The following is a 57671-nucleotide window of genomic DNA, read 5'->3' as shown; positions in this document are numbered from 1 at the left end:
CGGCGGACGCGCCCTCCGAGACGCGGAGCGCCACCGCGTCCCGCCTGGTGCGCCGCCCGGCCGCGGCCGTGCTTGCGGCCGCCCTCGCCGCCGCCCTGACCTTCGCGGTCCTGTGGCTCACCGACGACTCCGGTGCCGAACTCGACGCCCTGCGCACGCGGCTGGACACCGAAGCCCAGGCCGAGCAGGCGGCCACCACCTACGCCCTCAATGTCTCCAAGGTCGACTACAACGCCGTCGAAACCTGGCACACGGCCTTGAACACCGGCGTCACCGAACAACTGAAAACCAAACTCGACGCCGCCGTCGGCGTGGTGGGCCCCCTGCTCACCCAACTCCAATACACCTCCACGGCAAAACCCTTGGCCGCCAAGGTCTCCCAACACAACGGTGACACGTACGTGGTCCAGGTCTTCGTGGACATGACCTCCCGCAGCCGTCAGACGCCCGACGGGGTGACGGCGACAGCGACGTACACGATCACATTGGACCGGGCGGCGCATTGGACGATCACGGATGTGGGCGGGGTGGGCGCGCCGCTGGCGGCCACGCCGGGGGCTCCGGCTACGCCGGGGCGGTGACTCGCTCTCCCGCGAGGTCGGCGGCGGCGGTCGCCTCCCGGCTCTGGTGAAATTCGACGGCTTCGGGAAACTCGTTGAACTCCAGCAGGTCTCCCGCGAGTTCCTTCAGGTGCTCGCGGGCTTCGAGGGGCGTGGCGTAGAAGAACTCGCGCCGCGGGTTCACCCGATTGACTCGGCGGTCGTCCATACGCCGGTGCATCTCGGCCTCGATCCCAACGGCGTCCTCGGCGAAGAACAGCGCGTGGACATCGAATCTGAAGGGCACCGACGCATCTCCCAGCTCCCGGATCCGGTCCATGGGCTCGAGCCGGCGGGTCATACCGATCTTGATCATTCGCTCGCCGAACGCCCCGATATTCGAGATGACATAGACATAGCCCGCGCGGACGTTCGCGGCACGGTAGTCGACGTCCTCGATGGCCTTCCCGATATCCTCCAGCTTCGCGCGGGCCTGCTCGACGGCGGCCAGGTCGCCATTGGACTCCAGGCGAGCCAGCACGTTCGCGTAATGCTGACGCTCCTTCTCCAACCGCTCGCGCTCACGCTCGATTTCCTGCTGTACCTTACGTTCCTCCCGGAGCCGCTCGCGCGTCTCGCGTTCCTTCTCTTTCTCCCGGGCGAGAATTTCCAGGTAGTCCGCAGTAAGTTCGAGTTCCTTGATCCGCAATTCCTGATACTCGGGAGCGATCCGGATGGACATCGTATTGCCCAGTCGCGCAATGGTAGTGGCGACCTTCGTCAGCCGGTCGATCGTCGAGTCGAGCTTGTAGGGCTTCATCGACCGGACGAGATTGTCCGCTTCGGCATTGTAGGCCCGCAGCATGAGCTTCGAGAAATCCCGAACGAGCTTGCGTCCCTCGGCCGCCGACCCGTTCACATTCCAGGAGTTCGCACTGCGCACCGCGCCGCCGTCCTGCCGGGCCATGACCTTGATCCGATCCTGAAGGCGTCTCAGCTCCTCCTTGTAGGTGGTCGAGTCGCTGAGCGGATGACGGTAGGTGTAGATGCCGACCTCTTGCAGGATCTCCTCCTCCTGCGTTTTCACGACCTTCCGCTCGAGATCGGCCAGGACCAGTCGGCCGGTGTCGACCTTCTTCCGCAATTCTTCCCTTTGACGGGCTAGTTCGACGACATCCAATGCTCCGAGCCGGTCCATCTCGGCCCGCAAGTCTGCCAATTCCTTTCGCAGCTGCCCGACCTCCTCGGACTTCTGCTGGGCGAAATTGCGAACGCCGAACAAGGGGACATCCGATCGCTCGTTCGACGGCTGCGCCGGAACCTGCTGTTTGTCGGGAATGGGAACCGGCTGCGGAAGAGTTCCAACGTCCGGAGGTTCGACGAATGCCGGATTTCGACTCACGTGCTCGGTCCAACGACGACCATCCCAGTAGCGCAACCACCTCGCATCGAAGGGGTCCTGATACCAATTCGGCGCTGGATTCTTCACCTGTCTCCTCCGTTCAACCGGAGACGCTCGATGCCGCGGCCCGTGAAGATCGAATCGGGGCCCCGGTCGGGAATTCCACCCGCGATCGGAAGAAATGTCGGCGGCACGACTTCCGGTGTTACGGGGTGCGTCGGACCGGGAGTACCGTTCCAGGCGTGCGACTGCTGTTGATGTCGGATACGCATCTGCCCGTGCGGGCCAAGCGGCTGCCCGCGGAGCTGCTCGCCGAGGTGGAGCGGGCGGATGTGGTTGTGCACGCCGGGGATTGGGTGGATGTGGCGACGCTGGAGTTGCTCGAGGGGCGGGCGCGGCGGGTCGTCGGGGTGTACGGGAACAACGACGGGGCGGAGTTGCGGGAGCGATTGCCCGAGGTGGCTCGGGTGGAGGTGGGCGGGGTGCGGATCGCGGTGGTGCACGAGACGGGGGCGGCCAAGGGGCGCGAGGAGCGGTGCCTGGCGCGATTCCCGGAGGTGGATGTGCTGGTGTTCGGGCACAGCCATATTCCGTGGGACAGCGTGGCGGGTGGGCGGCTGCGGTTGGTGAATCCGGGATCGCCGACCGATCGGCGGCGGCAGCCGTATTGCACGTATATGACCGCGGAGGCGGACGGTGGGGTGTTCGGGGCGGTGGAGTTGCATCGGTTGCCGCGGGCGGGCGGCTGACAGCGGCCCTGCGATACGCGCACTCGCAGGGCCGCGTCAGGAGGTAGCTCAGGCCGTCAGAGCTTCTCGGTGAAGAACGGGACGACCTTCTTCAGCGCTTCACCCGCGCCCTTCGGCTGGTCGTAGAGGTCGTAGTGGGAGACGTCCGGGAGCTCGAGGAGCTGCTTGTCCTTCGAGGCGGCCTTCTCGTAGATCTCGTGACCGTCGCGGTAGGCGCCGAAGGCGCCCTGCTTGTCGCCGATGACGATGAGCAGCGGCTGGTCGAGGAGTTCGTCTGCCAGGTGGAACGCGTCCCATCCCAGCGCGGTGGAACCGTGCGCGACCTCGAAGGTCGTGCATCCGTTCTTCGCCCCGCCGCGATCGGTGCGGTAGTAGTCGTACGCCTCGATGATGTCGATGTCACCGACCTGCTGAGCCTTCTCGGCCGACTCGGGCAGGATGTTGTTCGCGACGCTGTCCGCCCCGCGCGCCTCGGCGGTGCGCTGCGCGGCGATATCACGCAGTGCCGCGAGCGGCCCGTCGTTCTGCGCGGCCATCTCCCGCTGCATCCGGCCGAAGTTCACGCCGGTGATCGACACGACCGCCTTGAACCGCTTCTCCGTCTTGGCCGCGGCCAGGGTGTAGCCGCCACCACCGCAGATCCCGAGCACGCCGATCCGGTCCGCGTCCACGTACGGCAACGTGACCAGGTAATCCACCACCCGGCGGAAGTCCTCGACGCGCTGGGTCGGATCCTCGAGGAACCGCGGGTGCCCGCCGCTCTCGCCCTGGAAGCTCGCGTCGAACGCGATCACCACATAGCCCGCCTCGGCCAGCGGCGGCGCGTAGATGTGGCCGGAGGTCTGCTCCTTGCAGCTGCCGATCGGATGGGCGGCGACGATCGCCGGATAGGTCTTGGACTCGTCGAAGTCCGGCGGGAAGTGCAGGTCGGCCGCGATGTCCCAATACATGTCGCGATTGCGGAAGGTGACGTGCTCGATCTTGCCGTTGGCCATGATTTCGCTCCTCTGGATTGCGACTCCTCTGATGTCGCGACGAGCCACCGCAGCCGGTGGCGACGGCTGGAATTCGGCTCGCGCACTCTCGACATATCCAGTGTCACGCGGGATACCGCGTCCGTGAGGGGGAGAGATCTTTCCCAGGATCACGGGCTCAACCGCTGCGCCTTTTTGATCCCGGCGCCACCGGCCAGATAGCCCCCGTCCACGGCGATGTCCTGACCGGTGATGTAGGTCGCTTCCCGGGATGCGAGGAAGACGACCGCATGGGCCACCTCGTGCGGCTGGGCCATGCGATTGTCGGGGATGTCCTCCAGGTACTCGGTGTAGTCCTCGGCCGAGAGCGATCTGCGCACGAGCGCGCTGTCGACCGGGCCGGGTGAGACGGAATTGCAGCGAATACCGAGTGGAGCGTACTCGAGCGCGGTTTGCCTGGTCAGTTGCAGCAGTCCGGCCTTCGACACCCCATAGGCGACCCGACCGAAACTCGCCCGGTGCCCGGCGATCGAGGTGATGTTCACGATCGATCCGTACCCGCTCGCGATCAGCAGGTCGGTGGACAATTGCGTAAGACGCAGCGCCGCGGTCAGATTCAGGTCGAGGACGTCGCGCCAGTCCTGCTCGCCGATCTCGCGCACCAGCCCCAGCCGGGCCATTCCCGCGCAATTGACGAGCACCGAGAGTTCGTCCAAGGCCGCGAAATACGCGCGGCACGCCGCGAAATCGGTGACATCGAGCGCGTCGGCCCGGACTCCTTGTGGCGCGGTCCATTCGGAGACCGCCTGGTCCCGGTCGACGACACGCACATCCCAGCCGTAGTCCCGCAGGCCGACCGCGATGGCTTCGCCGAGCGTGCCCGCGCCGCCGGTGACGAGGGCCGTGCCCTTACCCATTCGAATTCTCCCTTCTGCCTGAGACTTTCGGATACATCAGTCCCACAGCACACCGTTGTCGACATTGATCGACTGTCCGGTGATGCTGTCGGCGAGCGGACTGCTCAGGAAGATCACCGCGTTCGCGATGTCGACGGGTTCGGCGAGTTCCCCACGGGCCGAACGCTTTTTGAAGTCCTCGATCAGGCCCGGGTCCTGCTGGTCGAGGGCGTGGATCAGGTCGGTGTTCACCGTACCGGGCACGACCGTGTTCACATTGATTCCGAATCGGCCGAGTTCGTTCGCCGCGATGCGTGCGAGCACGATCCCGGCGGCCTTCGATACGGCGTAGGAGGCGTTGGACGATCCCTTCACTCCTTTACCCGACACCGACGAAATGTTCACGACTCGGCCGTAATTCCGCTCCTTCATATGACGGGCGACCCGCTGGAGGCAGAAGAACGTTCCCCGCGTATTGATGTCCTGAATTCGATCCCAGTCCGCCTCGCCGATGTCGAGGATCGGGATGCGTTTCGTGACACCGGCGTTGTTCACCAGAATGTCTATGCGCCCGTTGATTTCCACCGTCTTCGCGACCATCGCGTCGATCGCCGCGATATCGGCCACATCGGTGGCGACGAAGGTCGCCGTCCCGCCGGCGGCACGGATCTCGGACTCGACCCGGCCGCCGTTCACCTCGTCGCGATCGGCGATGATCACCCGCGCGCCCTCTTCGGCCATGCGCAGGCAGATGGCCCTGCCGATACCGGCCGCGCCACCGGTCACGATGGCGCTCTTGTCCCGCAACAGCATTCGTTCCTCCGGTCGTCGAACGGTGATCATCCGGCCCGCGAGGGCAGCCAATCGCGGGTGGGCGAGCGCCAGGCCGGCCAGTTGTCCTCGGGCAGTGGCACGGTGATCGACAGATGGTGGAAGCAGTCCTGGCACTTGACCACCATGCGCGGGCCGATGTAGTTGGCCACCGGGTAGCGCGCGACGTCGGTACCGCCGCACGCCGGGCAGACCGCGTCGACGGGTGTGCGCTCCACGTAGAGACGCTCGGCCTCCGGGCGGGGAAACAGCAAACGATCAACGGACATGTCGAATTCTCAACTCTCGTCAGATTTTCCAGTTCGATGGCCCGGCGACGGGCACTGACCAGGTGCCCGCCTTCAGCGCCTCGCCGAGTTCCGCACGCAGGGTCTCGGTCGCGGCGGCATCGACCACGCCGCTCTCGTCGACCACCACGCCGTAGAGGTCGCGGGCGGCCCGGGTACTCGTCAGGCCGTTCTCGACATCGGTGGCCACGCGGTGCGGGTCGCGTTCGAGCGGGCTGCCCCAGCCGCCGCCACCGCCGCACACCATGCGCAGCGCGTCGCCCGCCTTAAGGTGCAGGCCCGCGATCTTGCCGGTCTGATACCGGGTTCCGGCGCCGAAGGTTCCGTTGTTCGGGTCCGGGCGCCCGTTCTCGTCGAATCGGCCGAACAGCGGTTCGGCACCGGTCAGATCGAGCGGATCGTCGGCGTACGGGGCGGCCGGATCGTAGTTCGGGATGTACCAGCCGTAGGTCGGCATACCGGAGCCGCCGCCCTCGATGCCGGGCGCGCCCAGGACGACGCGATCGGTCGTGATCGACAGCACCACATCGGATTCCGCGTAGATCGTGAAGGTGGCGCCGAGGCCGCCGCGATGCTTGCCCGCGCCCGCCGTGTCGATCATCATCTCCTGCTGGGTGATGACGAGCGGGCTCTCGATCTCGATGTGTTCCTGCACCGACGTCCGGCAGTTGCCGACCGGGGGAACACAGAACGAGACACCGTCCTCCTTGTAGGTGCCGCCCCAGCCGCCGCCGGGAATGACGTAGGTGCCCCACGGGTTTCCCTCGCGTCCGGCCCGGCCGTCGATGCCGCCGAGCATGATCACGACGAAGGATCCGGTGTCGGAGGCGTAACTCTGCTCGAGCGCGTTGGCGAGCGCCTGGGACACCACATTGATGTTGCGCGAACCGATGTCGGGGTGATTGGACACGCTGGTCGGCGGCAGCGACTGCACCACGCTGCCCGCCGGCAGCAGTGTTTCGATCGGCCGCATCGTCCCCGAGTTGACGGGCGTCGAGGGGTCGATGAGCATCTTCACCGCCTGCACGCAGCGAGTGGCCTCACACCAGGCAGTGCCGACGTTGCCGAGCGGCTGGCGGCCCGATCCGGAGAAGTCGATCTCCATGGAATCGCCGCGCACCTTCACGGTCACGTGCACCGGGATCTTCTCGTCGACGACACCGTCCTCGTCGAGGAAGTCCTCCGCGGTGTAATCGCCGTCGGGGAGCTTCGCGATGCCCGCGCGCATGCTGGCCTCGGTCTGCTCGATGGCGTACATGCCCGCGGCGCGGACATTCTCGAAGCCACCGCGCTCGATGAGGTCGAGCAACTGCCGCTCGCCGATGACCAGGCAGCCGTAGAGGGCGCGAAGGTCGCCGAGCATCAACTGGGGAACCCGGTTGTTCTCGAGCATGAAGTTGAACGTGGGCCGCACCGGAATGTCGTTGGCGTACAACAAGGTCGGCGGGAACTTGAGGGGTTCCTCGAAGTGGGTCTGCATACCGTTCGCCAGCCCGCCGCTCACGGGACCGCCGACGTCGACCAGGTGCGTGGTGGACTGCACCAGGAATTCGACACGGCCGTCGACGAACACCGGACGGAACAGATTCACATCGGACTGGTGCACGGCGCCGCGCCAGGGGTCGTTGACGAAGACGATGTCGCCGGGCTGCATCCTGTCGACGTCCCAGTCGTCCATGACGAAGTTGACGATGTGGGTCGCGATGTAGGCGTGTTGCATACACCCCTCCCACAGGGCGACGGTCTCCCATCCGGCGTCGGTGCGCATGTGGATCGCCGCGGTGCAGTCGAGCATGTCGCGGGCGACCGGGGAGAAGGCGCTGCGCATCAGCGCGTCGAGCATCTCGCGAGTGACTTCGATCAGTCCGTATCGCAGGATGTCCAATTCGATGTCTACAGTGGAACTTTGGGCGTTGGTGGCGGTCATCGGTGCGTGCCTCAGCTCTTGCTCTCGATGATGAGGTTGGACATGGGGTCGAGGTGTGCGGTGCGGCCGGGCAGCACGAGGGTCGTGGCGAAGTCCTCGACCACCAGGCAGGGCCCGTCGACGGACTGTCCCGGCGCCAGACGTTCGCGGGAGTAGACCGCGGCCTCGACCGGGCCGTCGGTACCGGGCACGCGGAGCTGGATGCGGCGCAGCAGGGCGTCGCCGTCCTCGTGCTTGCTCGTGGCCACGCCGTGGTCGCGCGGGATGACGGCGGTGACCTCGAGAGTGCTGACGATCACCGGCAGTTCGGGAGCGGAGAAGCCGAACGATTCCTCGTTGAACGCGTGGAACCGCTTGCCGAAGTTCGCCGCCGCCTCCGCGTCGAAGACGCTGTCCGCCACCGCGATTCGGCTGTCCCAGGTCTGGCCGCCGTACATCGCGAAGATCGCGCGATCGAACCGCAGGCGGCTCACGTCGATGCCCTGATCCGCCAATTCCTTGCGGCAGCGGTCCTGCATGGTCCGGAACTCGGATTCGAAGCGCTCGGCGTTGGCGGCGTCGAGCGGCATCATGACCGACTGCGCGCGCGTCGTCATCAGATCGCTGCGCAACAGTCCGAGCGCCGAGAACTGGCCCACGTTCTTCGGGACGATCACGCGGTCCAGACCGAGAATCCGCCCGACCCGGTCGGCCAGCATGGGTCCGGCCGAACCCGAAGGCTGCAAGGCGAATTCGCGAACGTCGAGACCGCGGTACACCGAGATCGACCGCACCTTGGCGGCGATGTCCTGGCAGGCGATCTCGTAGGCGGCGTCGGCCACCGCGTGGGCCGACATGCCCCACTGCTCCCCCGCTCGGGTCAGCGCCGCGATCGCCGCGTCGACGTCGAGCCGGAGTGCGCCGCCCGCGAAGAGATCCGGCTGGAGGATGCCCATCGCGGCGCACGCGTCGGTCAGCGTCGCCCGGTCGCCGCCCCGCCGGTAGCAGGCCGGACCCGGGTTGGAACCGGCGGAGGCGGGACCGACTCCGATGGCGCCCAACGCGTTCGGCTGGATGAGACTGCCCGCGCCCGAGCCGATGCTCTCGACCTCGACCAGCGGCATGGTGAGGGTCAGTCCGGTCTCCAGCGTCCACAGATCGGTGAGCGGCGTGTTGCCGCCGACGATCGCGGCCACGTCGGTGCTGGTCCCGCCGACGTCGATGGTGAGCAGGTTGGGAACCGACGCCTCCTCGGCGAGTTTGACACTGCCGCTGACGCCGCCGACCGGACCCGATACCAGCTGGAACACCGGCGCCCGCCCGGCGGTGCGGAGCGTGGCGACGCCGCCGTTCATCATCATGATCCACAGCGTGCCGGTGAAACCCTGTGCGAGCAGGCGGTTTTCGAGCCGCTCGAGGTAGCCGACCACCAGCGGACCCACGTACGCGTCGAGCGCGACCGTGACGGTTCGCTCGTGTTCCTTCGTCACGGGGTAGAGCGCGGAGGTCTGTACATAGGCGTCGGGGAGTTCCTCGGCGACGATCTCGGCCGCGCGCTGTTCGTGGTCGCCGTTCACGTAGGAGTTCATGAAGCAGATCGCGACCGAGGTGATCCCGCGCGCCGCGAAGCCGCGGGCGGCCCGGCGGACGGCGTCCTCGTCGAGCGTGAGGAACTCCGAGCCGTCGTACTTCGTGCGCTCGGCGACGCCGATGCGGTTCTTGCGAGCCACGACCGGGCGCTCCTGATGCGGGCGCAGCCAGGTCGGATCGTAGAAGCGATCGCCGAATTCGCGGTGCTGGCGGCCGATGTCGAGCAGGTCGCGGTGGCCGCGCGTGGCCAGCAGGCCGGTGGGTCCGCCGGTGCGGCTGAGCAGGGCGTTGATGCCGACGGTGTGCCCGTGCACGATCTCGAGGACCTCGTCCGGCGCCACATCGATGGCGGCGATACTCGCCAGCACACCGTCTTCCTGCTGCGGTGTCGAGAGAACCTTGCTGTCCCGGACTTCGCGGGTCGCGAGATTCACGCCGATGACGTCGGTGAAGGTGCCACCGACGTCGATGCCGAGGACCCAGTCTCGCGACGCGGTGACCGGATCGCGGTTGCCGTCTGTAGGGGTGGACACGCGGATCCTTTCGAGGGGGTTTTTCGGAATCACTGCCAGTCGCATGTGACTGGAGCCACACCTGAAACTAGTACACTAGTTATCGACGCGGAACAAGAGTTCGGCGGAAAATCTCGGCAATCGATCCTGCTACGAGACGTTTCGGTGTTAACTATGATGCTAGTTAGCTCAGGGAATGTGAGCGGCAGCACTACGGGAGCACGGCACATGACAGATGAACGAACCCTGCGACGGTTGGCGGATACGCTCGAGATCCAGGCGCTCCAGGCGCGGTACGCACGCGCGGTCGACCGCCTGGACCTGGGACTTCTCCGCGAGGTCTACCACCCGGACGCCTACGACGACCACGGCGACTACAAGGGCGGGGTCGACGGCCTGCTGGCCTATGTCGAACGGCGGACGGGCAGCGCGTTGCAGGTCATGCACTTCCTGGGACAGACGCTGATCGACTTCGCCTCCCCCGAGGCCGCCGCCTGCGAGACGTACTTCATGACCGCTCATACGCTCGACGCCTCGCTGCGGGGGGCGTTCGGGGCGAGTCCGGGAACCGATCCGGTGCAGATCTCGATGTTCGGGCGGTACGTCGACCGTGTGGAGAAGCGCGACGGGCAGTGGCGCATCGCGCGCAGGACCTGTGTGTTCGAGGCGACCCGCCTGTTCACCGACCCCCAGCCGCCGATCAAAGCGGACTGGGCGCAGGCGAGCCGGGGCGACGGCAAGGATCCGATCTTCGGGCTGATCACCGAGCTACGGACCGAGTACTGATTCGCCGCAGGCGAATCGCGAGTGGCGGATCATTCAATTGACTTCGACCGCGCAGCGGGGGAGATTGAGAATGCGGCGCGCGGCACACAAGGGGTCGATCCTGTTGTGGCGCAACGGTATACACATTTTCGGTGCGACGACAAGGATGCTGTGCGGTGTGGCACGACAATGCTTCGCGGTTCTATATCGATGGACGGTGGATCGACGCGGCGACCGACGCGACCCTCGAGGTGCGGTCTCCGTTCACCGAGGAGTCCATCGCGCGGGTGGCCGCCGGTTCCCGAGCGGACGTCGACCGTGCCGTCGCCGCCGCTCGCCGAGCGTTCGATCACGGCCCGTGGCAACGTATGTCGCTGGCCGAGCGCGCGGCGATCGTCCGTACCTTCCGGGATCACCTGGCGGCCCACGCGACCGAACTGGCCGAACTCGTCACCGCCGAGATGGGCTGCCCGATCAGCCAGACGCTCACCTCGCAGAACGGGGCCGCCGTCGCCCTGCTGGATACCAATCTGGAACTGGCCGAACAATATCCGTGGGAGTCGTTGCGGCGGTCGGGGTTGGGCAACGCCCTGGTCGTGCGCCGGCCGATCGGCGTGGTCGCGGCGGTCGTGCCCTGGAACGCACCGGTCTCGGTCGCGATGCTGAAACTTGCTCCGGCTCTGCTGGCCGGTTGCAGTATCGTGCTCAAGCCGTCACCGGAGGCGCCGTTGAGCGCCCACCATCTGGCCGCCGCGGCCGATGCCGCCGGAATTCCGCCCGGCGTGCTGAACATCGTCGTCGCCGACCGTGCCGAGAGTGAGTATCTGGTCACCCATCCCGGTGTCGACAAGGTCTCGTTCACCGGGTCGACCGCCGCCGGGCGGCGCATCGCCACCTTGTGCGGCTACGACATTCGGCGCTTCACGCTGGAGCTGGGCGGGAAGTCCGCGGCGATCGTTCTCGACGACGCGGATCTCGACGCGGTGGTCGCCTCGCTGCGCTCGTTGTCGTTCCGGTACAACGGCCAGGCGTGCACCAACAAGACCAGGATCGTGGTGTCGCGCGCGCGGCACGACGAGGTGGTCGACGCGCTGGCGGAGATGATCTCCGGCTTCGCCCTCGGCGATCCCGCGGACAAGGCCACCGAGATCGGGCCGCTCGTTAGTCAGCGTCAGCGGGATCGGGTGGAGGAGTACGTGGCCGCGGGGTGGGCCGAGGGCGCGCAGGTGGTGGTCGGCGGTGGCCGCCCGGCGGCGTTCGACCGCGGCATGTTCGTGGAACCGACCTTGTTCGCCCGCGTCACCAACGATATGCGCATCGCTCGGGAGGAGATCTTCGGGCCGGTCGTCGGGGTCATCGCCGTGGACAGCGAAGCGGAGGCGGTCGCGGTGGCCAACGACTCCGACTACGGGCTGTCGGGAGCCGTGTACAGCGCCGATCCCGATCACGCCTACGCGGTGGCGACCCGATTGCGGACCGGCAGCGTCGAAATCAACGGGGCGGGAACGGGTTTCCACGCCGCGCTCGGCGGGTTCAAGCTCAGCGGCGTCGGGCGTGAGGCGGGCCTCGAGGGGTTCGACGCGTTCGTCGAGCTCACGTCCTTCGGCCTGCCCGCCGTCCTCGCCGACGGCCTCGGCTGAGCAGGGGGGCTCGGAAGACGCTCCCCCGCAACACAATTCAACGAAGGGACGACCGTGACCGACCGACGCGCCATCGACGGCTTGACCGACCGGCTCGCCGGTCACGTCGCGACCGTCGCGGAAGCCCCACCGACGCAACGGGATACGGAGATCGTCCGTCGCCTGTTGCTGGACAATTTCATCGTGTCGCTGTGGGGTATGACCAGGCCCGCGGCCGGGGAAGTCGCCGACTGGGCGCGGCGGTTCGCCGAGAGCGGGACGAGCGCGGTGCTCGGCCGCCCGTGGACGACGGATCCGTCGATCGCGGCTCTGGTGCACGGAACCGCTTCGCACAGTTTCGAATTGGACGACACCCACAATTCCACCGCGTCGCATCCGGGGGCGGTCGTCATTCCGGTCGCCCTCGCCGTCGCGGGCGAGCCCGGCCCGTCGCTGACCCGCGACCGGTTCTTCGCGGCGATCATCGCCGGGTACGAGGCGATGGCGCTCGTCGGTGAGGCCGCAGGCGGAATGGCCGCGGTGCATCGGGGATTTCACCCCACGTCCTTGTTCGGCGGTTTCGGCGGAGCGGTCACGGCGCTGGCCCTCCGCGCCGCACGGGACGGCAATGCGCTCGATGCCGACCTCGTCACGAAGGCGTGGGGGCTGGCGCTGTCCCAACCGAGTGGGTCGATGCAGTTCTCGGTCGAACCGACGGGCGGTGAGATCAAACGCGTGCACGCGGGGCTCGGCGCGCACAACGGGATTCGGGCGGCCGACTTCGCCGCCCTGGCGGCCGTGACCGCGCCGCGCCGCGCGCTCGAGGGCGCCTACGGGCTGGCCGCGAGTTTCGGTGCGCCGCCCCGCGAGGTATTGGACGACACACGGCTGCGAACTCGCCAAATAGACGCGCTGAGCCTCAAGCCGTACGCGTGTTGCCGCCTGTTCCACTCCACCATCGACGCGCTCGCGCTCGCGACCGACGGCTTCACCGCCGACCCCGGCGACCTGACCGATATCCTCGTCACCGGCCCGACGCTGATCGCCGAGCAGCACATGACACCGGCGGAATCATCGATGACGGCGCAGTACAGCTGTCCGTACGTCGTCGGAGCCACGCTCGCGTACGGGCCCAGCGGCTACGACGCCTACACCGAGGAACATCTCGACGATCCGAGGATCAGGAAGATCGCCGATCTCGTCCGATTCGAGGTCGACCCGGAGATGGAAAAGACCTACTACCCCGAGCATTTCGCGACGGCCGTGCGCCTGACCTACGCGGACGGAACGGTCCGGGAAGCGCAGGTCGTCGACAGCGTCGGGACGGCGGAGAACCCGATGACCGTCGACGACATCCGCGCCAAGGCCGACGGGCTGGCCCGATACGGATTGCCGGGCGTCGCCGACCGGTTGGCCGAGGTCATCTGGAGCGATTCGGCCGGACCGGCGCGACTCGGCGAGGCGTTGCACCGGGAATCACGCCGCGGGCGATGAGGTGAGCGACCAGTGGGCGATGCCCGCACGGTCCTCGCGGCGCAGGCGGCCCGTCGCGGCGAGCAGGTCCAGATGTTGCTGGGTCTCGACGACCGCGAGGGCGGCGTTGTAGGGCTCGAGGTCGTCGAGGCGGCGGTTCCTGCGCGTCCACGGGAGGTGGTCGGCGACCTCGTAGGCGGTGGCCGCGCCCGCTCCGACCGCCTGGACACACAGTTCGAAGCGGTGATCGTGGTGGCGCAGTAGTTCGTCGATGCGGACGTGGGTGCTGGGTGCGATCGGGCCGTGCGCGCCGAGCAGCACCATGTCGGGCATGCGGCGCACCTTGGCCAGGGAGTCGAGGTAGTTGCGCAGCGGGAGGTCGCTGCACGCCGATTCGAAGGCGACCGAGGGGGTGATTCTGGGGAGGATGTGGTCACCGGCATACAGCAGTCCGGCGTGCTCGTCGGCGAACACGAAATGGCCCAGCGTGTGGCCGGGAGTCGCGATCGCGCGCAGCTCCCGATCACCCGTCGTGAGGAACTCGTCGTCGGTGAGCCACGTCGTGGGATCGGGCCAGATCTCCGAGTCGGTGGGCTGCTCCTTCAACCACTGTCGCCAGCCGGGGATGAGCCGCTGCGCGCCCGCGGATTCCAGCGCCCGGATGTGGACGTCGCCGCCGGTCGGGTCGGCGCGCAGGATGGCCAGCGATTGCGATTCGCCCGCGCCGAGCCGCAGCGCGCAGCCGAGTTCGGCGGCGAGCGCGGCCGCCTGCGTGTAGTGGTCGCGATGGGCGTGGGTGACCAGGAATTGCGTGATGTCGCGCGTGGTCCGCCCGATCGTCGCCAGCGCGCGGTCGAACATCGCGCGCGACGCCGGTATGTTCCAGCCGCCGTCGACCACGGTGAGTCCCGCCTCGGTTTCCACGACGTAGACGTTGACCGCGGTCAGCGCGTCCATCGGGAGCGGCAGCGGCACCCGGTACACGCCCTCGGTCACCGGATAGACGCCCTCTTCGGACCATTGCTGCGTGTGCGGCATACGCCGATCTCCTCCTTGACGGGCCGAATGATGGTGGCGCTCAGGCACTTTCGTGCCAGGCTCAGCCCTCTCGACCCTCGCGAACGACCGCGGGACGACCGGTCATCCCGTGGTTCATCCCCGTCACTCCGTATTGCAGCGAGTTGGTGCCCATGAGGGTGCCGAGCCGATGTCCGATCGCGGTCATGCCGCCGTCCACCGAGAGCACCTCGCCGGTGATGAAGCTGGTGCGGGGATCGGTGAAGAACAGGATCGCCCGTGCCAGGTGCTCGGGCCGACCCATCTCCGGCCACGGCTGCGCCGCCGCGAAACTCTCCTCGGTGCGCCGACGGCCGCGCGGATTCAGCGGGGTCTCGATCAGGCCGGGATTCACGGTGTTCACCGCGATGCGGTGCGGAGCCAGTTCGGCCCCGAACACGCGGCTCATGTGGATCACCGCGGCCTTCGCCGCCGAATACGCCTGCGGCGCGGCATCACCCACCATTCCGGCCGCCGAGCCCACCGAAACGATCGAGCCACCCGTCCCCTGCGCGATGAGGATGCGCGCGACGTGTTTGATGCCGATGAACACGCCCCGGGTGACGACGGCGAAGGTCGCGTCCCAATCCTCCACGCGCAGATCGACCAGCGGCCCGAACGCTCCCCCGACCGCGGCGTTGTTGACGATGCCGTCCAATCCGCCGAACGTCTCGGCGAACCCGGTGATCGCGGCTTCCATCTCCGGTTCCGACGAGACGTCCGCGCGGGCCGTGGCCAGCCGCCCCTCCGCGACCGACGCCCGATGCTCCGCGCTCAACGCCTCGAGGGAGGCGGGATTGAGGTCGATGACGCCGACCGAGTCGCCCCGCTCGAGCATGGCCTCGACGGTCGCCTTGCCGATACCGCTGGCGCCGCCGGTGACGATGAACCTGCCCACAGTCCCGCCCTTCCCGCTGATATTTATTATTATGATTACACTTATAACAGAAGTACCACATCGGTCCAAGGGCCCGATCGCTGGGTGCGACGCACCGGTCTCGGTTTCGGCCGGACGAGGCCGAAGATGATAATGATCAGTCCGTCCAGCGAGGAGGAACAATGAGCCGGCGGTCCAATCGGCCACCCAAGATGGCGATCATCGCCGCCCAGCAGATCGTCGCCGACATCAACAAGCGCGGTAACGTGCCCGGTGACCGGCTGCCGCCCGAGCGCACGATGCTCGAACAGTTCCAGATCGGACGCGGGACGCTGCGCGAGGCGCTGCGATTCCTCGAGCTACAGGGTGTCATCGCCCTCAAACCGGGTCCCGGCGGCGGGCCGATCGTGCAGCGGCCCGACAGCTCGAGCCTGGAGACCACCCTCACCCTGCTGTTGCAGTTCGAGCACGCGCCCTACCGGTCCATCGCCGAGTCCCGCCTCGGTCTGGAACCGATGATGACGCGCCTCGCGGCGACCCGCATGTCCGACGAGTTGCGCGCCGAGCTGACGCACAGCGTCGACGAGATGCGCGCGCGGATCGACGATCAGAGCGTCTTCCTCGAGACGAACAAGCAGTTCCACTCGGTCATCGCCGAGGGCTCCGAGAATCCGATGCTCGGTTGCCTCATCGACGCGCTGCTCAACCTGCTCGACGGCAGCGCCATCGGTGTCGACTACCCCGAGCGGCGGCGACGCGCGGTGGTCAAGGCCCATCAGGAGATTCACGACGCGATCATCGCCGGGGATCCGGACGCGGCCGAGGCGGCGATGAAATCGCACATCCAGGAGTACCTGGCCTACCTCGACCGCACCCATCCCGAGGCACTCGAGTGGCCGATCGTCTGGGGCGCGCGCTGAACGCCGCGCGCCCTTCCCCGGCCTCACCGGATCGCGCCCGCCGCGCGTAAGGCGTCGACCTCGTCGTCGCTGTAGCCCAGATCGGCCAGGATGGCCGCGGTGTGCTCACCGACCATCGGGGTCGGCGTCGGCGCGCGCTCGCCCGCGCGTCGGAAGCGCGGCGCGGGCGCGGGATGCGCGGAGCCGTCGATGTTCCGAAAGGCGTTGCGGGCCCGCAGATGTGGATCGGCGAGCGATTCGGCGAGACTGAGCACCGGGGTCAGGCACGCGTCGCTGTCCTCGGTCAGTTCCACCCATTCGTCACGCGTGCGGGTGGCGAAATGCTCGGCCAGCCGCGCTTGCAATTGTGGCCAGCACGAGCGATCGTCACGCCGGGACATCAACGGATCGTCGGCGAGCCCGATGCGCTTCACCAACTCGGCCCAGAACTGCGGTTCCAGGGCGCCGACGGCGACCTCCTTGCCGTCCGCGCAGCGGTACGTGCGGTAATACGGGGTGCCGCCGTCGAGCAGGTTCGCCTCCCGCCGGTCCGCCCAGGTGCCTTCGCCCACGAAACCGCGAATCATGCCGTAGAGCGCGCCGACTCCGTCGACGATCGACGCGTCCACGACGTCGCCCTGTCCCGTGGCCCGCGCGCGCAGGACCCCGGCGACGATGCCGAGCGCGAGATACATTCCGCCACCGCCGAAATCGCCGACGACGTTCAGCGGGGGCACCGAGGGCCGGTCGGCGACACCGATCGGATGCAGCGCTCCCGCGATGGCGAGATAGTTGATGTCGTGTCCGGCGAGCCGCGCGTACGGCCCGTGCTGGCCCCAGCCGGTCATCCGTCCGTACACCAGCGCCGGATTCGCCGTCAGGCAGTCGTCGGGTCCCAGGCCCAATCGTTCCGTCACGCCGGGACGCATCCCCTCGATGAGCGCGTCGGCCCCGGCGACGAGGCGCAGCACGATAGCGCGCCCCGACTCCGATTTCAGATCGACGGCGATCGACCGGCGCGATCGGCCGTTCACCTCGAAGCGACGGTCGACCGGCGGCGAACCCGCGGCGCGATCGACGCGGATCACCTCCGCACCGAGATCCGCCAGCGTCATCGCCGCGAACGGCCCGGGTCCCATTCCGGCCAGCTCGATCACCCGCACGCCCGCCAGCGGCCCCCGCTCGGTCGTCTCGTTCTCCACTGTTGTCCTCACCTCTCGCCGGACGTCGATCACTGGTACCAGGTCGAGCGACCGCCGTCGGATGCGATGACCTGGCCGGTCGTGTTGCCCGACGCCTCGCTGAAGAAATGCAGGATCGGGCCGGTCATCTCCTCCGGCCCGGCCACCCGGCCCAGCGGGGTCGATCGGACGGCGTTGTCGAAGAAGCGCTTCGTCGCCTCGGGGTCCCCGCCCACGGTCGCGGCCAAGGGGGTGACGTGCAGTCCGGGCGCGATGCAATTCACCCGGATCCCGTGCTTTCCGAGTTCACCGGCCAGCGAGCGCGTCAGTCCGATGACCGCGCCTTTGGAGGTGGCGTAGATGTGGGTCGGGAACTGGACACGGCCCATGAAACCGTTGAGCGAGGAGATGGTGACGATGCTGCCGCCCCGGCCGGAGGCGATCATCCGCTCGGCCGCCTGCTGGCAGTTCCACACCGTGCCGTTGACGTTCACGGCGAGGACCCGGGCTACCTCGTCCTCGGTGATCTCGGTGACCGAGTGCGGGGGCGAGACGATCCCGGCGATGGTCGCCAGATAGTCCACCCTGCCCCAGGTGCGGTCCACCACGTCGTAGGCCGCGGCGACCTGGTCGCGGGAGGCGATATCGGCGCCGAAGGCGCGGTAGTTCTCGTGCTCGATATCCGATCGTTCCACCACTTCGGGGAGATCGATGCCGAGGACCCGTGTCCCGCGGTCGAGGAGGGTCTGCACGACATTGCGGCCCATCGGTCCGCACGCGCCGGTGATCACGGCGACCTTGCCCTGCCACTCCTGGAGAATGTTCGCAGTCATCGTTTCGGTTCCCATCAGCCGACGTTGCGGTCGCTGCCCGCCCAGTACGCTCGGCGCAGGTCGCGCCGCATGAGTTTTCCGCTGGAGGTCTTCGGCAGTTCCTCGACGAACTCGACCCGGCGCGGCAGTTTGTAGCCCGCGATCGCGGCCCGGCAGCCGTCGATGATGTCCGTGTCGGTGACCGTGCTCCCGGGTTCGGCGACGACCACCGCCAGCACGGTCTCGCCCCACTTCGGATCGGGAACGCCGACGACCGCGACCTCCTGCACTCCCGGCACGGCGGCGATCGCCGCCTCCACCTCGCTCGGGAAGACGTTGAATCCGCCGGAGACGATGAGATCGCGTTTGCGGTCGACGATGTACAGGTAGCCGTCGTCGAACCGGCCCACGTCGCCGGTGCCGGTCCACCCGCCCTCGAGCACGAAGGCCGCCGATTCGTCCGGCAACTTCCAATAGCCGCGCATCACGTTGTCGCTGCGCACCTGGATCTCGCCGATCTCCCCCGCCGGGACCTCGTTCCCGTCGGCGTCGGTGATGCGAACCTCGATGAAGGGGGCCACCCGCCCGGCCGAGGCGAGCCGCGCCGGAACCTCCCCGTCGGAGACGACGTGATCGCTCTTGTACAGCACGGTCAGCGGCATCGGCAGTTCCGTGAGGCCGTAGCACTGCATGAATTTCGGGCCGAACGCGGCGATCGCGCGGGCCAGCCGATCGGGGGCCATCGGTGAGCCCGCGTAGATGATGGTGTCCAGCGAGCTGGTGTCGTACTCCGCCGACTCGAGCTGCTCGGTCATGAGGTTGACGATCGTCGGCACGACGGGAATCACGGTGACGCGGTACCGCTCGATCAGTGCCAGCGCCTCGTGCGCGTCGAAGTCGGGCATGAACACCTGCCGGGCCCCGCGAATCGAATAACACAGTCGCAGCCATCCGGCCAGATGGCTCAACGGCGCGACCAGCAGCACGGTGTCGCGGGGCGGTGACGAGGGGAATTCGGCCAGCATGTTCCGCATGGTGGCCATGATCGAACGCTGAGTGTGGATGACGCCCTTGGGATTTCCCGTCGTCCCGGAGGTGTAGGGCATCCACGCGAGGTCGTCCAGCCGCCAGGTATGCGGCGGTACCGGCGAGCCCGTGGCCAATCGCGGAATCGTGTGGCCGTCGTCGGCGGCGGTGGCGCCCACGACGATCGCCCGTGCTCCGGCCTCGGCCAGCGCGCGTTGCACGTCGGCGCGTCGGTCGTTGTCGACCACGACGACCTCGGCGTCGGCATCGGCCGCGATGGCGGCGATCTCGTTGGCGTGCAACCGGAAGCTGACGGCCACACGCACATAACCGCCCCAGAACATCGCGTGGTCGAGCATCGCGTACTCGGGGCCGTTGCGCTGCGCCAGCACCAGCCTGGCGCCGGGCGCGAGACCCAGCTCGGCGAGACCTCCGGCGAGGCGGGCGGCCGTCTGCCCGAGTTCGCCATAGGTCAGCTCGGAGCCGTCGGCGAGCACCAGCGCCGGACGAGCGGCGAAGTTCGAATAACTGCGTCGCAGCAGGTCAGCGACGGTATGCGCGAAGCTGTAAGAGTCCACGTGACATCTCCATCCTTGCCTGGGCCGCGCGCTCGACACGCGCTGGCGGCGGCCCGGATAGATAGATATCATAATCACCAATATGATAGTTCCGGAACGGAAGGACGCATCGATGAAGGCGCGGCTCAGCCATGTGGCGGTCCCTGTCCCGAAGCTGGAGGAGGCGTGCCGCTTCTACGCTCGTCTCGTCGGAGCGGATTCGGTGCGCGTGTCGGGGATTCCGGAGATCGGCGTGCGCAACGCGTTCGTGGCCATCGGGGACAAGGTGTACTTCGAGATCATCGAGACCGCCGACGGCGGGCCGGTGCGCGTGCTCGACGACGTCTTCGAGCACGGGCAGCAGATGATGTGCATGGAGTGCGAGGACGTGCCCGCGACGGTCGCGCAGCTGGTGGCCGACGGTTTCGGGGACGCGATCATCGACCTGCCGAAGAATCCCCGCACCCCCTCGCTGCCGTTCGATCGCGCCTGGGTGCGCCGGACCGCGCGCGGCGACTTCTCCATGGAACTGGTCCCGACGGGCGCGGTCGCCGAGCTGTACGCGCAGGCCACCGTCGTGCCGGTCGAGGAACTGTGAGGCCGGAGATGACCGCTACCGCCTACATCGTCGACGCCGTCCGCTCTCCCATGGGCCGCGGCCGCGAGGGGGGAGCCCTGGCCGGGCTGCACCCGGTCGATCTGCTCGCGCAGACCTTTCAGGCGCTGCTCGCCCGCACCCCCGACCTCGACCCCGGTGACGTCGACGACGTCCTGGTGGGTTGCGTGAACCAGATCGGCGAGCAGTCCGGAACTCCCGGCCGGATGGCGTGGCTGGGCGCGGGGCTGCCGGTCCATGTGCCCTCGACCACCATCGAGCGCAAATGCGGTTCGAGTCAGCAGGCCGTGCACTTCGCCGCCCAGGGCATCATGGCCGGGGTCTACGACATCGCGATCGCCGCCGGTGTGGAGTCGATGAGCGCGATCCCGATCGGTAGCAACCGCAACGGGAAGAACCCCTTCGGCGTGGGCGTCGACACCCGCTACGCACCGGGTCTGATCCCGCAGGGCGTCTCGGCCGAGCTGGTGGCGGCCCGCTGGGGCATCGACCGGCGGGCGCAGGACGCCTACGCCCTCGAATCGCATCGGCGCGCCGCGGCGGCCGCCGACAGCGGGGCCTTCGATCGGGAGATCGTCCCGATCACCACACCCGAGGGCACGGTCACCGCGGACGAGTCGATCCGGCGGGGCGGCACGCTCGAGAAGCTGGCCGCGCTGCCGACGCCGTTCCGCAGCGACGCCATGTCCGAACGCTTCCCGCAGATCGAGTGGTCGGTGACCGCGGGGAACGCCTCGCAGATCACCGACGGTTCGGCCGCCCTGCTGCTGATGAGCGAACGCGCGGTCCGGCGCCTCGGGCTCACGCCCCGCGCCCGCGTGCACACCATGACCGCGGTCGGCGACGACCCGCTGCTCATGCTGACCGGCCCGATTCCCGCCTCCCAGAAGGCACTTCGGCTGTCCGGACTCGGGATCGACGACATCGGGCACTTCGAGGTGAACGAAGCGTTCGCGCCGGTGCCGCTGGCGTGGGCCGAGGAACTCGGTGTCGATACCGACCGGCTCAACCCGCGCGGAGGAGCCATCGCGCTCGGTCACCCCCTCGGCGCCACCGGCGCCCGCATCATGGCCACCATGCTCTGCGCCCTGGAGGACGAGGGTCACCGCTACGGCCTGCAGGCGATCTGCGAAGCGGGCGGCATGGCCAACGCCACCATCATCGAGCGACTGTCGTAACAAAGGAGTACGAGTGAAGATCCCAGGATCGAGCGCCCTGGTCACGGGCGGCGCGTCCGGCCTCGGCCGCGCGAGCGCGGAACGGTTGGCCGACAAGGGCGCCCATGTGGTGATCGTCGACCTGCCGACCAGTGACGGCGCGACCGTCGCGAAGGAACTCGGCGGCACATTCGCCCCGGCGGACGTGCGCGACGGCGATGCCGTCGCGGCCGCGGTCGCCACCGCCGCCGAGGTGGCCCCGCTGCGGATCCTCGTGCACTGCGCGGGCCGGGGCGGTTCGGTGCGGGTGGTCGAGAAGGACGGCAGGCCCGGTGACCAGGAGTTGTTCGACACCGTCGTCGGCATCAACCTGTCCGGCACGTTCAATGTGCTGCGGCACGCGGCGGCGCAGATGGTGACCAACGAACCGGTCGACGGCGAGCGCGGCGTCTGCGTTCTCACCGCGTCGGTCGCCGCCTTCGAAGGCCAGATCAGCCAAACACCTTATGCCGCATCGAAAGCCGGTGTCGTCGGCATGACCATCGTGGCCGCCCGCGATCTCGCCTCGCGCCTGGTCCGGGTGAACACCATCGCGCCGGGCGTCTTCGACACTCCGATTCTCGCCCGCTTCACCGACGAGATCCGGGCCGGTCTGGCCAAGCAGATCCCGCATCCGAGCCGGCTCGGCGATCCCGCCGAATTCGCCGGACTGGCCACGCACATCGTCGAGAACGCGATGCTCAACGGCGAGACCATCCGCCTGGACGGCGCGATCCGGATGACGGCCCGATGAGCGGGGACGAACTCGTCGTCGAAGAGCACGGCCGCGTCCTCGTGCTGCGGCTCAACCGCCCGCGGGCCCGCAATGCCGTGAATCTCGCGCTGGCCACCCGGATCGCGGCGGCGCTGGACACCCTCGACGAGCGCACCGATCTGTCGGTGGGCATCATCACCGGCAACGGTCCCGCGTTCTGCGCGGGTATGGACCTCAAGGCCTTCGCCGCGGGCGAACGTCCCGTGGTCGAGGGGCGAGGCTTCGCCGGTCTGGTCCGCCGTCCGCCGCGCAAACCGCTGATCGCCGCCGTCGACGGCTTCGCACTGGCGGGCGGCTTCGAGATCGTGCTGGCGTGCGACCTGGTCGTCGCCTCGACGAGTGCGGTCTTCGGGCTGCCCGAGGTACGCCGCGGCCTGGCCGCCGCCGGAGGTGGCCTGCTGCGCCTGCGCGAGCGCCTGCCGTACCACATCGCGATGGAACTCGTCCTCACCGGCGACATCCTCGACGCGCCACGCGCATACGAATACGGCCTGGTCAACCGCCTCACCGAACCCGGACAGGCCCTCACCGCGGCGCTCGAACTCGCCCAGGCCATGGCCGCGAACGCACCGCTGGCGATGGCCGCGTCCAAGCGCGTCTTCGTCGAATCGCGCGACTGGACCGACGCCGAGGGCTTCGACCGGCAGGAAGCCTACGTCGATTCGGTCCGCCGCTCGAACGACGCCCGCGAGGGGGCCACGGCCTTCGCCGAGAAGCGGGCACCGGTCTGGTCGGGCACCTGATCGGAAAGGGGGCCTCCCGGACAATCGGGAGGCCCCACACCGCGGTCACTCGGTGGTCGAGAGGCCCAGGGCGGCGGCGACCTCGGGCGCGATCGCCCGCTTGAGAATCTTTCCGTTGGAATTGCGGGGCAGCGAAACCTCGCTCAGGACATAGTGTTTGGGCCGTTTGTAGGGCGCGAGGTGCTGTTCGCACAGTGCTCGCAGTCGGCTTTCGACGGCCGCGGGATCGGCGGTGGCCGGTTCCAGCACCACCACGGCCGCCGGGGTCTCGCCGAATTTGGGGTCGGGCACGCCGACCACCGCGCACTCCCGCACGCCGGGGGCGCGGTGCAGGAGTTCCTCGATCTCGCGTGGATAGATGTTGAGGCCGCCGGAGATGATCAGTTCTTTGAGCCGCCCGGTGATGGTCACGTAGCCGTCCGCGTCGATGTCGGCGAGGTCGCCGGTGTTCAGCCAGCCGTCCCGGAACGCCTTCGCGGTCTCCTCGGGCTGGTTCCAGTATCCGGTCATGGTCGCCATCGACCGCACCAGCAGTTCTCCGCTACCCGACGGGCGCACCCGCTGGTCCGCGGTGCGCACCGCGACCTGGCTAATCGGCATCGGCCGCCCGGCCGAACCGACGTGTGCGAGCGCCTCGTCGGCGCCGAGCACGACGACGACCGGGGGGAACTCCGACAGTCCCATGCCCTGGCACAGCGCCACACCCGGCGCCTTGTCGGCGAAGATCTCGAGCAGGGTGCGCGGCACCGGGGCGCTGCCGGTGAGCAACCAGCGCAGACTCGAATTCGCCAGGCGCGCAAGCAGTTCCGGCTCGCGCGCGATATCGCTCAGCAGACTCGGCGGCAGGAACGTGTGCGTGATGCGCTCGTCGACCAGCATGGTCACCACCGACTCCGCGGTGGCCCCGCCGAGCCCGCGGATATGGCTCGAGCCGCCCGCCCACACCAGCGCGATGCCGAGGACATGCATCCCGGCCGCCCACGACAGCGACGACACGACGCCGGAGCGGACGCCGCCGTCGAGTCCCAGCGCGTGCCACTGTCCCATCGCGTTCCACAGCACGCCGTTGTGCCAGTGCACCGCGCCCTTCGGGCGCCCGGTGGTTCCCGAGGTGTAGATGATCGTCATCGGATCGTGCAGGTCGGGTCCGGCGATCTCGCGCTCGGGATCCGCGTTGGCGATGAGCGACTCGTAGGCCACGAATCGATCCGCGCGCCGCGGGGCCCGCGTGGTTCCGGCCCCGACCGCCCATTCGACCCGGGCATCCAGGTGCGCGACCCGCTCGGCCACGTAGTCGTCGTAGACGAGCGCCCGCGCTCCGCTGTCGCCGAGGACGTGATCGATCTCGGAGGCGACCAGCATGATGTTCACCGGAACGCTGACGAAACCCGCTGCGGCCAGGGCGAAATAGGTCTCCACCCATTCCCGCCGGTTGTTCATCATCAACGCGACGCGGTCGCCCTTCACCAGACCGAGATCGAGCAGACCACCCGCGAGTGCCCGTGCCCGATCACGCAATTCGACGAAACTCACCGAATCGCCGTCGGAGAATCCGAACGCCTCCCGGTCACGCCACGGCGCCCGCGCCGACCGGTCGAGCACACCGAACACACCGCGTTCGAGCTGCATTACGTTCCCTTTCCTCAGAAACCGCGCGTCGCCCACTCGGCCAAGCGGAACTTCTGCACCTTGCCGGTGGGCGTGGTCGGCAGTTCGTCGGCCGTGATGATCCGAAATCGCCTGGGGCGCTTGAATCCCGCGAGCCGCTCGCGGCACAGCGCGTCGAGTTCGGCGACGTCGATGCTCGCGCCGGGTTCGGGTACCAGCCAGGCACAACCGATCTCGCCCCATTTGGCGTCGGGGACGGGTACGACGAATGCCTGGCTCACGGCGGGGTGGCCGGTGAGGAGTTCCTCGACCTCCTTCGGCGCGTAGTTCTCGCCGCCGCTGCGGATCAGCTCCTTCTTCCGTCCGGTGAGGGTCACCACGCCGTCGGGCGTGACGGCGCCGATATCACCGGAGTAGACCCAGCCGTCGCGGAAGGTGGTGGTCTCCTCCGGCAGCTTCCAGTAGCCGCGCGCGTTGATGGGTCCGCGCGAAATCAGTTCGCCCTCTTCGCCTTCCGGCAGGATCTCCCCGGTCACCAGATCGGCGGCGTGCACCTCGGCGATCAGACCGCCCAGCTCGGGCAGGCCCGCCGGTCCGGCGTACTTGATCCGGCCCACCGTCGAGGACACGTGCTCGAGGCCGTCCTCCGGCCGCGACATCACCTGTCCCCCACCGGATTCGGTCTGACCGTAGCCGGTGGTCAACTCGCTGACGCCGAGCAGCTCGATCGCACGCTCCCAGAGCCACACCGGCGCCGGAGCGCCCGCCGCCATCAGCCCGACCAGCGAACCGCCCACGGGCTTGCGCCCGGCCGCCCTCTCGCACAGGGCGACGACCATGGTCGGCACGGTCACCAGCTCGTCGGCGCGGTCGCGGTCGATCGCGTCCAGGATCTCCGCGGCGTCGAAGACGCGGCGCAGGATCGCCGCACCCCCGGCGAACATCGCGGCATTGAGCACCTCGTTGTTCGCGAACGCGTGATATAGCGGCAACGCGGTCAGCACCCGCCACCCGTCCCCGAACGCGCGCGACAGGGCGCCGCCGAAGCCGACGCGGGCATCCTGATCGTGGGTCCACAGCACGCCCTTGGGCTGCCCGGTCGAGCCCGAGGTGTACAGCATCATGCCGACGTCGTCCGGGCCCGGGCCCTCGTAGTTCTCGGGCAGGGGGTTGTCTGCGGCCATCAGCTCGGCGAGGGTTTCGACGCCCTCGCGTGCGGGGGCCAGGGCGTCGAACTGCACGACGAACCGCAGATGCGGCAGCTGCTCGGAGGGTAACCGCCGATCCCATCCGGGCGAGATCTCGTCGAGCATGTCCAGGTAGTCGACGCCGCGGAATCCGGTCATCACGATCAGGCCCGTGGCCTCGGAATTGCGCAGGACGAAACCCAATTCGTCCCGTTTGAACATGAAATTCAGCGGGACGAGGACCGCGCCGAGCCGCGAGACCGCGTATTTGACCGCGACGTATTCCGGAAAGTTCGCCATCAGCAGCGCGAGGTGATCACCCTTGCGGATGCCCCGGGCGTACAGGCCCGCGGCGACGCGCTCGACCATGTCGGCCATCTCGCGATAGGTGACCGTTCGATCCTCGGTGACGATGAAATCGCGTTCCGCGAACTCGTCGGCCGACCGGAAGAACCATTCGTGAATCGCCCGGGGCCGCCACTCGGGAAATCTGGCCTCGAGCGCCGCACGCCGCTGTGCGGGGGTGGGGACAACCATGTCGATCTTCTTCCTACCCGGCGATCAGCTGCCAGAGCCCGGGGGCGCCCGCGCGCAGCGCGGCCTCGGTCACCCGCTCGTCCCACGACCGCAGGGAGCCGTACTCCGAGCGCCAGGCCAGCGCGGCGCGGGTACTGGTATGCAGCCGGTGTTCCAGCGTGGTGCCGATCGCGCCGTGCACCTGATGCGCGCCGCGCACCACCACCGACGCCGCGTGTCCGGCGCAGGAACGGGCAACGGCGACAAGGAAATCCAGATCCGGAGCCGACCAGTTCGACGAGATCGCCCGCAGCAGCGCGCTTTCGGTGGCGGCCCGCGCGAGGGCCGCTTCGCCCGCGATATCGGCCGATACCGATTGCACCGCTTGGAATTTCGCGATCGGGCGACCGAACTGCTCCCGCGAGCGCACGTGCTCGGCGGCGAGGGCGAGCGTGCGATCCAGCGCCGCGCAGACCTGCACGCCGCGGATCATGGCCGCTTTGCGTTCGAAGTGCCGCACGGTCTCCGGGGCGACCTCGACCCCGTCGAGCGTCGCGAGATCCACGACGACGCCGTCCCGTGGTTCACCGATGGCATTGGCGCCACGGGTCACGGTCAGCGCGGAGACGGCGATATCGGCGGCCCGATATTCGTCTCCCACCGGCCAGATCACGACCGCGCGGTCGACGGCACCGAGCCACGGCACCGCGTTCGCGCGGCCCGTCGCGTCGAGCAGACAGGCCGTCCGCACGGCCGTGGGTCCGTCCAATTCCGTTGTCCGCCTCAACCATTCGGCGAGCAGGTCGTGTTCGGCGAGCGGCAACCGCACGCCGTGGGCTGCCGCGGCGCTGATCAACGCCACTGCCTCGGCCCAGCCCGCGCCACTGCCGCCGTGCGCCTCGTCGCCGGTCAGGCGGACCAGGCCCAGCCCGTCGAGCCGGTCCCAGAATTCCCGGTCCAACTCGCCCGGCGTGGCCCGGCCCGACTCGGCGTATTCGCCGAAGACGGAGTCGAGCAGATCCGCCAGATCCCGGTCTATCTCCAATATGTCGGTCATCGAAGCCCCAGCCCCCGCGCGATCACACCGCGCAGAATCTCGTTCGTTCCGCCCCGCAGGGTGAAGCCCGGCCGCTGATCCACCGCCCGCTGCACCAGCGCGGCGAATTCCGGTCGCCGCGCACCGGTGTCGCCGGTCAGCGTGTCGGCGAGATCGGCGATATCCCCTTCGGTGACCGTGCCGAGCACCTTCACCACCGCCGCGGCGACATCCGCGGATTCGTGGCGCTCCAGCGCGCCCGCCACCGCCGTCGACATCTGCCGCAGACCCGCGATCCGCGCGACATAGCGGCCCAGTGCCGGATCGGCGTCGAGGCGCGCGCCGCTCATCTCACCGCACAGCGCCGCCAGCAGCGGGAAGGTCGACAGGATGCGTTCGGGCCCACTGCGTTCGAAGCTCAGCTCCGAGGTGACCTGATGCCAGCCCTGGCCGATCTCGCCCACGACCATCTCGTCGGCGACGAAGACGTCGTCGAGGAAGACCTCGTTGAAGTGATGTTCGCCGTTCATCGACACGATCGGCCGCACCGAGACCCCGGGTTGCGCGAATTCCACGAGGAACTGGCTCAATCCGGCGTGCCGGTGCGCGGGATCGACCGGTGCGCTGCGCGCGAGCACGATGAACGCGTGCGCGCGATGGGCTCCCGATGTCCACACCTTGCTGCCGCTGATCCGCCAGCCGCCCTCGACCCGAATCGCCTTGGTGCGCACGCTCGCCAGGTCCGATCCCGAGCCGGGTTCGCTCATACCGATGCCGAAGTAGCACTCCCCGCGCGTGATCGCGGGCAGGTATTTCCGCTTCTGCGTCTCGTTCCCGTATTTCAGCAGCGAGGGCACGATCTGCCGGTCGGCGATCCAATGCGCGGCCACCGGCGCACCGGCCGCGAGCAGTTCCTCGGTCACCACGTATCTTTCGACGAACGACCGCCCGTGCCCGCCGTATTCGACCGGAACGGTCATGCCGATCCAGCCGCGCGCGGCGAGCGCCTTGGTGAAGACCTCGTCCCAGCCCGACAGCCAGCTGTCGACGGCCGGGACGAACGCCCCGCCCGCCAGCTGCTCGGCGAGGAATGCGCGCACCTCGGCGCGGAGTACGTCGGTGTCCCGGTCGGGCACGAACGCCGCGGGCACCAGCCGCTCGACGGTGTTCATCGCGACCGCCACTTGTCGAGGCGGCTCTGGTGCTCGGGGTCCAGGTGCGCCAGCGGCTGCATCGCCGCGGCCATCGCGAGCACGGAATCGAGTCTCGCGGACTTGGATTCGTGCAGCAGGCGCTTGGCCATGCGCAGCGCGTGCGAGGGGTTCTTGGCGATGCGCGCGGCGAGCGCCTCGGCCTCGGCGATCAGCTCCTCGTGCGGCACGACCCGGCTGACCATGCCCCACTCCAGGGCCGTGGGGGCATCGACGCGGTCACCGGTGAACGTCATCTCCGCGGCCCGCTCCCAGCCCACCGCGCGGGGCAGGAACCAGGAACCACCGTCGCCCGGGATGAGACCGATCTGGACGAAACTCTCCGCGAACCAGGCACGTTCGGACGCGATGCGGATATCGGCCATTATCGCGAGATCGCAGCCCGCGCCGACCGCCGCCCCGTTGACCGCCGCGATCAGCGGCACCTCGAGCCGCAGCGCCGCTTGGGGGATCCGTTGGATTCCGGTCGCGTACGCCTGCCGCTGCCGCCGTTCGTCCACACCGAACATGCCTGCGCGGCTTGCCATCTCGCGAACGTTGCCGCCGGAGGAGAACAGTTTGCCCGCGCCGGTCAGGATCACGGCGCGGACCGCGAGATCGGCGTTGGCCTCGTCGACCGCGCGATCGAAGGACTCCGTGAACGCCGCGTCGGTGATGGCGTTGCCGGTCTCGGGCTGGTTGATGGTCCAGATCCGGATCGCGCCGTCGCCGGAGATGTCGAGCGGTGTGTCCATAGGCCGAACTCACTTTCCTTCCAGCGGAACCCTGCGCTCGTCCGCGACTCGGCGCGACGCTAATGGGCTATTCATTATTATCAATCTCATTTATACGCAGAGGTGGGGTCCGCGGTCAAGAACGATCACCAGCCGATTCGGGCGCGGGACGGCGCGGGCGCGCGGAGTGGAGCGATGACGGACGCCGAACCACCCGCTCGGCGCAAACACGTTGGCGCGGTGCGGCTTTCGCCAGGGGCGCTACTCGTGGTAGCGCCGCTCCAGCACCTCGTCGACGTCCGGCCACAGGATCACGGAGTCCAGCTTCTGGCGCTGGCCGCTCTCCAGTTCGAGCAGCAGACCATTGATCATCTCGTGGGTGGCCGTGCGCGAGGTGAGCGCATCGCCGGCCCGGATCGCCTCGACGATCTCCGCCACGCGATCGGCCAACTCCGCGCGGCTACCGGACGGATACCGCCACGCCACAGTCGTATTCATCGCGACCAGCGCGGGCACGAGGGCCGCCAGCAACGCGTTCTGCGACGCCTGCGCCACCCGCAGGCTGTAGCGCGCCGCGTGCTGGGCGTAGGCGGGACCGCGCTGCCCCACCGAGGCCCGCAGCGCCGACACGGAATCATCGAGCTGCGCGAGGTTCTCGTCGGTTCTGTTCTCCGCCGCGAGCCCGGCGACCGCGGGCTCGATGGCGAGCCGCGCCTCGAACACCGACCGCAATGTCGCGCCGTGGAACTGCACGACCATCCCGAGCGCACTGCCGACCACCGCGGGGTCCGGCGTCGCCAGCCGCGGCCCGCCCTGCGGACCGGCCTTGACGGTCACCGCGCCCAGGAACTGCAGCAATCGCAGTGCCTCGCGCAGCGTGCCGCGCGAGACTCCGTACCGCTCGACCAGCGTGGCCTCGTCGGCCAGCCCCTCACCCGGCTGCACGCCGCGGTCCGCGAAATCCCGGATGATCCGCCGAGCGGTGTGCGCGGGCAACGACCCCCGACGGACGCGCTGCTCAGGCTTCGTCATGCCGATCTCCTACCTGGGGATGGCCCCCCTATTCGCGGTTGCCGCTCGAGACTAGCTTGCCCCTGCCGATTGTAACTCTTATACTAATTAGACGCGGACGTTGCGACAGCGCACCCTCTCCCCCGCGCCGCCGGCCGCCCCGATCTCGCCACGAGCAGAGCCCGGCGTTCTCCGACAGCCGAGTCGGACGGCGTCGAAGTGTGACAAAGGACTGTGATGACCATCGAAACAACCTCGAGCGCCCCGGAACGGACAAGTGTCGTCACGGCGACCCTCACCTCCGCGTTCGACGAGTGCTATCGGCGTTTCGCCGATCGCCCCGCGGTGATCGGAGAGGACGGCGAACGCCTCACCTACGCCGAGTTGGGTCGGCGCGCCCGCCGGCTCGCGGGCGGGCTGGCGGAACTCGGGATGAGCGTCGGCGACCGCGCGATCGTGCTGTCGCAGAACCGGCCGGAATGCTTCGTCATCGATCACGCGCTGGCCGCTGGCGGATTCGTCCGCGTCGCCCTGAGTTACCGGTTGCACGCCCGGGAGATCGCGCAGATCGCCCGCGACTGCGACCCGGTCGTCGCCTTCGTCGACGCCGACCGAGAGATCGAAGTGGCCGCGGCGATGGCCGACGCGGGAGTCGGCATCACGATCGTCGCCGTCGACGCCCCCCGATCCGAGCGGTCCATCCCGTTCGCGACGCTGCTCGAGTCGTCCGATATCGCGCCGCCGGACGTCGAACCGGAACAGTTGGCCTGGCTGCCCTACACCTCCGGCACCACCGGGGAGCCGAAAGGCGTGATGCTCAGTCATCGCAGCGTGCTGGCGTGCGCCCGCAATCTCATGGTGGCGCTGGACCGGATCGAGTCCGACGACGTCGTCCTGCACGTCGCGCCGCTGACCCATCTGTCGGGGTACCTGTCGGTGCCCTACACCCTCGGCGGCGCGGCGCATGTGTGCGCGGCGAAATTCGAACCGGTCGCCGCGCTCACCGCCATCGCCGAACACGGCGTGACGGTCCTGCCGGCGGTGCCGACGATGCTCAATATGCTGCTGCCGCACCTGGAGTCGGGGACGTGGCGTACCGACACGCTGCACACCGTGCTGTACGGCGGTTCCGCCATCGCGCCGGAACGGCTGCGGCGCCTGGTGGGTTGCCTCGGCGAGGTCTTCGTGCAGGGCTACGGACTGACCGAGGTGCCGTTCCCGCTCGCCTCGCTGTCGAAGCACGACCATCGCTTCGATCCGGACGCACCGGTGCCCGCCCGGCTGGCCTCGGCCGGACGCGTCATCCCGTTCGTGGAGGTTCGCCTCGTCACCCCGAACGGCGGCCTCGCCGCGGACGGCGAGGAGGGCGAGATCCAGGCCCGGGGCGACACCACGATGCTCGGCTATTGGAACCGTCCCGCGGCGACCGCGGAGGTGATGCTCGCGGACGGCTGGGCCTCGACGGGCGACATCGGCCGGTTCGAGGACGGTTTCCTGCACGTCGTCGACCGCAAGAAGGACATGATCGTCTCGGGCGGCTTCAATGTGTTCCCGGCCGAGATCGAGGCCGCGATCTCGGCGCTCGAGGGGGTGGCCGAGGTCGCGGTGATCGGCGTACCGGATCCACGTTGGGGCGAGGCCGTCAAGGCCGTCGTCGTCGTGCGCGAGGGATTCGACGTCACCGAGACCGATATCGACGCGGTGTGCCTGGAACGCATCGCGAGCTACAAGCGGCCGCGCTCGGTCGAATTCGTCGACGAACTGCCCAAGACCGGCTCCGGCAAGATTCAGCGGCACGTGCTGCGCAGCCGCCACTGGGAAGGGCAGGAAAGGCGAATCGGCGGATGACACAGGCGAATTCGGCCCGGAGCCCCGAGACCCACGGCGTCCCCGCCGACCTCTACCGATTCAACCGAACGCTGTCCACGAAGGGCCTGCCGGGCAGCGCGCTCGACCTGCTGGCATCCTTCGACGACTACACGAATCAGCCCGGACCCGCGGCGACCGTGGTGCCGAAGGTGCCGCTGCGCGAGGTCGGCGGCTGGCGGATCACCGCCGATGTGTACCGGCCGACCGGCGAGCCGCCGTTTCCGACCCTGCTGTATTTGCACGGCGGCGCTTGGGTTCTCGGCGCACCGGCGAGTCACCGCAGACTCGCCGCGGACCTCGCGGCTCTGGGTCTGCTGACCGTCGTCCTGGACTACCGCCGAGCACCGAAACACCGCTTCCCGGCCGCCGTCGACGACACCGCGCACGCCCTCGAATGGCTCCGTGCGCACGCGACGGAGTTCGGGGGCGACCCGGACCGGATCCTCGTCGGCGGCGATTCCGCCGGGGCGAATCTCGCGGCCGCGGCGCTGGCGAACGGGAAGGCCGATCTCGTCTCGGGCGCGGTGCTGCTGTACGGCATCTACGACGTCCACCGGGCGCTGCCGGTGCTCACCGACCTCGTCGGCGGTCCCGATCCGGACAGCCAGCTCTATCTGGAGCCCGACGATATGCGACGGATCGACGACGATCCGCGCCTGCATCCGGAACGGTTCTGCGACCACTTCCCGCCGACCCTGATCCTCGTCGGCGAGGACGACCCGTTGCATCACGAATCCTCTTCCCTCGCAACGGCTCTGACCGATGCGGGCGTCGCGAACAGCTACCTGTCCATTCCCGATGCCCCGCACGGGTTCATGCAGATGCCGACCCATCCCGCGCACACCCGCGGATTGCACGCGATCGAACGGTTCGTCGCTCGCGTTTTCCCGAACAGCCGAGGAGGTACCCACCGATGACCACAGAGGCAACGGCAGATGCGGTCGATCCCATTGCCGGACGGCCCTTTTCGCCGCCGCTGACGGCAAGCGACGCCGAATTGGAGACGGCCCTCGCGGTCGCGAACATCCCGACGCTGCTGCTGGTCATCGCCCAGCTGACCGACGATCCCACCTGGCTCGAGGGACCGTTCCGGCCCACCCGGACGGTCGCGCTCAACGACAACGACACCGGCGGACTCTCCGAAGACCGGCAGGCTCGGGTACGCGCCGCGGCCTTGGAGATCCTGCGCGATATCCGGGACGGCCGCCGCCCGATCGCGCCGCCGCCCGCCGACGAGCGGATCGCGCCGATGCTGAGTCTCTCCCTCGGCGAGGAGGTCCCCGCCGAATACGGCGCGTTGCTGGCCGAGGAGGGCGGTTTCCGCCTGCGCGACGAAATCGATTGGCCCGGTGCACGACCCGCCCGCGCCGACACGATGCATGTGGTCGTGATCGGGGCCGGTCCGTCCGGCATCGCCGCCGCGGCCGCGCTGGCGCACCTCGGTATCCGCTTCACCGTCCTCGAACGCAACGAATCGGTCGGCGGCGTCTGGAACGACAACACCTATCCCGGGGCCGGGGTCGACACCCCGGCCCATCTGTATTCGTTCTCCTTCGCGCCGAAACCGAATTGGACCCGGTACTACGCCAAGCAGCCCGAGGTGCTCGACTACTTCCGGTCGGTGGCGGAGCGATTCGGATTGCGGCGGTTCATCCGCTTCGGCACATCCGTGCGCGGCACGGTGTGGCAGGAGTCCACCCAGACCTGGGCGGTCGAGATCGAGAGCGCCGCGGGCACGGAGACGCTGACCGCGGACGCGGTGATCAGTTGCGTCGGCGCGCTCAACGAACCGGCGATCCCGGAGCTGCCGGGCAGGGACGAATTCGGCGGCGCGATGTTCCATTCGGCGCGCTGGGATCATTCGGTGGACCTCACCGGCAAGCGCGTGGCGATCATCGGCACCGGCGCGACCGCGATGCAGATCGTTCCGGCCATCGCCGACCGCACCGAGCGCACCCTGGTCTTCCAGCGCACCCCCCAGTGGGTCGTGCCCAACGGCAACTACCTGCGCGACGTCGACGCGGGCATCCGGCTGTTGATGGAGCAGGTGCCCTATTACGCCAGCTTCTACCGGATGCGGTTGATCTGGCAGTTCCAGGACAAGCTGCTGGCCACCCTCCGGCGCGATCCGGAGTGGCCGCACCAGGACCGTTCGGTCAACGCGGCCAACGACAAACATCGCGCGTTCCTCACCAAGGCGATGACCGAACAACTCGGTGCCGATGCCGCGCTCCTGCACGACACCGTCATTCCCGGCTACCCGCCCTACAGCAAACGCATCCTCATGGACAACGAGTGGATCGCCACGATTCGCCGCCCGGACGTCGAGCTCATCCCGCAGCGGGTCAGCGGATTCGACGCCGGGCACGTCCTGACCGCCGACGGCACCCGGCACCGAGCCGACGTGGTGGTGTTCGCGACCGGATTCCAGAGCCGAAAGATGTTGTCCACCTTCGAGGTTCGCGGCCGCGACGGCGATACGCTGCGCGACCGGTGGGGCGACGACGACGCGAGCGCCTACCTCGGCATCACCGTGCCCGGTTTCCCGAACTTCTTCATCGTCGGCGGGCCGCAGACGACACCCGCGCACGGCGGCAGCGCTCTGCTGCAATCGGAGTGCGCGGTGACCTACATCGTCCGGACCCTCGTGCGAATGGCGACCGAGAACCTGAGTTCGGTCGACGTCCGCGCCGACGTCGCCGAGCGCTACAACGCCCGGGTCGACGCCGAACACGAACAGCTCGTCTGGACCCATCCCGGGACCGACAACTGGTACCGCAACGCGAAAGGCCGTGTCGTGAACGCGATTCCGTGGCGGCTGGTCGACTATCGCGCCATGACCGAGGAGCCCGACCTCAGCGAATACGTCGTGCGGCGGCGGTGACGGTCGCGGGCGAACTACGCCCCTGCCCGGAGGAATCGGAAGACCGCGTCCTCCGGGCCGCGCACCAAGGGCGCCGACGCGGTCGACACCTCGTCGGCCGCGATGATGCGCCAATAGACCTGCTCGATGACGACTTCGCGGCGGGCCACTTTCCAAGCGCCGCCGCGCCGTTCGGCCCGGTCGACCATCCGCGCGTACATGATGATTTCCAGCCGGTCGTCGTCGGCGACCCGCGTATCCCCCACCCAGCTGCGGATGGTCTCCTCGGCCTCGTTCGAATACCGCTGCGTGGTGATCTCGTAGGTCTCCGATACGGCGACGTCGTCGGAGAGGAAGTCGATCGCGATCTGGCCGACGAGGTGCTGCGACTGCTCGATCAGCGCGTGCCGGCGAGAGACCCATTCGACCAGCCCGTCGACATCCCCCTTGTAGGGCCCGTGATCGTCATGGGCATCGGGATGGTATGTGCTGCGGAACATTTCCCAGTCGCGGCGGTCCACACCGCGCGCGTAGCGATAGAGGTTCTCGCGAATCTCCTCCTTGTCGAGAAGGCGCCGCAGCCCTGCGCTGTCGACGGCACCGCTCACATCTGTCGCATTCGTCATTTCGACACTCCTTCGATACTTCCGGGAATCGGGCTTTGTCGCATGCACGACCGGGTGCGTTCACCCACCACCGACGCGGCGGGCGGCGCCCGACCAGAACTCGTCCGCCAGCACCCGCTTCAGCACCTTTCCCGTACTGCCGGTGGGCAATTCCTCGCGGATTTCGAGACGTCGCGGAATCTTGTACCCGGCCAATCGTTCTCGCGCGTGGTCCTGTACCTGCTCGAGGGTGAGCACGACGCCGGGCCGGGGCACGATCACCGCCACCACCGCCTCGCCCCACATGCTGTCCGGTGCGCTGACAACCGCCACCTGAGCGATGCCTTCCATTGTGGCCAGCGCGTTTTCGACTTCTCTGGGGTAGACGTTGAATCCGCCCGAGACGATCATGTCCTTCCGGCGATCCACGATGAACAGATAGCCGTCGTCGTCGATGATTCCGATGTCGCCCGTTCTGATCCATCCGCCGGTCTCGAACAGCTCGTTCGTCGCCTGGTCGTTTCGCCAGTAGCCCGCGCAATTGGTGGGGCCGTCGACGAGAATCTCACCGCGTTCACCACACGGAAGCGCCCCACCGTCGGCGTCGACGATCCTCACCCGGACACCGGGAGCGGGTCGGCCCGCCGCGGCGGAACGCGCGAGGCCCGCCCGGTTGAGGCGGTCGATATGGTCCTCGGCGGCGAGCGCGGTGACCGGCATCGGCGCTTCGCTGAGCCCGTACAGCTGCACCAGCTTCCCGTCGAAGAACTTCTTCGCGTCGGCGAGCCGGTCGGCGGTGATCGCCGAACCCGCGTACGCGACGCGCTTCAGGCCGCGCAGATCCCGGGGACGCTCCGACAGACGCTCCACGAGCGCGTTGAGCTGCGTCGGCACCACCGGCACGATCGTCGCACCGCGGTGCTCGACCATATCCAGGACCTGATCCGGATCGAACTTGGCCAGCAGGCTGTTCGCTCCCCCGGCCGTCGCCACCGCCATGGCGATCGTCCCGCTCATATGAGCGAGCGGAGCGGTGTGCACGGCACGATCGGAGTCGTCGATATCGCCCAGCGCCCATCTCGTATTGCGGATATTGGCGAGAATCGACGAGTGGGTGTGGATCACGCCCTTGGGTTTTCCGGTCGAACCGGACGTGTAGAGGAGATAGCAGAGGTCGGCGGGCCGGATCACCGGCAACTCCGCATCCGTCGCCGGTGCCGAGGACAGCAGCGCCTCGAACCGATGGACGTCCGCACCGGTCCGGGGCAGCGAATCCGACGGGCCGAATCCGACGAATACGACCGGCACCGACAGCTCGCGGAAGAACTCGTCGCTCGCGGCCTCCGCCCAGAATTCGTCGACCACGAGACAGGACGGCCGAGCGTCCTCGACGATCGTGCGCACCTCGACGTCACGCAATCTCGGCCCCAGGGCCGTCCGCACGAATCCACCCAGCGCGAACGCGTGCTCGAGTTGCACGAACTCCGAGCGGTTCCGCATCACCAGGACCACCCGGTCACCCGGTGAAACTCCCTGCACGGCAAACCAATTCGCCGCCCGCCTGGCCCGCTCCTCGAGCTCGCCGTACCGCGGCGCGCTCCCGTCCTCGTCCACGACCGCGACCCGATCGGCATGGTCGCGATACATCGCCCGAACCAGCTCGCTCAGCGAACCGCACGCGGGGCTTCCTTCGTCGAATCCACTCACGCGCTTGCTAGCCGTCGTTCACCTGGACGCCGATGAACTCCTCTTCCTTGACGATCTTGTCGCCCTCGACCCAAAGGAATTGGGCGAGATGAAGATTGCGGCCGTCGTGATGGGTCGACGTTCGGCAGATGAATCCCCAGTCCGTCACCGTGGTCCGGATATCGGTGAACTCCGGCAGCCCGCCGCGCGCCTCGATACCGTCGAGACCGGATTGGGCGGTGTGGGAGGCGTTCGAGGTGCTCTGCCATACCTGCGCCTGCGGATCGAATTGGTCTCGGAAATCGGCGACATCGCGTTCCGCGAGTGCCTTGGCCCATCGTGCGGCCATATCGGCGTTGGTCATCTTCACTCCTGCTGTGGGAATCAGTGGTTCAGGTTTCGAATGTTGTATTCGTCGTTCGCGCCCGAGACCGGCTTGGCCGGAAGGACGACGCAGGCCATCGTCATGGGCTTGTCGCCGACCACGGTCCAGCTGTGCGCGACGCCGCGCTGCACCACGATGTCGCCGGGATTCAGCACCACATCGCCCTGTTCCATCGCCATTCGGACACTGCCGTCGAGGACGATCACGTAGTCGACGGTGTCGGTCGCGTGCAGCGGGCCCGATTCGCCCGGCCGCATCTCCGCCACCGTGAGGAAGCCGCCGCCATTGGAGAACAGATCCAGCGAGACCGGTGACGCCGCGGGCTCGCTGTCGGAGCGGTTGTCGGCGGGAAGGGCGGTCGCCCACACGAGGGGTCGAGCGGGATCGGGCGGCGCGAGATCGGCGATCGATTCGTCGGACCGGATGCAGGATCTGCCCTGGTCATCGAGTCCGGTCACAACCCGGCGATTTCGTACTGCCATGGCTTGATCCTCTTCTTCGAGCTGCCCGCGGGAAATATTTAATTGAATATAAATTAGACAGTAGAGACGGGCCGTGGTTGTGTCAAGGGTCACAGCGCGCGAGATGTGAGCGGCTCGCCGCAGAGACGGAGCGGCCCGCACCGAGGCACGGAAAGCCTTCGGTACGGGCCGGATTCGGTGGCGCGACGATCAGCACATCGTCAGTCCCCCACTCACGCTGAGCGTCTGGCCGGTCACGAACTCGGCCTTGTTCCCGGCCAGGAAGACCACCCCGTTCGCCACATCGCCCGGCTGCCCCACTCGGCCCAGCGGAATGGCGCGAACCAGCGCGTTGCGCAGTTTGTCCCCGGCGAACTCGGCCAGCAGCTGGGTATCCGTCGGGCCGGGGCAGACGCAGTTGACCCGCACATTGTGGCGGGCCACCTCGCGCGCGGCCGTCTTGGTGAAGGCGATGATGCCGCCCTTCGTCGCCGAGTAGACCGCCTCGCCGGACGAGCCGACGCGCCCCGCGTCGGAGGCGATATTCACGACCGAGCCGGATTTCCGCTCGGACATGATGGGCAGGACAGTCCTGCACGTGTGCAGAACGCCGTAGAGGTTGATGCGAATGATTCGGTCCCAGTCGGCGGGATCGGACTCCACAAATGGGCCCGCCTTGTCCCAGCCCGCGTTGTTCACCAGGACATCGATCCGGCCGAACCGCTCCATCACACCGTCGACCAGCGCGCGCACCGAGTCCGCCGACGACACGTCCGCGGCGATCGCGACCGCGTCACCCCCGAGATCCGCGGCGGTCCGCTCGGCGGCCTCGGCGTCGATATCCGATGCGACGACGATCGCCCCCTCGGCGGTGGCAGCCTCCGCGATGGCGCGACCGATCCCCCGGCCCGCGCCCGTCACGATCGTGACCTTGTCGTCGAGACTGCCCATGATGCTCTCCTGTTCCCGGATGGAATCGCCGATGTACGTGCCGTAACTAGTATACTAGTTATCGCCAGCTGAACCACCGCCAGCACACATCGAGCAGCACTCGCGTCAATCGACCCGTCGCGCCACGAGCAACCCGGCCGTGCCGGCCGCCCCCAGCACGAGCACTCCGTATCCCAGCGTCACCCCGTGAACGCCGACCGTACGCGCCAGCGCCCGGCCACGACCGCCGGAACCGCCGCCCCCAGATAACTGATCAGGTAGAACGCCGACAGCACGCCCGCCAATTCGCCGGGAGCGGCCAGCACGAGCACCGTGCCCAGGGCCGAGGAGAACGACATCCCGAACCCGATTCCGGCCACCACACTCGCGCCGAAGAACAACCCCAGACCGTGCGTCGCCACCGATACGAGAACCAGCACCACCCCCACGACATAGCAACTCAACCCGACACAGATCGCCGACCTCCGCCGCAGCCGTGCCGCGATCAGCGTGCCGAGCGGCGTCACCCCGATCAGCGCCGCGACGCTCAGCCCGCCCGCGGCACGTGGCGCGCCCGGGAAGACGTCTCCCATCACGACCGGGCCCATCGCCTGATAGAACCCGCCCATCGCCCAGCACGACACCGTGGCCAAACAGATCGCGACGAACACCCCACCCTTGCCCACCGGGATGCCGACGGCCGGGCGCAGTGACCGCAGCGCACCCGGATGCCTGCCCCGCGTCTTTGGACACGCGATCAGCGCCACCGCGCACAGCGCCTGCGCGACAGCGAGACCCGCGAAGATGGTGACCTCCGGCATCGGCACCACGCTCACCAGCAGTCCGGCCCCGGCAGCGCCCAGGGCGACCCCGGCCGTCGGGCCGATGCTGGTGGCCACCTGCGCGCGACGGGTATCCCCGCCCGCGCCGCCGAGATCGGCGACATAGGCACTGACAGCGCTCATACCCAGCCCGGCGGCCACGCCCTGCACCGCGCGCCCGACGATCAGCCCGCCCGCCCCGGGCGCGGCGGCCAGCACGGCACACGACGTCAGCGCGAGACCCAGCGTCACGACGGCCACCCTGCGCCGCCCGCAGTGGTCCGAGATCCGGCCGAATACAACCAATGTGATTGCGGCCGAGGAGATGTACGCCCCGAACGACAGGGCGATGACGGCCTGCGAAACCCCGTACGCCGACTCGTAGGTGAGATACAGCGCCGCGGGGGCGCCCGCGGTGGCGAAGATCAGCATCAACGACACGACCGCGACGACGAAACCGAACGCGCCGGGAATCGTCGGCGCCGATCGCCGCCCCACCGCCACAGAGTCGACGTCCACGCTTCCGGTGCTCGACAAGACCGACTCCAATCGACGGGCATCTAGTACACTAGATACTAACCGCCGGGGCTATCCCGGTGTGGCATAACGGCTTTCGACTATCGCGCAGGTACGAGCAGTGAAGCCGCCGAGAAGATCTGTCCCGTACTCACCGGCGGCGCCGGATCGGGCGTCAACGCGCCGTCGGGCCCGATGCTGTAGCCGCGCAGCGCGACCAGCGGTTCGGGCGAGGTCCCGGCCAAATCCACAGCGTAGAGTTCGCGGCCGTCCGAGGAGACGAAGACCTGCCCCGGCAAGGCCCCGAGCGCACCGCCCTGATACGGCGACCCCGGGAGCGGTCGCAGCGACCCGTCGGTGGCGACGTCGAATCCCGTGACGGTATTGGTCAATGCGTTCGGCGTGTACAGGCGGCGGCCGTCGGGACTCAACGCGATTCCGTGCGGAGTCAGGCCCCCGGTCGCGAACGGCGATCCGGGCACCGGGGTCAGCACGCCGGTCGACGGGTCGATGCGCAGGACCGCCACGCCGCCGACGTGCTCACACGAGGTGAACAGGAATTCGCCGTCCGGTGAGACGGTCGGGCTGACCGGGCCCCCGCCCGTCGGGACCGTCTCCCGGGGCGGCGAGAGCGTGCTGTCGTCGTGCAGTTCGTAGCGGGTCACCGAACCGGCCGCGTAGTTGGTGACATAGACATGGCGATTGTCCGGCGACACCGCGGCCATCGGAACCGGACCGCTGGCCGCCAGCGCGCCCACGATCACCGGCGCTCCCGCCGGTGTGGGAAGGCCCTCCGGCGACACCGAATAGCCCTGCATCGTGGCGTTTCCAGCGCCGTCGGGGCCCTGGACGAGAACGAGGATGACGACCGTCCGGCGACACGTTCATCCCGAGCGGAGCCTGCGGAGCCACCACCGGGGCGCCCGGAATGGTCGCGAGGCTCCCGTCGGGCGCTATCGAGAACGCGAAAATCGCGGGAGTGGGTGCGATGGCGAGAACGTAGAGGAACCGGCCATCCGCCGACGCCTTCACCGAGAGCGCGCCGAACCCCGTTTTCTCGGTGGCCCCGGCGATCGCGCGCGGGGCCGCACCGGTCGTCACGTCGAAGCCGAACAACTGATCGGATCCGGCCGCCGACACGTAGAGATGATCGATGGGCGGTGCGTCCGCGATCGCCGACCCCGGATACGCGAACTGCGTGATCAGCAGGGCCGCCGCGACAGCAGCCAGGCTCGCCGCGGCCGCTCGCTGCCGTCCCGTCCCCCGGGGAACCCTCTGCTGATGCCCGTTGCGGCGGCGGACCCTCACGATATGTCTCCAATTCTTCCCGGCAAGAAGCGAATCGCACCGATATGGGGTGCTGGAGACACAACGTAATAACGGCGATAACCCGGGCCATGTCCAACAATCGGACAGTCGGCGCGCCCGAACCTCCCGTCACACCCCCGCGAACGATCGGCTGAAGGACTGCCCCACCGAAACCCGGGCCCGCATCCCGCTCAGCCGGGCGAATTCGTATCGTTCGAGCGCGTCCCGGACGTCGTCCTCCGACCCACCGAGCGCCTCGGCGAGCGCCGCCGCATCCGCCACCGCTTCCTCGAATCCCGCCCCGGTCATGGGAGTCTGCGCGTGCGCGGCGTCGCCGAGCACCGCGATCCGGTCGTTGACGACACGATCCGGCAGATATTCGGTGATCGGTGTGGCGACGACATCGCGGTCCCGGAACGCCTGTACCACACCGCTGCGCCACGGTTCGTCCCATTGCGCACCGGCCCTGCGGATCATCGCGTCGTAGATATCGTCCGGAATCGCGCCCACCCGCGGCGTGTACTTGACCTCCGAACCGTCGACCGCGCCGATCCGGCGGAACAGGGCGGTGTGGTTCGGATCGAACCAGCCCCACCCGTATCGGGTCACCGAGCCGTCGCGTTCGATCAGCGGATACACCGCGAGCATGTCGTTGGCGCCGGTGAAGAAGTCCGGCCCGCCGACCCGATCGGCGAACGACCCCGGCAGATCCGACTGACCGAGCCAGACGACGTAGCCCGCGTACGTCGCGGCGGGGCGGGCGGCGTCGACGTACCGCCGCACGATGCTGCGATATCCGTCGGCCCCCAGCAGTGCCTCGGCTCGCCATTCGCGTCCGTCGTCGGTACGAGCCCAGGCGTATTCGCCGGTCTGTCCCACCTCGGAGACATGCGCGTTCTCGACGATGGTGATGAGCGGTTCGGCGTCGGCCGCGGCGCGCAAGGCGGAGTACACGTCCCACCAGGCGTGCGGATACGTCCCCTGCCGCATGGACGCGGATCCGAGCGACGCCCCGACGATCTCGCGAGCCCGCTCGCCCAAGGCCCTGCTCAGGCTCGCGCCCGACACCAGAATCGCGACTCCGCGCTGCGTCCGGCCGCTGGTCCGTTCCAGAACCGTGCTGGCCCGCCCGCGGGCGGCCAGTGCCAGGGCGGTGCTGAGACCGCCGAGCGAGCCGCCCACGATCACCGTCGCCGCCCGTGCGACGTCCTCGGACACCGGTGCCATGACTGTCTCCTCACTCACCGCCTGGTATCGGCTTCCGGCGGTGCCGTCATCGAGACTGGCAGGCGGCACGCCGACCGTGCAGAGGAGAGATCTTTCCCAGGAGGCGGCGTGCCCTCGATCGGCCCCGGGACCGCGGTCCGCCCATAATGAAATTGAGATTATAGGCGGTCACCGTCGTCTCCGGGCCAGCGTGTACCCTTCGAACGTGGCGAGAACGCAGAATAAAAAAGAGACGTCGGCCGAGGCCGCGTCGAAGGGGGCGGCCACGCGACGCCGAATTCTCGACGCGACGGCGAAAATCCTGAGCCGCAAGGGTTACGCCGGAACGCGCTTGTCCGACATCGCCGACGAAGCCGAGATGCAAGCCCCGGCGATCTATTACTATTTCGACTCGCGCGAGGCTCTCATCGTCGAGGCCATTCGCTACGGAAGTGCCGATACCCGGCAGATCGTCGGGTCTGTCCTGGACGCGCTCGCCGACGATCACTCCGCGATGGACCGCATTCTCGTCGCCGTCGAAGTACATCTGCGCAATGCCATGGGCATTTCGGACTATGCCACCGCCTCGGCCCGCAATATCGGGCAGCTCCCCGACCATCTCAAGGCGAAGCCGGAGGAGGAGCAGGTCAAATACGGGGAATTGTGGCGGCGACTGATCACCGACGCCATCGCCGCGGGGGAATGCCGCGACGGGCTCGATCCGACCATCGCCGTCATTCTGGTGCTCGGAGCCCTGAACTACGCATCGGAATGGTTCGACCCGAAACGCAGCTCGGTCGACCACATCGTGTCGTCCGCCCAGTCGCTGGTCCGGTTCGGCCTCGGCGGCCCCAAGGCCGAGGCCGATCGCCCGCTTCCGGTCATCGGCGATCCCCGCGAATGGCTGCGGGCACAGGAGTCGACGCCGTAGGGGTCACGACGAAGTCGTCGAAGTCCGGTACGCGGGTCATCTCGAAGTAGTCGACGCCGCGCCACGGCAGCGGCGCGGTCACGCGCCCGTGCCGGTTGCGGTACCAGGTGGTCATCCCCGGATGGGTCCAGATCAGTTGCTCGTGTTCGGCGTGCAGGCGTCGGTTGTATTCGGCGCACACGGTGTCCTTCACCTCCACGGCACCCATTCCTCGCTCGACCATCGCCACCAGGATCTGCGCGATGTACGCGACGGCGCATTCGGAGGGGAACAGATTGCTGCCCCCGTGCCCCAGCGCGGTATTGGGGCCGCCGACGATGAAGAAATTCGGGAAGTCGGGAACGGTGATGCCGAGGTAGGCGTAGGGATTGTCGTCACCCCACTGTTCCCGCAATCCCACACCGGATCGCCCCCGGATATCCATCGGCGCCAGCATCCGGCTGCTCTCGAACCCGGTCGCCAGGACGACCACATCGGCGCGATGACGACGGCCGTCCTCGGTGCGAACATGGTGTTCGTCGAATCCCCGGACCCCGGCCGCGACCAGTTCGACATCGTCGCGTTTGACCGTCTCGATCCAGCCGTTGTCCATCAGGATCCGCTTCCCGTAGGGCGGATAGGTCGGTAACACCTTGTCGCGCAGGTCGATTCGGTCCCCCAACTCACGATCGACGTATTCGGTGAAGAAGCGGCGATGCTTCTCGTTCGTCGCGTTGATCGAGCGTTCTGGATGCTCCCAGTGCGGATCACGACGCAGGGTGGCCAGCAATTTGTCCTGGAACTGCCAGATCAAGCGCATCCGATAGAAGGCGGCGTAGTACGGCACCTGTTCCATGAGCAGCCGCACCTCCGGCAGGACGTCGCGACGATAATTCAGGTTCGGCGCCACCCATTGCGCGGACCGCTGGAAGACCAGCACCCGCTGTGCCTCGTCCGCGATGGACGGCACGATCTGCATCGCGGTGGCACCGGTGCCGATCACGGCGACGCGTTTGCCGCGCAGGTCGACCGAGTGATCCCATTCGGCGGAGTGGAACATCGGGCCGGCGAAGCGGTCCATGCCCTCGAAATCGGGAATCGACGGCCGATTGAGAAATCCGACGCAGCTGATCACGACGGCGGCCTCGAGCCGCTCGGTGACCCCCTCGCGCGTCCGCACGGTCACGGTCCACCGTTGCCGGGCCGCATCCCACTCGGCGCGTTCGACCTCGGTGCCGAACCGGATGCGCTCGGCGACACCGAATTTCTGGGCCGTGCCGTTGATGTAGTTCAGGATCTCGGGCTGCTTGGCGTAATACCGGGTCCACGATCCCGTCGGAGCGAACGCGTAATGGTACAGGTGACTCGGAGTGTCCACGCCCGCACCGGGATACGTGTTCTGATGCCAGACTCCGCCTGGGGCATCGGACTTTTCGATGACGGTGAACGGAATACCCAACTGCCGCAACGTCACCGCCGCCGCGATGCCCGAGAACCCGGCACCGATAACGAGCACGCCGAGGCGGTCGGCGGCGGACGGGCGGCCGTGCGTCCACCGCACCTCGGGCCGCGGATGCAGATTCCCCTCGATCGCCAGGCTCGCGGCGTATTCCCGGGGCACCGTCTCACCGAGCGAAATCGACAACAGGCCGGGAAGCTCGTCGTCGGCCGGGGGCGGCGGCGTCGGCCGCGCACCGTCGCGCCACTCCCGAATCACCTCGAAGGCCGCCGCGCGGATCTCCTCCTGGATTTCGGGCGGGAATCCACCGTCGTCGTTGTCGTTCAGAGCCCTCGTCCGGGTCGGAAGATAAGGTGCGCGCAGCCACCCCTCGTCCCCGGTGAATTGCGCCAGTACCAGCAGAAGCGTCGGAAGGTTGGCTTCCCGCAGCGCCGCGCGAAGCTCGCCGTCGTCTGCCGTCATGGTGATCGAGCGGGGTTCGGCCAGCCGTACCGGCATTGTCGTTTCCTTCCTTCGGATCGCTCCACGCGACCGCCATCGGTATCTATTTTAATATAGATTAAAGACAGCGGCCGAGTGGGCTGGGTCACCCGCGCTCTGGCCGCACCTAATGGACGACCGCTCCCCTGAGGATCTTCCCGTCCTCCTGGTCCGCGTATCCGCGAGTGATCTCGTCGAGGGTGTACCGCTTGCTGATCAGCTCGTCGAGTTTCAGGCGGCCGTCCCGGTACAGGTCCAGCAACAGCGGAATGTCGTGGAGCGGGTTGCATTTGCCGAATACGTTGCCGACGATCCGCTTCTGATACACCATCAGGTTCGCGTCGAGCGGAAGTTCCACCGGGCCACCGGATGTGACGGTGACCTGGGAGTCCTTTCCGATGATCCCGATCGCCTGTGCCATCACCTCGGCGGTCAGCATGCCGACCGTGCAGATGGCGTGCTCGGCGAGCTGCCCGCGGGTCAGTTCGACCACCGCCCGGTGGGCGTCGCGCGCGTCGGCGAAGACGTGCGTGGCGCCGAATCGCAGCGCCTGCTCGCGCTTGAATTCGACGGGGTCGACGGCGATCACGTGGCGCGCACCCGCGTAACTCGCTCCCTGCACCGCGTTGATTCCCACACCGCCGACCCCGAAGACGACCACGGTGTCCTCCGGTCGCACACCGGCGACATTGACGGCCGATCCCCATCCCGTCGGGACGGCACAACCGACCACCGCCGCGACATCGAAGGGGATGTCGTCACCGATGCGCACCACCGAATTCTGTGACACGACAGCACATTCGGCGAAGGTGCCCAGGGCACAGAATCCGCCGAGGCCCGTGCCCGCGTCGTCGTGGAACCGGAACGTCCCGTCGGACATCATTCCCGTCACCATTTCGGCGCCGGCGTCGCAGAGGTTCTGGCGACCGGTCGAACAATATCGGCAGACTCCGCAGACCGGGATGAACGAGCACACCACATGGTCGCCGACGCTCGCCCGCGTCACCCCGGAACCGACGGCCTCGACCACCCCGGCCCCTTCGTGCCCGCCGACCAGGGGAAGCCGGCATCCGCCCACGGTCCGCAGATGTTCATCGGAATGGCACAAGCCCGACGCGGCGAAACGAACGAGCACCTCGCCCGTGCCCGGCTCGTCGAGTTCGAGATCGGCGATCTCCCAAGGCTTTCCGGTTTCCCGGATGATCGCGGCTCTTGTCTTCACGTCGCTCCCGCCGAGTTCAGAACGAGGCCTTGGTGACCGCGTCCCGCAAGGGGATCGCCGGGAGCACGACCGCGGCCAGCACGACGGGCTCGTCACCGACGACACTCCACTGATGCGCGACGCCGCGGTCGACGATGATGTCACCGGGCCCGGCGATCGCGTCGCCGTCCTCGAGGGTTATCCGCACTCGCCCATGCGTGACGAAGACGAAATCCAGAGTATTCGTCGCGTGGAACGGACCCGAATACCCCGGTTCCATCTCGGACATGAATACGAATCCGCTACCGTCGGAGAACATTTCCGGGCCGACGGCCTGTTTCGCCATCGGATCATCGCTACCCTCGTTGTTCGCGGGGAATCCCGGCGTAGCCCATACCAGCGGGTGTTCCGACGTGCCGCCGGGAAGTTTGTCGATCGTATCGTCGGACAGGACGGAGGATCGTCCCGCGGAATTCAGTCCGGTGACGATGCGACGGTTGGTGATTGCCATTGTTCCACTCCTTTTCGAGATTATTTACCGACCGAGGTGCGCTTCAGATCCGCCGCGAGATGGCCGTCGGCCCACGGCTGATACACCGCACGGTCCTGGTATTCGTGCAGCCGGACGATCTTGCCGTCCTTGACATAGAAGATCACGCACAAGGGAATGCGCACCCGGGAGCCGTCGGTGGCGGTCGCGACGACGACCTGCTCCACCACGCACCCACCGTCGGCGATCTCCTCGATATCGCCGGGTACGGTGGCCACCGCGAACCTGCCGATGAACGGCGAGATCCGCACCCTTTCCCGGCGCAGGTCCGGATAACGACTCAACGTTTCCCGGGCGAATGCCCCATGTTCGGCGGGCGAAATCGCCGAATCGTCGAGATTGCTCCACACCAGGCGGTCCGGATCCATATTCATCTTGGGACCGTCGCCGGCCGCGCGCCGGGCGGCCCATTGCTCGAATGTCTCGCCGCACTCGGCGGGATAGTTCGGCTCCAGATAGGGGGCCACGACGTCCACATATTGCTGTAGGCGTTCTTCGATCGACACCATTGTCTACTCCTTCTTCGAAGAATTGTGCTGTTGGATACCGGCGTAGGTCTCGCGCAGGACCTGCTTCTGAACCTTGCCCGCCGCATTGACCGGTAACTCCGCCACGAAAACCCAGTGCCGCGGGCGTTTGTAACCCGCCAGATTGTCTCCGGCGAATGCGACGAGATCCGCCCGCAACGACGCGATATCCGCACCGTCGGCGGCGACCACGACCGCGCAGCCCACCTCGAGATATCTCTCGTCCGGCACCCCCACGACGGCGATCCGCGCCACGCCGGGATGTGCGGCCAGCACACTCTCGACCTCGGCCGGATAGACGTTCTCTCCCCCGCTGCGAAACATGTCCTTGGCGCGACCGGACACGACCAGGAAGCCGTTCTCGGTGACGCTGCCCAGATCGCCGGTGCGACACCAGCCGTCGACGAAGGTTTCCGCCGTCGCGTCCGGATTGTTCCAATATCCGATCGCGACGGTGGGCGAGCGCACCCAGATCTCGCCGACCACGCCGGGTGCGGCGGGATTGCCGTCCGCGTCGACCGTCATCACATCCGTGAGGGGCATCGGTCGCCCGACACTTCCCGCGTTCTCGCGCGCGTCCTCGTGATCGAGGCAGGTCGAACCGGTACCGCCTTCGGTCAGCCCGTACCCCTGGTGGATCTCCACGGTCGGAAAACGCTCGGCGGCGGCCTCCAGGGCCCACTGCTGGACGGGATCACCACCACAGAGAATCGCTTGCAGACTCGGCAGATCCGTTGGGAGACAAGGAGATTGCAGCAGATCGTAGAGCATGAACGGATAGAGCAGGACGTGCGTGACGCCGAGGGCGCCGATCGCGTCCACGATCCGCCGGGTGCTCATTCCACCGCTCGACATGAAAACCGCCGTTCCGTGCATGAACAGCGCGGGCAGCAAGAGCACCTCGAAGGCCCCGGCGTGATAGAGCGGGCCGGTCGTCATCCAGACCGTGGGTTCGTAACGCCATTTCACCGACTGGATCATGGCCAGCCACAGCGCGTTGTCGTGCGACCACATGACCCCTTTGGGTCTGCCGGTCGTTCCGGACGTGTACATCAGCATCAGCAGGTCCGATCCGGCCGGACGCGGGAGCGTGGTGTCGTCGGTCGAGGCGAATTCCAGATCCGGATCGATCGCCCACTCCGGTCTCGGCTGCCCGTTGTCCACGGCCAACCACCGCCGCACGGGAACCTCGTCGCGGATGGGCTCGACCTGCGTGGACAATGTCGTGTGCGCGACGACGACCGTGCAGCCGGAATCCAGGAGAACGTGCCGCAATTCCGGTGGCGTGAGCCGGAAGTTGACGCGCACGACGACGGCGCCGATCCGGGAAATGGCGAAGTAGAGCGCGATGTAGTCGACGGAGTTCAGCAGCAGCACACCCACCCGGTCACCCGGCCGCACGCCCGCACGCAGCAGGACGTCGATCCATCTGTTCCGCCGCTCCCGTAGACCGGAATAGGTCAGGCTGTCCTTTCCCTCTTCCGACACCGCGACGGTGTCCGGATCACCCACCGGCAGACCGCGGAACGGCGCGTCAACGATCCAATTGATGTCCACCCCAATGCCTTTCGCCGACAGACGATCGCGCTTCGGCCACGCCGAGTTCCGCGAGCACGGCCGAGGTGTCCGCCCCGAACGGACGTGGGCGCGGCCGCGGCGAGGACTCGGGGTGGCGGGAGAAGCGGGGCGCGACGCCGGGCTGGAGGTATCCGTCCCGCGCGACAACCGCCGCGCGGTGGGCGATCTGCGGATGCTCGGCGGCCTCGCGAAGCGACAGCACCGGCGACACACAGGCGTCGGTCCCCTCGAAGACCTCTTCCCAATGCTTCCGGGTGTGCGCGGCGAATGCCTGTGCGAGGATCGCGCGCAGGGTCGGCCATCGGGCCGTATCGTCCCGGTCGGGAACGGTGGTTTCGTCGATTCCCAAGCCCCGCAGCATCTTTCGGAAGAATTTCTCCTCGTACGCGCCGACGGCGACGTATTCGTCGTCGGCCGTGCGGTACACCGCGTAATACGGGGCGCCGCCGTCCAGGAGATTCGACGCGCGCTTGTCCTGCCACGCACCGGCGTTCATCAATCCGTGAATCGAGGCGAGGAGATGGCTCGCGCCGTCGGCGACGGCCGCGTCGACCACCTGCCCGACCCCTGAGATCCGGCTTTCGACGAGCGCGGCGAGCACTCCCGCCACCAAATACATTCCGCCCCCGCCGAAGTCGCCCACCAGGTTGAGCGGGACGACCGGTCCGGATTCGCTGGTGCCCACGGCGTGCAGCGCACCGGTCAGGGCGATGTAGTTGATGTCGTGGCCGGCGGTGTGCGCCAACGGGCCGCTCTGTCCCCATCCGGTCATCCGGCCGTAGACGAGCGACGCGCGCTGTTCGAAGCACGCCGCCGGGCCGTACCCGAGCCGCTCCGCCACTCCCGGTCTGTTTCCTTCGATGAGAATGTCGCTGCGGGCGACCAACGCCAGCAGCGCCTCCCTCGCGGACGGCTGTTTCAGATCCAGAACGACCGACTTCTTGCCCCGATTGAGGACATCGACCGTCGAATCACCGGGAAACACCCCGAGACCCGCGGGCCGCTCGATGCGGATGACCTCGGCCCCCAGATCGGCGAGCATCATCCCGGCGAACGGGGTCGGTCCCATCCCCCCGACTTCGACCACCCGGATCCCGCCGAGCGGCCCCTGATTCCTCTGCTGCACCACCACTCCTCTCGGGCGTCAACGAACGGCGGAGGTCCGCCGGAAATCCGGCTTCCGCCCGGCCCGGAACGCGGCGATACCCTCGGCCGCTTCGGCGGAGGTGAAGGCCCGCTCGCTCGCGCGCAGCGGGGCCGAAATCAGCTCCGTCTCATCGAGATCGTGGGCCGCGTCGATCACCGATTTGCACAACGACAACGCGGTGCCGGGAAGATCCGACAGCTGTCGCGCGAGCTCGTACGCCCGTCGCAGCGAATCACCCTGCGGCACAACCTCGTTGACCAAACCCCAGGACAATGCCGTGGCCGCGTCGACGGGTGTGCCGAGAAGTTGCATGTACTTGGCCCGCCCCACCCCGATCCGGCGTGCCACACGGAATGTCCCGCCGCTGCTCGGGAACAGGCCCAAGGTGATCTCGGGCGACCCGATCGAGATGTGTTCCTCGGCGACGATGAGGTCGCAGCACACCGCGATCTCCAACCCGCCGCCCAGCGTGTACCCGTTGAGCGCCGCGATCGTCGGGCGCGGAAACGAGGCCAGCTCCGCGAATATCCGCTGCTGCGGCGCGAGCTTGTGCTCGACGGCCTCACCGGGACCCAGCAGTCCGGCCATCTCCACGATGTCCGAACCCGCGCTGAACGCCTTCTTCCCGGCGCCGGTCACGACCACCACCCGCACCGAGGCATCGGCGCGCAGCGACTCCAGAGCGGCGCCCAGGCCGTCGGTCATCTGCCTGTTCCAGGCATTCACCGGAGGGTTGTCGAAGGTCAGTGTCGCCACGCCCGCGTCGACCCGGACCCGCACCCGAGAACCTGTTGTGGTCACAGTCGATCCTTCGCCGATCACGCCGGCAGGCGGATCACGCCGGGCCTCCACCAATCCCCCACCAGCGGGCGGCAACCGTCGGCGGTCACCACGACCGGGCAGCCCATCGAGAACCCGCGCTGCGGGGTCCACGGCAAGGTGTCGTCGTCGCCCCACCGTCGGGTCGTCACCACGCTCGGCTCGAAGATGAGGACCATGTTCTCCTCGAATACCGTTGGGGCGTACGGTCTTTCGATCTCGCGACCGTCGGAGAAGTTGCTGACGCGGACATTCGCCGCGGGCGGCTCGTCCAGCAGACCCGATCCGTGAAAGAACGGATAGAACCAGGTGAAACCCGCCTCGTCGAGCGGCGCTCGCATCGCGGCCTGCAACTGCTTCTGGTCGATGCCCGGGCGCAAGGTGGCGATACCCGCCTCGAAGGACGCCTTCCACACCTCGAACATGCGCTCCGCTTCGGCAGCGGCCTCGCCGAGCACCCACGTCTGATTGAACTCGATCTCGTAACCGTTCACGCGCATGGTGATCTCGGCGGTGATGAGGTCGCCCCGCTCCAGGGTCCGGGCATACCCGGGTTCGGTCAGCAGACCGCTCTCCAAAATCGGACTCGTGTCCTTGCCCTGCGAGTAGAACGTGGTCGAATGCGGTTCGCACCCGCGGCGGATCCGCGCCGCCGAGATGGCGGCCCGGATCTCGGCATCCGGCACACCTTCGCGCGCGGTCTCGTACACCGCCTCGAAGACCTCCTCGGCGATCTCGCCGCCGATCTCGTAACAGCGAATCTCCTCGGCGCTCTTGATCTTTCGAAGCTGAGCGAACCAGTCGATCGCGTCCTCGAAGCCGACCTCCGGCATCTCACTGTGCAGCGTGGCCAACGTCGCGTAGGGGAAACCCGCGTACTCGCCGAACACCCCACCGATCGAGAGCACCCCGACCTTCCCGCTGGTCACACCGCGCTCCCGCAGAACGTCGGCGATGGCGAGCGCGAAGCTCGGGAACCCGCTCCGAGCATCGGGAACCCAGCAGCCCGCCAGCCGGCTGACCTTCGGCTTGGGGGTGAACCCGAAGTGCACCGGCTCACCCTCCAGCGGGAAGACGAGGTAACCCTCGATATCGAGATTGGTGAACCACCGCAGACCCGCCTGCCCCTCGTACAACACCGAGTGAAACCCACTGATCACCAGCGCCGCCAAGCCACGAGCACTCATCTGCGCCCGCGCCGCCGACCATCGCCGATCCCGCTCGGCCAGCGACAACTCGAACCCGTGCACGCGCGGGTAGCGGGACTGAATGGTGTCGACCATCTGACTGCCAACTCTCTTCGGGGTGCTGGGGGATCGTCCGACCACCGGGCCTGGCGACCCGGGCCCACCGATTTAATCGAATTTAGATTATAGACTAGGAGGACGGGGATCGAGCGTCAAGAAGCAGGTCGAGAGTAATCTGCGTCACACCCGACTCCAATTGAACTGTCACGAATCATCGATTCGAAGAATTCGAAGCACAGCCGCCCGCGATTGACGTAATCCGAAGTCGCGTTTCGAAAATCACCAATTGCCTTTTCGCGCATTTCATCGAATCGTTGTGCTGCCGCGCCCGCGATGAGAAGCCGTGAGCCCTCGCACGACGGCCGGCAGATACCGGAGGAACCATGAGACACCGAGCACGTCGCGTCGTCACCGGCCACGACTCCGCGGGCCGTTCGGTCGTGACATCGGATTCGGTGGTCGAGGCGTTCGAGGCGTCTCCCACGGCGTTCGCGACCCGGCTCTGGGCGACCGACGACTTCCCGTCCGACAACACCGACGACCGGGACGGCGCACAGCTGATCGAGACCTTGGCCGCCGACAACGGCACCGCCTTCTACATCGTGGACTGGGCGCCCAACAGCGAGTTCCCGGCACACCGAACCCGAAGTATCGACTACGGCGTCGTGCTCAGCGGTGAACTGGAGGCCGTGCTCGACAGCGGACAGGTCGTGCACCTGGGTCCGGGCGACAGCATCGTCCAACGCGGCACCCTGCACACCTGGCGCAATTCCACCGACGACTGGACCAGAACCGTCTTCGTCCTCGTCACCAGCCGTCCGCTCGTCATCGACGGAAAGCCTGTCGAACCGACCATGTGATCGCACCGCGCGTGACAGTGAGGAATACACAGTGAGAACGACCGCGGCCATTCTGTGGCAAGCGCCGGGTACCTGGGACGTTCGGGAGGTCGATCTCGACGAACCCCGCGACGGTGAGGTTCTCGTCAAGGTGATGGCCTCCGGCCTGTGCCACTCCGACGATCATTTCGCCAAGGGCGACATGCGATTCCACTCCTACCCGGCGTGCGGTGGGCACGAGGGCGCCGGTGTGGTCGAGGCCGTGGGGCCCGGCGTCACCCGCGTCCGGCCCGGCGACCACGTGGTGACCTCGTTCATCGCCGCGTGCGGCCACTGCCGCATGTGTGTCACCGGGCATCAGAACCTCTGCGACGCAGGGCATCTCATCACCGTCGGCACCCGCCCCGACGGCACCTTCCGTATGCACGCCGACGGGCGGGGCGTCGCGCAGAACGCGTGCCTGTCGACGTTCTCGGAGTGGACGACCGTGCCGCAGGAATGTGTGGTGCGGATCGCCGACGACATCCCGTTCACCACCGCGGCGATCGTCGGCTGCGCGGTGCCCACCGGATGGGGATCGTCCACACGGGCCGCCGATATCGATGTCGGTGACGTGGTGGTCGTGGTCGGAACCGGTGGCATCGGCATGAGTGCCGTACAGGGCGCCGCGTTCCGGGGCGCGGGGCGGGTGATCGCCGTCGACCCGGTGCCGATGAAGCGCGAGCTGTCGCTCACGCTCGGTGCGACCGATGCCGTCGAAACGATCGACGAGGCAACCGATCTGGCGCGCGCGGCCACCAACGGCCAGGGCGCGGACTCGGTCGTCGTCTGCGTCGGCGTCCCGACCCAGGAGCAGCTGAAGCAGTCCTACGACGCCCTGGGTAAGCGGGGGACCCTGGTGGTGACCAGTGCGGCGCCGCACACCCTGACCGAGATGTCGGTGCCGGTGCTCGATCTGACCATGAGCGAGAAGCGCATCCAGGGCGCCCTGTACGGGATGGCGGGGCCGCAGAGCGAGGTCCCGATGCTGCTGGATCTGTATCGACGGGGCGCGCTGCGGCTGACCGAAATGGTTACCCGCACATACCAACTCGAACAGGTCAACGAGGCGTACGAGGACATGCACGCGGGCCTCAACATCCGCGGCGTCATCGATTTCGAGGGCCGTCACTGACGCGGGCCACTGCCTTATATCCGACTCACATCCGAAGGAATTCACATGGGACTGCTGGACGGCAAGGTCGTCTTCATCACCGGAGCCGCCCGCGGGCAGGGCCGCGCGCACGCGGTGACCGCCGCCAAGGAGGGGGCCGATGTCGTGATCACCGATATCTGTTCGCCCATAGACGGTCTGCGCTACGAGTTGGCGAACAAGGAGGACCTCGCCAAGACCGAGGCGTTGGTCGAGCGGACCGGCCGGCGCGCGGTCAGCGCCATTGCCGATGTGCGCGACCAGGATTCGCTCGATCGCGCGGTGCGGCTCGGCCTCGACACGTTCGGCCGCCTCGACGCGGTGATCGCCAACGCCGGTCTGTGGGATCTGGGCCCGAAGGTCTGGGAGACCTCCGAACAGATGTGGTCGACGGTCACCGATGTGGTGCTCGGCGGCACGTTCCGCACCATCAAGGCCACCGCACCGCACCTGATCGAGAAGCGCACCGGGGCCATCGTGTGCATCGCGTCGGTCGGCGGCCTGGAGGCCACCCCCGGCTACACCTCCTACATCACCGCCAAGCACGGCGTGATCGGCCTGATGCGGAACACCGCGCTGGAGATCGGCGAGCACAACGTCCGCTGTAATGCGGTGTGCCCCGGGGCGATCGACACCAAGATCTGGGACAACCCGATGGGCTACCAGATGTTCGTGACTCCCGATCAGACGCCCGGCCGTGACGTGGCGATGGCCGCGATCTACGGCTACGCACCCCTCGCGGGCCGGGCCGCGCTGCCGCCGAACGCCACCAGCAACGCGGCGTGCTGGCTGCTGTCGGACTACGCCGAGCACATCACCGGTGTGGCGCTTCCGGTCGACGCCGGACATCTCCTGCTCCCCGGTGTGAACTTCGCGCCGCGGACCGAGGGCGCCGAGGCCGACCGCTACCGCCCGCCGGTGCAGTCGCCCGACGATCTTTGATCCTCCGGCGAATGTGCCGAGGCCCCGGCCGTTTTCGAACGGCCGGGGCCTCGTGCGTCAGTCGGCCTGTTTCGCCGCGGCGCGCAACCGCTCGGTCGCCTCCGCGTCGACCCGCAACCGTTCCGGGTGCCGATGCGGGTCACCGGTGATCACGACGCCGTAGTCACGCGCGGCGGCGGCGATCGTGAGGTATTCGTCGCGGACGTCGCGTTTGACGAGTTCGGGGTCGCGCTCGAACGGGTCGCCCCAGCCGCCGCCACCGTTGGTCAGGTAACGCCAGGTCGCGCCGGGCTGGGTGACCCAGACGGGGGTGCGACCGTAGTAGAAGTACTCCCCGTCCGGATCGGGCGCCTGGGTCCGCGGATCGAATGTGCCTGCGACAGCGACGGATTCGGCGTACACCGAACTATCGGTGCCGTGGAAGACGCTCTCCCCGGTGATCGGCGCGCCGTCCTGCCCGAAGATCCAGACCCCACCGAGAGCCCCGTCGCGGCCACCGTGCACGCCGACACCGCTCGCCTCCCGGAAGCGCAGCGGAACCGTCTGATGCTGGCCCGCCTGCGTGTACAGGATGTCCTTCGCGATCGCGGCGCCACCGCGGCTGATGCCCGGCCCCGCGGTATCGGCGACGAACTCGCGCCGCATGATGCGCAACGGGAAGTCGGCCTCGAGGTTCTCCGTGGACGGCGACATCAGATTGAAGATGTAGGCGCACGAACACCCGTCGGCGTCACCCTCTTTGGAGCCGCCGCGCGGCCCGTGCTCGCCGCCCGCCATCGCCGAGCAGAACCACGGCGTGCCGTCGGGGTTGAGTCCGTTGGCATTGTGCACGTAGGCCGAACCGAAATCGCCGCCGAGCGCGTCGACGCCCAAGGCAGGGCCGAGGATGCGCAGCAGGATCGTCACGATCAGCGACTGCACCTCGTAGTAACAGAACACCGCGCCGTCCGGGGGCAGCGCACCGGTGATGGAGCCCGCGGGCACCAGCACGTCGAAGTCCCGGAACGTGCCCGAGGTGAATTCGCTGTCCGGCGACAGCAACATCTTCAGGCCCACGCCGACAGCGGTTTTCACGTCCAGCGCGCCCGCGTTGATACAGGTGCGGGCCTGTCGCGAGGAGCCGCTGAAGTCGGCCTCGACGCGCGAACCGCGCTTGCGCAGCGCCAAATTGACGACGTATTCCTCACTGTCGTCGACACCGTCGGCGTCCAACCGCCCGCTGCCCTCGTAATCACCGTCGGGCAGTGCGGCGAAGGCCAGTCGCATGCGTTCGGCCGACGCGTCACAGGCGTAGCGCATGCTGCCGAGGTAGGCCGCGAGCCCGTAGCGGTCGATGGTCTCCTGGATCAGCTTCTCCCCCATGGCACAACAGGCGTGCATGGTCTTGAAGTCGGGCAGCATCAACTCGCCCATGCGGACGTTGTCGAAGATCAGCGAAAACGTCTCGTGCACAGGCTCACCCGCGTGGTAGAGCAGGCGCGGGCTGATCGAGATGCCGTCCTCGTAGATATTGTGCTTGTTCGCCGAGTAGCCGCCGGGGAAGATGCCGCCGACGTCGAGCTGGTGG

The 57671-nt window shown here is 67.9% G+C and carries 52 protein-coding genes (2 of these 52 cut by a window edge); 17 read left to right on the top strand and 35 right to left on the bottom strand.

The genetic code is table 11. The annotated features are described in order from the left end of the window. Window positions 1-581, top strand: the 3' portion of a protein-coding gene (locus ACFYTQ_RS25855) for a hypothetical protein (RefSeq protein WP_387366062.1). 34 nt of this gene lie to the left of the window's left edge; 581 of the gene's 615 nt are visible here — the last part of the coding sequence; its start codon lies beyond the left edge, outside the window; it ends in the stop codon at window positions 579-581. Here ACFYTQ_RS25855 and ACFYTQ_RS25850 read toward each other — a convergent pair. Continuing rightward, complete coding sequence (locus tag ACFYTQ_RS25850) at window positions 565-2028, bottom strand: DUF4041 domain-containing protein (protein WP_387366059.1); 1464 nt, start codon at window positions 2026-2028, stop codon at window positions 565-567. The genes ACFYTQ_RS25855 and ACFYTQ_RS25850 overlap by 17 nt on opposite strands. 155 nt (window positions 2029-2183) lie before the next feature. Between ACFYTQ_RS25850 and ACFYTQ_RS25845 the strand changes: the two genes are divergently transcribed. Next, entirely contained in the window at window positions 2184-2690 is a 507-nt protein-coding gene (locus tag ACFYTQ_RS25845) for a metallophosphoesterase family protein (RefSeq protein ID WP_387366057.1), read from the top strand. 56 nt (window positions 2691-2746) lie between these two features. Here ACFYTQ_RS25845 and ACFYTQ_RS25840 read toward each other — a convergent pair whose 3' ends face one another. The 6 genes from ACFYTQ_RS25840 to ACFYTQ_RS25815 all read right to left on the bottom strand — a co-directional run bounded on the left by ACFYTQ_RS25840 (window position 2747) and on the right by ACFYTQ_RS25815 (window position 9707). Further along, on the bottom strand, window positions 2747-3685 hold the full coding sequence (locus tag ACFYTQ_RS25840; protein ID WP_387366054.1) for an alpha/beta hydrolase: 939 nt from the start codon (window positions 3683-3685) through the stop codon (window positions 2747-2749). Between the two features lie 149 nt (window positions 3686-3834). After that, window positions 3835-4581 (bottom strand): SDR family NAD(P)-dependent oxidoreductase, encoded by a 747-nt coding sequence (locus tag ACFYTQ_RS25835; protein ID WP_387366051.1) that lies wholly within the window; start codon window positions 4579-4581, stop codon window positions 3835-3837. Window positions 4582-4617: 36 nt separating this feature from the next. Continuing rightward, window positions 4618-5373 (bottom strand): SDR family NAD(P)-dependent oxidoreductase, encoded by a 756-nt coding sequence (locus ACFYTQ_RS25830; protein ID WP_387366048.1) that lies wholly within the window; start codon window positions 5371-5373, stop codon window positions 4618-4620. 26 nt (window positions 5374-5399) lie between these two features. Continuing rightward, window positions 5400-5660 (bottom strand): hypothetical protein, encoded by a 261-nt coding sequence (locus ACFYTQ_RS25825; protein ID WP_387366045.1) that lies wholly within the window; start codon window positions 5658-5660, stop codon window positions 5400-5402. Window positions 5661-5679: 19 nt separating this feature from the next. Beyond that, entirely contained in the window at window positions 5680-7605 is a 1926-nt protein-coding gene (locus tag ACFYTQ_RS25820; protein WP_387366042.1) for a hydantoinase B/oxoprolinase family protein, read from the bottom strand. An 11-nt stretch (window positions 7606-7616) separates the two neighbouring features. After that, window positions 7617-9707, bottom strand: a complete 2091-nt coding sequence (locus ACFYTQ_RS25815; protein WP_387366039.1) for a hydantoinase/oxoprolinase family protein — start codon at window positions 9705-9707, stop codon at window positions 7617-7619. 207 nt (window positions 9708-9914) lie between these two features. Between ACFYTQ_RS25815 and ACFYTQ_RS25810 the strand changes: the two genes are divergently transcribed. The 3 genes from ACFYTQ_RS25810 (at window position 9915) to ACFYTQ_RS25800 (ending at window position 13564) form a co-directional block, all read left to right on the top strand. After that, complete coding sequence (locus ACFYTQ_RS25810) at window positions 9915-10472, top strand: nuclear transport factor 2 family protein (RefSeq protein ID WP_387366036.1); 558 nt, start codon at window positions 9915-9917, stop codon at window positions 10470-10472. Window positions 10473-10627: 155 nt separating this feature from the next. Further along, window positions 10628-12091 carry an aldehyde dehydrogenase gene (locus ACFYTQ_RS25805; RefSeq protein ID WP_387366033.1) on the top strand — a complete coding sequence of 488 codons (1464 nt, stop codon included), beginning with the start codon at window positions 10628-10630 and terminating at the stop codon, window positions 12089-12091. Between the two features lie 54 nt (window positions 12092-12145). Further along, window positions 12146-13564, top strand: coding sequence for an MmgE/PrpD family protein (locus ACFYTQ_RS25800; RefSeq protein ID WP_387366030.1), 1419 nt, complete (start codon window positions 12146-12148; stop codon window positions 13562-13564). On the opposite strand, the gene ACFYTQ_RS25795 is transcribed toward ACFYTQ_RS25800, so the two are convergent. Together ACFYTQ_RS25795 and ACFYTQ_RS25790 are read right to left on the bottom strand one after the other, a co-directional pair. Next, window positions 13547-14581, bottom strand: coding sequence for an MBL fold metallo-hydrolase (locus tag ACFYTQ_RS25795; protein ID WP_387366027.1), 1035 nt, complete (start codon window positions 14579-14581; stop codon window positions 13547-13549). The two genes, ACFYTQ_RS25800 and ACFYTQ_RS25795, sit on opposite strands and share 18 nt — an antisense overlap. Before the next feature lie 61 nt (window positions 14582-14642). Beyond that, entirely contained in the window at window positions 14643-15497 is an 855-nt protein-coding gene (locus ACFYTQ_RS25790) for an SDR family NAD(P)-dependent oxidoreductase (RefSeq protein ID WP_387366024.1), read from the bottom strand. 161 nt (window positions 15498-15658) lie between these two features. On the opposite strand from ACFYTQ_RS25790, the gene ACFYTQ_RS25785 reads away from it, so the two are divergent. Continuing rightward, entirely contained in the window at window positions 15659-16396 is a 738-nt protein-coding gene (locus ACFYTQ_RS25785) for a FadR/GntR family transcriptional regulator (RefSeq protein ID WP_387366021.1), read from the top strand. A gap of 23 nt (window positions 16397-16419) precedes the next feature. Here ACFYTQ_RS25785 and ACFYTQ_RS25780 read toward each other — a convergent pair whose 3' ends face one another. The 3 genes from ACFYTQ_RS25780 to ACFYTQ_RS25770 form a co-directional block, all read right to left on the bottom strand. Then, complete coding sequence (locus ACFYTQ_RS25780; protein ID WP_387366188.1) at window positions 16420-17514, bottom strand: CaiB/BaiF CoA transferase family protein; 1095 nt, start codon at window positions 17512-17514, stop codon at window positions 16420-16422. 92 nt (window positions 17515-17606) lie between these two features. Further along, the gene (locus ACFYTQ_RS25775) at window positions 17607-18389 is read right to left on the bottom strand and encodes an SDR family NAD(P)-dependent oxidoreductase (RefSeq protein ID WP_387366018.1); all 783 of its coding nucleotides are present in this window, start codon (window positions 18387-18389) and stop codon (window positions 17607-17609) included. A gap of 14 nt (window positions 18390-18403) precedes the next feature. Continuing rightward, a complete protein-coding gene (locus tag ACFYTQ_RS25770) occupies window positions 18404-19972 on the bottom strand; it encodes a class I adenylate-forming enzyme family protein (protein ID WP_387366015.1) in 1569 nt (522 codons plus the stop codon). Window positions 19973-20084: 112 nt separating this feature from the next. Between ACFYTQ_RS25770 and ACFYTQ_RS25765 the strand changes: the two genes are divergently transcribed. From ACFYTQ_RS25765 to ACFYTQ_RS25750, 4 genes are read left to right on the top strand one after another with little or no spacing between them, the layout of a single operon-like run. Further along, window positions 20085-20549: a VOC family protein gene (locus ACFYTQ_RS25765; protein WP_387366012.1), complete on the top strand. Its 465-nt coding sequence runs from the start codon at window positions 20085-20087 to the stop codon at window positions 20547-20549. Window positions 20550-20557: 8 nt separating this feature from the next. Next, entirely contained in the window at window positions 20558-21745 is a 1188-nt protein-coding gene (locus ACFYTQ_RS25760) for a thiolase family protein (protein WP_387366009.1), read from the top strand. Between the two features lie 13 nt (window positions 21746-21758). Then, on the top strand, window positions 21759-22517 hold the full coding sequence (locus tag ACFYTQ_RS25755; RefSeq protein WP_387366006.1) for an SDR family NAD(P)-dependent oxidoreductase: 759 nt from the start codon (window positions 21759-21761) through the stop codon (window positions 22515-22517). Further along, window positions 22514-23281: a crotonase/enoyl-CoA hydratase family protein gene (locus ACFYTQ_RS25750; protein ID WP_387366003.1), complete on the top strand. Its 768-nt coding sequence runs from the start codon at window positions 22514-22516 to the stop codon at window positions 23279-23281. The genes ACFYTQ_RS25755 and ACFYTQ_RS25750 overlap by 4 nt, the downstream gene beginning before the upstream one ends. Before the next feature lie 45 nt (window positions 23282-23326). Here ACFYTQ_RS25750 and ACFYTQ_RS25745 read toward each other — a convergent pair whose 3' ends face one another. The 6 genes from ACFYTQ_RS25745 to ACFYTQ_RS25720 form a co-directional block, all read right to left on the bottom strand. Continuing rightward, the gene (locus ACFYTQ_RS25745) at window positions 23327-24910 is read right to left on the bottom strand and encodes a class I adenylate-forming enzyme family protein (RefSeq protein ID WP_387366000.1); all 1584 of its coding nucleotides are present in this window, start codon (window positions 24908-24910) and stop codon (window positions 23327-23329) included. Between the two features lie 14 nt (window positions 24911-24924). Then, the gene (locus tag ACFYTQ_RS25740) at window positions 24925-26613 is read right to left on the bottom strand and encodes an AMP-binding protein (RefSeq protein ID WP_387365997.1); all 1689 of its coding nucleotides are present in this window, start codon (window positions 26611-26613) and stop codon (window positions 24925-24927) included. Window positions 26614-26626: 13 nt separating this feature from the next. After that, window positions 26627-27649 carry an acyl-CoA dehydrogenase family protein gene (locus tag ACFYTQ_RS25735; protein ID WP_387365994.1) on the bottom strand — a complete coding sequence of 341 codons (1023 nt, stop codon included), beginning with the start codon at window positions 27647-27649 and terminating at the stop codon, window positions 26627-26629. Beyond that, window positions 27646-28800 carry an acyl-CoA dehydrogenase family protein gene (locus ACFYTQ_RS25730; RefSeq protein WP_387365991.1) on the bottom strand — a complete coding sequence of 385 codons (1155 nt, stop codon included), beginning with the start codon at window positions 28798-28800 and terminating at the stop codon, window positions 27646-27648. The genes ACFYTQ_RS25735 and ACFYTQ_RS25730 overlap by 4 nt, the downstream gene beginning before the upstream one ends. Next, a complete protein-coding gene (locus ACFYTQ_RS25725) occupies window positions 28797-29573 on the bottom strand; it encodes a crotonase/enoyl-CoA hydratase family protein (RefSeq protein ID WP_387365988.1) in 777 nt (258 codons plus the stop codon). Before ACFYTQ_RS25725 ends, ACFYTQ_RS25730 begins: the two co-directional genes overlap by 4 nt. A gap of 240 nt (window positions 29574-29813) precedes the next feature. Further along, complete coding sequence (locus ACFYTQ_RS25720) at window positions 29814-30584, bottom strand: FadR/GntR family transcriptional regulator (protein ID WP_387365985.1); 771 nt, start codon at window positions 30582-30584, stop codon at window positions 29814-29816. A 216-nt stretch (window positions 30585-30800) separates the two neighbouring features. Here ACFYTQ_RS25720 and ACFYTQ_RS25715 point away from each other — a divergent pair, with 216 nt between their 5' ends. The 3 genes from ACFYTQ_RS25715 to ACFYTQ_RS25705 are packed head-to-tail and all read left to right on the top strand — an operon-like array spanning window position 30801 to window position 35316. Next, a complete protein-coding gene (locus ACFYTQ_RS25715; RefSeq protein WP_387365982.1) occupies window positions 30801-32411 on the top strand; it encodes a class I adenylate-forming enzyme family protein in 1611 nt (536 codons plus the stop codon). After that, the gene (locus ACFYTQ_RS25710) at window positions 32408-33349 is read left to right on the top strand and encodes an alpha/beta hydrolase (RefSeq protein WP_387365979.1); all 942 of its coding nucleotides are present in this window, start codon (window positions 32408-32410) and stop codon (window positions 33347-33349) included. Before ACFYTQ_RS25715 ends, ACFYTQ_RS25710 begins: the two co-directional genes overlap by 4 nt. Continuing rightward, entirely contained in the window at window positions 33346-35316 is a 1971-nt protein-coding gene (locus tag ACFYTQ_RS25705) for a flavin-containing monooxygenase (RefSeq protein ID WP_387365976.1), read from the top strand. Before ACFYTQ_RS25710 ends, ACFYTQ_RS25705 begins: the two co-directional genes overlap by 4 nt. A 14-nt stretch (window positions 35317-35330) precedes the next feature. Here the strand turns inward: ACFYTQ_RS25705 and ACFYTQ_RS25700 are convergent, their stop codons facing one another. The 8 genes from ACFYTQ_RS25700 to ACFYTQ_RS25665 form a co-directional block, all read right to left on the bottom strand. After that, window positions 35331-35903: a nuclear transport factor 2 family protein gene (locus tag ACFYTQ_RS25700; RefSeq protein WP_387365973.1), complete on the bottom strand. Its 573-nt coding sequence runs from the start codon at window positions 35901-35903 to the stop codon at window positions 35331-35333. 78 nt (window positions 35904-35981) lie between these two features. Continuing rightward, window positions 35982-37547, bottom strand: a complete 1566-nt coding sequence (locus ACFYTQ_RS25695) for a class I adenylate-forming enzyme family protein (RefSeq protein ID WP_387365970.1) — start codon at window positions 37545-37547, stop codon at window positions 35982-35984. Window positions 37548-37614: 67 nt separating this feature from the next. Next, window positions 37615-37950, bottom strand: a complete 336-nt coding sequence (locus tag ACFYTQ_RS25690) for a hypothetical protein (RefSeq protein ID WP_387365967.1) — start codon at window positions 37948-37950, stop codon at window positions 37615-37617. A 20-nt stretch (window positions 37951-37970) separates the two neighbouring features. Next, window positions 37971-38453 carry a cupin domain-containing protein gene (locus ACFYTQ_RS25685; RefSeq protein ID WP_387365964.1) on the bottom strand — a complete coding sequence of 161 codons (483 nt, stop codon included), beginning with the start codon at window positions 38451-38453 and terminating at the stop codon, window positions 37971-37973. 189 nt (window positions 38454-38642) lie between these two features. Continuing rightward, window positions 38643-39383, bottom strand: coding sequence for an SDR family NAD(P)-dependent oxidoreductase (locus ACFYTQ_RS25680; protein WP_387365961.1), 741 nt, complete (start codon window positions 39381-39383; stop codon window positions 38643-38645). A gap of 179 nt (window positions 39384-39562) precedes the next feature. Continuing rightward, on the bottom strand, window positions 39563-40720 hold the full coding sequence (locus ACFYTQ_RS25675; protein WP_387365958.1) for an MFS transporter: 1158 nt from the start codon (window positions 40718-40720) through the stop codon (window positions 39563-39565). Window positions 40721-40800: 80 nt separating this feature from the next. Then, complete coding sequence (locus ACFYTQ_RS25670) at window positions 40801-41517, bottom strand: lactonase family protein (RefSeq protein WP_387365955.1); 717 nt, start codon at window positions 41515-41517, stop codon at window positions 40801-40803. A gap of 619 nt (window positions 41518-42136) precedes the next feature. After that, window positions 42137-43234 (bottom strand): FAD-dependent monooxygenase, encoded by a 1098-nt coding sequence (locus ACFYTQ_RS25665; RefSeq protein ID WP_387365953.1) that lies wholly within the window; start codon window positions 43232-43234, stop codon window positions 42137-42139. Here ACFYTQ_RS25665 and ACFYTQ_RS25660 point away from each other — a divergent pair. Then, window positions 43233-44144: a TetR/AcrR family transcriptional regulator gene (locus tag ACFYTQ_RS25660; RefSeq protein ID WP_387365950.1), complete on the top strand. Its 912-nt coding sequence runs from the start codon at window positions 43233-43235 to the stop codon at window positions 44142-44144. The two genes, ACFYTQ_RS25665 and ACFYTQ_RS25660, sit on opposite strands and share 2 nt — an antisense overlap. On the opposite strand, the gene ACFYTQ_RS25655 is transcribed toward ACFYTQ_RS25660, so the two are convergent. The 8 genes from ACFYTQ_RS25655 to ACFYTQ_RS25620 all read right to left on the bottom strand — a co-directional run bounded on the left by ACFYTQ_RS25655 (window position 44095) and on the right by ACFYTQ_RS25620 (window position 53167). Continuing rightward, window positions 44095-46080: a flavin-containing monooxygenase gene (locus ACFYTQ_RS25655; RefSeq protein WP_387365947.1), complete on the bottom strand. Its 1986-nt coding sequence runs from the start codon at window positions 46078-46080 to the stop codon at window positions 44095-44097. The genes ACFYTQ_RS25660 and ACFYTQ_RS25655 overlap by 50 nt on opposite strands. A 109-nt stretch (window positions 46081-46189) precedes the next feature. Further along, window positions 46190-47284 (bottom strand): NDMA-dependent alcohol dehydrogenase, encoded by a 1095-nt coding sequence (locus ACFYTQ_RS25650; protein WP_387365944.1) that lies wholly within the window; start codon window positions 47282-47284, stop codon window positions 46190-46192. Between the two features lie 16 nt (window positions 47285-47300). Beyond that, window positions 47301-47774 carry a cupin domain-containing protein gene (locus tag ACFYTQ_RS25645; RefSeq protein ID WP_387365941.1) on the bottom strand — a complete coding sequence of 158 codons (474 nt, stop codon included), beginning with the start codon at window positions 47772-47774 and terminating at the stop codon, window positions 47301-47303. A gap of 20 nt (window positions 47775-47794) precedes the next feature. Continuing rightward, window positions 47795-48322: a hypothetical protein gene (locus ACFYTQ_RS25640; RefSeq protein ID WP_387365938.1), complete on the bottom strand. Its 528-nt coding sequence runs from the start codon at window positions 48320-48322 to the stop codon at window positions 47795-47797. A 3-nt stretch (window positions 48323-48325) separates the two neighbouring features. Continuing rightward, the gene (locus ACFYTQ_RS25635) at window positions 48326-49897 is read right to left on the bottom strand and encodes a class I adenylate-forming enzyme family protein (protein WP_387365935.1); all 1572 of its coding nucleotides are present in this window, start codon (window positions 49895-49897) and stop codon (window positions 48326-48328) included. Beyond that, a complete protein-coding gene (locus ACFYTQ_RS25630) occupies window positions 49875-51044 on the bottom strand; it encodes a CaiB/BaiF CoA transferase family protein (RefSeq protein WP_387365932.1) in 1170 nt (389 codons plus the stop codon). Before ACFYTQ_RS25630 ends, ACFYTQ_RS25635 begins: the two co-directional genes overlap by 23 nt. Window positions 51045-51062: 18 nt before the next feature. After that, on the bottom strand, window positions 51063-51866 hold the full coding sequence (locus tag ACFYTQ_RS25625) for an enoyl-CoA hydratase/isomerase family protein (RefSeq protein WP_387365929.1): 804 nt from the start codon (window positions 51864-51866) through the stop codon (window positions 51063-51065). A gap of 17 nt (window positions 51867-51883) precedes the next feature. Then, complete coding sequence (locus tag ACFYTQ_RS25620; protein ID WP_387365927.1) at window positions 51884-53167, bottom strand: M24 family metallopeptidase; 1284 nt, start codon at window positions 53165-53167, stop codon at window positions 51884-51886. 347 nt (window positions 53168-53514) lie between these two features. Between ACFYTQ_RS25620 and ACFYTQ_RS25615 the strand changes: the two genes are divergently transcribed. The 3 genes from ACFYTQ_RS25615 to ACFYTQ_RS25605 are packed head-to-tail and all read left to right on the top strand — an operon-like array spanning window position 53515 to window position 56104. Continuing rightward, complete coding sequence (locus ACFYTQ_RS25615) at window positions 53515-53991, top strand: cupin domain-containing protein (protein ID WP_387365924.1); 477 nt, start codon at window positions 53515-53517, stop codon at window positions 53989-53991. A gap of 31 nt (window positions 53992-54022) precedes the next feature. Beyond that, complete coding sequence (locus tag ACFYTQ_RS25610; RefSeq protein ID WP_387365921.1) at window positions 54023-55144, top strand: NDMA-dependent alcohol dehydrogenase; 1122 nt, start codon at window positions 54023-54025, stop codon at window positions 55142-55144. A 45-nt stretch (window positions 55145-55189) separates the two neighbouring features. Beyond that, window positions 55190-56104, top strand: coding sequence for a mycofactocin-coupled SDR family oxidoreductase (locus ACFYTQ_RS25605; RefSeq protein ID WP_387365918.1), 915 nt, complete (start codon window positions 55190-55192; stop codon window positions 56102-56104). A 57-nt stretch (window positions 56105-56161) separates the two neighbouring features. Here the strand turns inward: ACFYTQ_RS25605 and ACFYTQ_RS25600 are convergent, their stop codons facing one another. Further along, window positions 56162-57671 carry the 3' portion of a hydantoinase B/oxoprolinase family protein gene (locus ACFYTQ_RS25600; protein WP_387365915.1) on the bottom strand. 452 nt of this gene lie beyond the right edge of the window, so only the last 1510 of its 1962 coding nucleotides appear in the window; the start codon falls outside the window, past its right edge; it ends in the stop codon at window positions 56162-56164.

The sequence above is a fragment of the Nocardia sp. NPDC004068 genome, assembly GCF_042874315.1.
In the GTDB taxonomy this organism is placed as follows: Bacteria; Actinomycetota; Actinomycetes; order Mycobacteriales; family Mycobacteriaceae; genus Nocardia.
Note: the sequence above shows the minus strand (reverse complement) of the source record. Positions and strands in the feature narration are given on the sequence as shown.

Bases quoted from the DNA above. Each gene is read 5' to 3' on its own strand.
- ACFYTQ_RS25840 (WP_387366054.1), bottom strand. From the start codon at position 3,685: ATGGCCAACGGCAAGATCGAGCACGTCACCTTCCGCAATCGCGACATG.
- ACFYTQ_RS25835 (WP_387366051.1), bottom strand. From the start codon at position 4,581: ATGGGTAAGGGCACGGCCCTCGTCACCGGCGGCGCGGGCACGCTCGGC.
- ACFYTQ_RS25830 (WP_387366048.1), bottom strand. From the start codon at position 5,373: ATGCTGTTGCGGGACAAGAGCGCCATCGTGACCGGTGGCGCGGCCGGT.
- ACFYTQ_RS25825 (WP_387366045.1), bottom strand. From the start codon at position 5,660: ATGTCCGTTGATCGTTTGCTGTTTCCCCGCCCGGAGGCCGAGCGTCTC.
- ACFYTQ_RS25820 (WP_387366042.1), bottom strand. From the start codon at position 7,605: ATGACCGCCACCAACGCCCAAAGTTCCACTGTAGACATCGAATTGGAC.
- ACFYTQ_RS25810 (WP_387366036.1), top strand. From the start codon at position 9,915: ATGACAGATGAACGAACCCTGCGACGGTTGGCGGATACGCTCGAGATC.
- ACFYTQ_RS25795 (WP_387366027.1), bottom strand. From the start codon at position 14,581: ATGCCGCACACGCAGCAATGGTCCGAAGAGGGCGTCTATCCGGTGACC.
- ACFYTQ_RS25785 (WP_387366021.1), top strand. From the start codon at position 15,659: ATGAGCCGGCGGTCCAATCGGCCACCCAAGATGGCGATCATCGCCGCC.
- ACFYTQ_RS25780 (WP_387366188.1), bottom strand. From the start codon at position 17,514: ATGGGACCCGGGCCGTTCGCGGCGATGACGCTGGCGGATCTCGGTGCG.
- ACFYTQ_RS25775 (WP_387366018.1), bottom strand. From the start codon at position 18,389: ATGACTGCGAACATTCTCCAGGAGTGGCAGGGCAAGGTCGCCGTGATC.
- ACFYTQ_RS25765 (WP_387366012.1), top strand. From the start codon at position 20,085: ATGAAGGCGCGGCTCAGCCATGTGGCGGTCCCTGTCCCGAAGCTGGAG.
- ACFYTQ_RS25760 (WP_387366009.1), top strand. From the start codon at position 20,558: ATGACCGCTACCGCCTACATCGTCGACGCCGTCCGCTCTCCCATGGGC.
- ACFYTQ_RS25750 (WP_387366003.1), top strand. From the start codon at position 22,514: ATGAGCGGGGACGAACTCGTCGTCGAAGAGCACGGCCGCGTCCTCGTG.
- ACFYTQ_RS25745 (WP_387366000.1), bottom strand. From the start codon at position 24,910: ATGCAGCTCGAACGCGGTGTGTTCGGTGTGCTCGACCGGTCGGCGCGG.
- ACFYTQ_RS25740 (WP_387365997.1), bottom strand. From the start codon at position 26,613: ATGGTTGTCCCCACCCCCGCACAGCGGCGTGCGGCGCTCGAGGCCAGA.
- ACFYTQ_RS25735 (WP_387365994.1), bottom strand. From the start codon at position 27,649: ATGACCGACATATTGGAGATAGACCGGGATCTGGCGGATCTGCTCGAC.
- ACFYTQ_RS25730 (WP_387365991.1), bottom strand. From the start codon at position 28,800: ATGAACACCGTCGAGCGGCTGGTGCCCGCGGCGTTCGTGCCCGACCGG.
- ACFYTQ_RS25725 (WP_387365988.1), bottom strand. From the start codon at position 29,573: ATGGACACACCGCTCGACATCTCCGGCGACGGCGCGATCCGGATCTGG.
- ACFYTQ_RS25720 (WP_387365985.1), bottom strand. From the start codon at position 30,584: ATGACGAAGCCTGAGCAGCGCGTCCGTCGGGGGTCGTTGCCCGCGCAC.
- ACFYTQ_RS25715 (WP_387365982.1), top strand. From the start codon at position 30,801: ATGACCATCGAAACAACCTCGAGCGCCCCGGAACGGACAAGTGTCGTC.
- ACFYTQ_RS25710 (WP_387365979.1), top strand. From the start codon at position 32,408: ATGACACAGGCGAATTCGGCCCGGAGCCCCGAGACCCACGGCGTCCCC.
- ACFYTQ_RS25705 (WP_387365976.1), top strand. From the start codon at position 33,346: ATGACCACAGAGGCAACGGCAGATGCGGTCGATCCCATTGCCGGACGG.
- ACFYTQ_RS25695 (WP_387365970.1), bottom strand. From the start codon at position 37,547: ATGTATCGCGACCATGCCGATCGGGTCGCGGTCGTGGACGAGGACGGG.
- ACFYTQ_RS25690 (WP_387365967.1), bottom strand. From the start codon at position 37,950: ATGACCAACGCCGATATGGCCGCACGATGGGCCAAGGCACTCGCGGAA.
- ACFYTQ_RS25685 (WP_387365964.1), bottom strand. From the start codon at position 38,453: ATGGCAGTACGAAATCGCCGGGTTGTGACCGGACTCGATGACCAGGGC.
- ACFYTQ_RS25680 (WP_387365961.1), bottom strand. From the start codon at position 39,383: ATGGGCAGTCTCGACGACAAGGTCACGATCGTGACGGGCGCGGGCCGG.
- ACFYTQ_RS25670 (WP_387365955.1), bottom strand. From the start codon at position 41,517: ATGCAGGGCTATTCGGTGTCGCCGGAGGGCCTTCCCACACCGGCGGGA.
- ACFYTQ_RS25660 (WP_387365950.1), top strand. From the start codon at position 43,233: ATGACTGTCTCCTCACTCACCGCCTGGTATCGGCTTCCGGCGGTGCCG.
- ACFYTQ_RS25665 (WP_387365953.1), bottom strand. From the start codon at position 43,234: ATGGCACCGGTGTCCGAGGACGTCGCACGGGCGGCGACGGTGATCGTG.
- ACFYTQ_RS25655 (WP_387365947.1), bottom strand. From the start codon at position 46,080: ATGCCGGTACGGCTGGCCGAACCCCGCTCGATCACCATGACGGCAGAC.
- ACFYTQ_RS25645 (WP_387365941.1), bottom strand. From the start codon at position 47,774: ATGGCAATCACCAACCGTCGCATCGTCACCGGACTGAATTCCGCGGGA.
- ACFYTQ_RS25640 (WP_387365938.1), bottom strand. From the start codon at position 48,322: ATGGTGTCGATCGAAGAACGCCTACAGCAATATGTGGACGTCGTGGCC.
- ACFYTQ_RS25620 (WP_387365927.1), bottom strand. From the start codon at position 53,167: ATGGTCGACACCATTCAGTCCCGCTACCCGCGCGTGCACGGGTTCGAG.
- ACFYTQ_RS25615 (WP_387365924.1), top strand. From the start codon at position 53,515: ATGAGACACCGAGCACGTCGCGTCGTCACCGGCCACGACTCCGCGGGC.
- ACFYTQ_RS25605 (WP_387365918.1), top strand. From the start codon at position 55,190: ATGGGACTGCTGGACGGCAAGGTCGTCTTCATCACCGGAGCCGCCCGC.